This window comes from Candidatus Hydrogenedentota bacterium (assembly GCA_035416745.1).
In the GTDB taxonomy this organism is placed as follows: domain Bacteria; phylum Hydrogenedentota; class Hydrogenedentia; order Hydrogenedentales; family SLHB01; genus UBA2224.
The window spans coordinates 1-57,671 of record DAOLNV010000023.1 but is presented as its reverse complement, the minus strand read 5'-3'; the positions used below and the strand labels follow the sequence as shown (position 1 = coordinate 57,671).

The following is a 57,671-nucleotide window of genomic DNA, read 5'->3' as shown; positions in this document are numbered from 1 at the left end:
CTCCCACCGGAAGCCGCGACCGGAGAAACTGGGTGCGGTTCTACCTCGGCGGCGGCGAGATCGACACCACCCTCACCCACGAGCTGTGGCATAACGGAGATGCGCCGGACGCGTATCAAACTCTCAATAAGGCGGATGGCGACGTGAGCTTCGGTCCCGCGGCTATGGTGGCGTTGCACCCTGACACTCCTGATCCGCGGGTGGAAGGCCTGTTCACCATCGGCGTCACGCTTCCGCCCGGCCTCGAGGGCGAGGATATCGCCGTGCAGTGGAGCCTCCAGCGCGACGGCGGCGTTTTGTATCAGGGCGTAATTCCGGATCCAGATCCAGCTGGACCGTGGGTTTACTATACAGCGTCAGGCCAGACCCAGACGCTGCAGCTTCCGTGGAATGTGGTTGCGGATGCCGACCCGTTCTTGGACTATATGCCTCCTGGCCAGAACTCGGTGACGTATGTGCTGACCGCGCAGGCCTTCTGGGATGCAAACGGCAACCACGCCCGGGATGACGGCGAACGCATCGACAATACTCCGGCGAGCGTGCAGTTCAAGGTAGTGCGCGACACCTCGGATACCGTGGGCGGCTACCTGCAACGCGAGCGCCAGCGAGGCAAACAGCAGATCATCCTGAGAGAAGAATAAGCTCTATCGGCGGCCGTCACACGTGCCGCGCAACGAGGCGCGCCCGGGTGACGGCCGCCAAGAGTTCCAGCGCCGCCGTTTTGTGCGGCGCTTCGTGTTCCGCGCCTCCTCCGGGACGAGCGCTCCCGCGAACCTTGCGCGTCCCTGGGCGCGCGCCTCCCAGGAAACGTGCACGGACATCTGCCCAACCCACATGAGCCGCCAGACCCTTACCCGCGCAGCGGAGGGCCGGTTTCCCAGCCGGCCACTGAACCGCCGCAGCCCGCCAGGGCTGCGCACCGGTTCGAGCGGCAGACCGGCAGAGCGGCAGACCGGCACACGCGCGTACACACACATCCTCGCGGCACTATCTCTTCCGGATGTTGGAGACCTGCCGGTCGAAAGAGTGGCTGGGTCAGGAGACCCCGCCACAGCGGGGGACGAGAACGTGTGAACGTGAGAAGGGTGTGAAGGGGTTGGCAAACGGGCAGCAGCGGGGGACAGGCCAGCCGCCGAACAACCCTCTTGGGTCTTGTCTGCAACGTTCTGCCGGGGCGTATGCTAACCTTCCAGACGCAAAGACTTGCGGAATGTGTCCGGATGCGCTTTAATGGTATAAGGAAGTACGTGACGGCACCCTACAGACAAGTTAGCGCTGCTTTCGTCGGGGCGGCGCGATGTGGACGTGTTTGCAGCGTCGCGGACACGTATTGTTGCGCACGGGTAGCCGCGAACCGGGATCGCAAGGTTGGGGGCGCGCGGATGAACGGGCATCTGCAGAGCATACGTACCCCGCTGGCGAAGCGGGGTGTTGCGGCAGCAGCATTGCTGCTTGTGCTTCTCTGTGGATGCACCGGCGGAAAACACGGGGGAAAACTCATCATTGAATCCACCCCGGTCAGCGGCGTCTACGTGATTATCAACGGGGAACCGCGCGGGCAAACTCCCTTGACCATCGAGGGGCTGCCCCCCGGACGCGTCCTCATCCAGCTGTCCAAGGAAGGGTATCGCGATACCATGACCAATGCCGTGGTGCCTGCCCGCAGCGCCGAGGCGCGCGTGGTCATCGAGATGCAGGCCCGAACGGGCTGGTTCAGCATTGACTCGCAACCGGATAAGGCCAAAGTGGTCCTTGGCGATGGCACGGAATTGGGCACCACACCCATCCTGCGCCGGTCAATGCCCGTGGGCGAGATCGCGTACACGTTGCAACTCGAGGATTATGAACCCTTTGCGAATACGGTGATGGTGCATGAAGACCTGCTGACCGCCGTGAGTCATAAGTTGACTCCCAAACCTGCCCGCCTCGAGGTGACCTCCGAACCCGAACGTGCGCAAATCCTTCTGAATAAGAAACTTCAGGATTCCGTAACGCCGTCCGTTTTCACCTTGCGTCCGGGAACCTACGTGGTCGGGTTGAAGGTGAAAGGGTTTGTCGAGGCGGAGAGGTCCATCATTCTCGGGCCCAACGACTCACAGACGGTCCATTTCGAGCTGAACGTCGGCGAGGCGCCCCCCGGCATGGTGCTTGTCGCGGCCGGACCCTTCGTGTGCGGCGTAAACAATGCCGCGCCCGATGAGCGTCCCCGCCGCGAAGAGAATCTCGGGGCTTTTTTCATTGATAAGTATGAAGTGACCAACGAACAGTATAAGGCCGTGGTCCCGGGACACACGTTCCCGGAGGGGAAGGAGAATTTCCCGGTCTCGGGCATTACCTTCCAATTGGCCACGGCCTATGCCGCGGCCATTGGTAAGCGATTGCCGACCGAACTCGAGTGGGAAAAAGCTGCCCGGGGAACCGACGGCAGGGCCTACCCCTGGGGCGAAGATTTCGGCCGCCACTTGTGTAATTCCGGCTCGTCAGGCACACTTGAACTGCGCGAGGTCGGGCAGTATCCTGGGGGCAATTCGCCCTATGGCTGCGCTGACATGGCTGGAAATGCCCTGGAATGGACCTCGAGCTGGTATGAGGCCTATCCGGGCAACCTGGACGTGACCAAGGAATATGGGCAGATCTACAAGGTGCTGCGAGGCGGCTCGTACAAGAGTGAACCGTTTGATTTGAGGTGTGCCAGGCGCCATTTCGACCGGATGGATGTGGCGCGCGAGGAGTATGGTTTCCGATGCGTCATGGATATCGACGTGTGGAACAAACGGGGCCGGCGCTAGGGCCAGCCGCTGCTCAGAAATCAATTGCCAAGGCTTATTTAATTCTTGACACATCCGGTTCCGTTTATTACAATACTTTGTAAGGGTTTATGGCGTCTCGCCAAGTATGAGGGGGCACAAAATTCGCCCCTTCACGGGCGGCGCAAGAGGCGGGTTGTGTGCTGGAACGGGAAGGCCTTTGTGTTGCCGGCGCTTCCGCCAGTGAATCGAAAGAGGGCGGATTGTAACGAATGGCTTCCTTGAAAGGCTCGCGGCTGAAAAAACGGTTGGTGCTGGACATCGGGTCCAGTGCTGTGCGTCTGTGTGAGCTCACCAGGACGAAGACTGGCTTTCAGCTGACACGATACATGCAGCGGGACCTTGGTGTCCTCCCGTCGGCTCCCGAACCCGAACGCCAGGAACGCATCGTTGAAGTCATCAACGAGATGTTGAAGGAAGCCAAGATCCGCGCGCGAAGAACGGTTTTTGGCGTACCCGGCCAATCGGTATTCACGCGGACGCGCGCCCTTCCCCCGGTCCCCGAGCACAAGGTTTCGCAGATCGTCCGCTACGAAATCCAGCAACAGATCCCGTTTTCATTAGACCAGATCGCCCTCGATTATCAGATTCTGTCGCGCACCGAGGCTGGCGGCTACGAAGTCCTGATGGCCGCCATCAAAGTGGACGTCGTCGACAAGCGCCTGGACATCATCAAGAAGGTGAAGCGTGCCATCGGCGTGATCGACGTCAGCCCCATCGCGGAGTACAACTGGCTCAAGACCACGGGCGAGTTCGGCGTCAAGGGCGAATGCGTCGCCATGATTGATTTGGGGGCAAGCACCAGCGACATCGTCATCGAGCGCGAGGGGCAGTTCCGGTTTACGCGCAGCCTGAATCTCGGCGGCAACGACGTCACCAGCGCGATTAGCAACACCTTTGGCATCAGTTTCGAGGAGGCCGAACGCCTGAAATGTCAGCGCGGCTTTGCCCCCACCGGAGACCCCCAGCGCGACGGCAAAGGCGGCGAAGTTATCGGGCAGGTGCTGAACCGTCTGGTAACGGAAATCAACCGTTCCTTCGCGTATTTTCGTTCGCAGCCTGGAGGCGGCCCGGTGTCGCGCGTGGTAATCACGGGCGGAGGCGCCTGCCTGCGCAACATCATTCCGTATCTTCAGCGCCAATTGAATATGGAAGTCCGCATCGCGCAACCGTTGACGGGCCTCGCCATCACCCCGGCCGCGCAATCCGTAAACGAACATCCTGAACAGTCCGCCGTTGTCCTGGGACTGGCGTTGCGCAACTGCGCCCAGGTGCCGATCAGCGTCAACCTGATTCCGCCTCGAATTATCGAGGGGGCGCGCCGCAAACAGCAATACCTGTATTGGGCGGCGTCGCTGGCCGTGGTGCTGGCCATTTTCGCCACGATCATCCCCGATATGCGGAACAAGATCCAAGAAGTCGAGAAACACACGGATATGGCGCGCGACGTTATCGGAAAATACGACCCGAAACTCGTGGATGATCCCAGTGCGCGATGCCAGTTCGACGACAAGCTGAGCGTGGCTCAAAGCTATATCCGCGTGATCAAGAACGGAATCGACAGCATCGATAACTTCTATGACCGGCGCAAGCGCTGGCTGGTTTATCTCAACGCATTGAACGATACCCGGCAGAAGCAGCCGATCTGGTTCACCCAGGTTTTCACAACGACCCTCTTCATCGATGAGACCACCACCACGGCGCGAGCCGGCATGGGCGAGCGCACGGGAATGGGCGCCACTGCGACCCGGTCCCAGGGTGGATTGACGAGCGGCATGGCGGCCCGCGACCGGCGGAGGCAGGCCGCGGCCCGCGCCGCGGCCCGCGACGACGAGGAGGGCGCCAACGCTGACGAAGTGCTCGTCCGGCGCCTCATGAGTTCCGGATTTGCGGGCATCACATGGGAACAGGCAAGGGACCAGGAGACGAGCTCGAGGCGCGTGACCGGCAGCGTGCAGCCAAGGCGCTCCGGGGGCGGCCAAAGCCGAAGAAGGGATGACGATTCCGGAGGACCGGTGCCTGCGAATGTCAGCCTGGACCCCAACGCGCCCATCGTGGACCGTATGTCTTTGCCCAACGGAATCGAGATCCATGGGTATGCCGCCGACCAAGGCGTGGTACTTGATTATTTGGCGGATTTGAAGGAGCGCGACGAGTTTGTGGAGGTGTACCTGGACGAGCGCAGCGTGAACCAGGTGAGCGCCGCCATGCTTGGAAGAGGGATAGCCGGGTTGCCCGCGGCCGTGGCAGGGAGCCAGACCGTGGTCTCGTTCGTTATGCTTGCGCAGATAAGCGGCGCCCCCCTGCAGGCGACGGAAGTGGGCAGCGCGGGGCGGGTCGGCAGCGGCACCATGGGGACACCGAGCGGTTTTGTCCCAGGCGGTTTTGCCCCGGGCGCGGGGTTGCGCGGTCTGGGCCGTTCTAGCAGTGAAGAAGACGAAGACGAAGGGAGCCGCTGATGAAGAAAGAACACGTCATATTCATCGGCGCGGGCATCCTGCTGTTGGCCGTGATCGGCAGCGGTTATCAGTTCTATTTGAAGCCGACGGCCGCGTTGCTCGATGAGAAGAAGAAAACGTATATGGGGTACAGCGCCAAGCTCCAGGAATTGGAGGAACGGTACGGCGGCTATGTGCCCGAGGACGTGGTTTCCGCGTGGACGCTTCAATTGACGCCTTGGTACAATACCATAGAAACACGCGGCGAATTGTTCGGGCTGGGGCGTATCGTTTACGAAGAGGTCCCCACGAATACCTTGCCGAAATTCCATTACGCCGAACAATACCAGGCCATGCTCGAGGAATTGACCGCCGAGGCTCTCGAGAAGGGATTGACCCTCCCTCCCTTGAACTTCGATGTGCCTACCACGCAGATCGAAAACACCGCAATGACCAAGCAGGAGGTGGAGTACTATCTCCGGGAGATTGCCATCGGCTGTTCCATGATCCGGCTCCTCCTCGAGTACGATCCCATTGCGATCAATGCGATGTACATGTGGCCGCCGCGCGAACCTGCCGCGCGTATTACGGCCGTCTCGGTCGGATATTCCTTCGTGATCAAAATGGGCAAACTGGCGGAGTTCATCGATGATATCAGCTCGCGCCAGCGCTACGCGAGCATCGATTATTACAGTATTGTGAATGAAGACCTGTTGGGGGGGACCGATCCGCCTCTGTTTGTGCAGATGGTTGTCACGCAGGCGACGTATAAGCCCCTCGAACAACAGAATCCCGAGGCTATCCTGGCCGAGGCGGATGCGCGCAGCAATCAGCAAGAAGAGTTCTTGCGCATGCTCCGCGAGCGGCCGTTATCAGAGGAAGAGATGGAAGACAGGTTCCGAAGACGACCGCCCACATGGTGGGAACGGTTCCGGAAGAGGTATCTGCCCTTCTGACCGGCCCCAGGGCCGCTTCACCAGGGCAAGGTAGACGGGAAAACGACAGGGTAAAGCGTGGAAATCATTCGAAAAATCGGCGATTGGGCGTGGGCAAACAAGGAACGGCTTGTGCTGGCCATTCTGGTTGTGTTCCTTGTGTACCGCATCTATGCCGTAATGAACCCGACAACCTTGGAAGAGGAGGCCGCCGCAGCCGCTCGTGAGCGCGCTAAACATCCCACGACTGCGACACGGATGCCGGGCGCGCCGGGCGGAGCACTATCACAACCGGGAACACCGGGATTAGGCCCGGGATTAGGTGAGGAAGAGGGCGAAACCGACGAAGAGGGCGAAGCTGAAGGCGCGGTTGAAGGCGAAGACGCGGTCGAAGGCGAAGGTGAAGACCTCGAGGGGGGAGGAACGGGCCCGCAAGGAAGGCTCAGGACGCTTCGGGAGAGCGGCGCCCAGACCGCGCAGCGAACCATGGATCCTGCAGACGCGCCCTTGGAGTTTAAACAGCATATGCCGCCCAAGCGCATAGCTGATCCCAATAGCCTTCCCGAGGAATGGACCGCGGATAAGGGGCGGCCCCCGATGCCTCCGGCCAATCCTCTGCCGCCGGCGCCGGTAGCCTTTAATGCCCTTGTGAAAGACAATCCGTTCAGTGCTTCAAGCACGAGCGGGACCGGCCCGACGACCGGCCAGGAACGGCCTAACTTGACGCTGCTGGATATTAAGGAGTGGAAAAGCGGGACGTACAGAGCCTACATACTGACACGTACCCGTAAATGGTATGCGGAAGGGGAACAGTTCGAGACGTATCAACTGATGTCCATCGATCCGGAAGCAGGTACGGTAGAGATTTTTTCGGAGCAGCACGGCCGGTCTTTCACGTATAGTTTGGCGCGTTGAGTCTCCGGAAGGGTTGTTCTATAATCTAGCGAACTCTAGCGGGAGGAAGCGAGCGCAATGGAAACGCAAAAGCAGCGGCAAGATGCCGTGCGAATGAGTGCCGCCACATGGGTCTGGGTGTGTCTGGCGTTAATGTGGGTGTGCACGGGTGCATTCGCACAGGCCGGAAGCGCCAACGCTGACGCTGGCGGCGAGGCGGCGAAAGCCGAAGTGCAGGCCGGAGACGTGGAGGTTGTCGAGGCGCCCGCGGTTCCTTCGGCTGCGACGGCCGGGGAAGGCGACCAAACCACCGTTCCTCCCGAGCAACTTCACTATCGCGAAGGCGTGTCCCTGTACAACCAGGGGCTGTACCGCGAAGCGCTCGAGAGCTTCGAACGCGCCCTCGCGTTGAAGGAAGATTTCGAGCTCGCGCGACAAATGGCCCAGAAGTGCGAGGCGAAGCTCAATCTCGAAGCCGCCGGCGTCGACCCGAATGCGGTTCCCAAAGTCGAGACGCTCACGCCGGGGCCGTCAGAGGCCCAGCCTGCCGAGGGCGCGGAGACGTTGCTGAGCGTCGAGGAAATCAAGACTCGCCGCGCGCGGGACCTCATGGACGAAGCCCAATTCTACATGGAGAATCAGCTCTATGAAGAGGCCGTCAAACGGTATGAAGAGGTCTTGCTCATCCAGCCTAAACATCGCCAAGCTCAGGAAATGCTCCAAAAGGCCACCGTCGGCATGTACGAGAACCGGCGAGTAGAAGCCGAAAAACAAAATGAAATCGACGCTGAGCGGCGGCGTGAACACGTCGAAAGGCTGAAGAACCTGCCCGAGGGAGCCGATGGAGGCGGCATCAAGCCGTTCAAGGTGCCCGTCGACGTTACCGAGGAAGAGCCTGAAGTCGTCGAGACGAAGGCATCAGCGATCGAAGACGCTCTGGACAACCCCGTCTCGATCGAGTTCGAAGGCGAGCATATCGACCGTATCATCGAGTTCATTTCCGAATACGTGGCCATTAACATCGTCGTGGATACACGCGTTGTCAAGCCGCCGCAAGATACTCTTCCGGCGCCGACAACCTACGGAGCGCCCACGACCGGCATGCCCGGCACGTATGGCGCCGTCCCCTACTATGGCGCCGTACAGCCTCCCGCAGCAAGGGGCAGGGGACAAACGGCCCGTCGCGGCGATGTGGAGACGACCACCGGCTTGCGTGGGGCGATCAGCCCCACCGGCGTGACGGCAGCAACCGCTCCGTATGGTCCGGCCACAACCGTACAACAACAAGAAGAAGACGAAACCGTGACCGACGGCATCGTGCCGTATATCAATCTTCGTGACGTCAGCTTGCGCGATGCCCTCAATGCCCTTCTGCGCTCACTGAACCTCGCTTTCGAGGTGCAAGAGAACTTTATCTGGATAAGCACGCCGGAGAAGATCCGCAACGAGTCTTTCGAGAAACTCGAGACGCGCTATTACGAGCTTATCAATGCTGGTGCTGAGAACCTTGACATCGATCCGCCTCCCTACGGCGGCGGCGGTTACGGCGGCGGCGGTTACGGCGGCGGCATGGGCGGGCGCGGCGGGCGCGGCGGCGGTTACGGCGGCGGCGGCTATGGCGGCGGCGGCATGCGCGGCGGGCGCGGCGGCGGTATGCGCGGCGGGCGCGGCGGGCGCGGCGGCGGCGGCCGCTATGGCGGTGGTGGCTATTACAGCCTTAAAGAAGAGCCGGTCTCTTTTGCGGACATGGCCTACGGCGGCGGCGGTTACGGCGGCGGCAGGCGCGGCGGCGGGCGCGGCGGCGGCTATGGTGGCGGTGGCGGCCGGTATGGCGGCGGCGGCGGCAGGCGCGGCGGCGGCGGTTATGGCGGCGGTGCAGGCCGTTACGGCAGCAGCCGTTACGGCGGCGGCGGGGGCGGCGGTTATGGCGGCGGCGGTTACGGCGGCGGTTATATGAGTTATACCGAGATGCCCATCATCCTTGGGTTCACAGGGGTGGGCGCGACAACAACAACCGGTGCTAGACGCGGCGGGGCTGCAGCGGCTGGCGCGGCTGGCGCCGCTGTCGGTGCTGAAGGTGCGCAAGGTGAAGGAATAACCGCTGCTGGCGGCGTGGAGGTTTTGGAGGGCGCCCCTAACATCATTTCCATGCTCCAGTACATGGTTCCTCCCGTGATCGAGCCGCAAACCGACGTCGTGCTGTCGTACATGATTTACAACCCAACCACCAACCAGTTGGTGGCCCGGAATACGACCAGCAATCTCGATCTGCTCGAAGACCAACTCGAACAGATCGATATTATGCCCAAGCAGGTCTCGATTGAGGCCAAGTTCGCGACCGTCAGCGTTTCCGACCTTGATAAGGTCGGATTCGAGTGGGATCTCAGCACTTCGGATCAGAACGGCCGTACACGCTCCATCGACGACCTGGAAGACACGACCTACGATTACGACATAAATGGCGACGGCGTGCTGGAAAGCATTCCGTTCTATACGCGGCCCGACGGGACCAATGTTATCAACAACACCATCACCCAGGGGTTGCTGAATGCCTTGGCCAATCCGGGGCCTCCTGGCAGCTTCAATTTCACCGGCACGATTACGGACAATGCGGATGGCGACGAGTTGAGCGTCACATTCGACTTTCTTGACAGCCTGAGTGAGACGGAATTGTTGAGCGCGCCCAAGATTACGACCCTGAGCCGGCGCCGCGCGGTTATCCGCGACTATACATCGCGGACTTTTATCACCGATGCCGAACGGATCACGGAATATATAGAGGGAGGCGGACTCTACAGCACGGGGCGGACGTTCACGAGCACGGACATCTATCCCGAGACCTATGAATTCGGCATCACGCTGACGGTGACTCCGCAGGTGTGCGGTACCGATCTTGTGCGGCTGTGGCTGAATCCTTACGTGGACACGTACGTCGGCGAGGATACCTATACGACCACGTCGTATGAAGACGGCCAGGAAACCCAGCTGACAACAAACTACCCGCAGATTTCCACACAGGAAATCTACACCAACGTTCTCGTGCATGACGGGGATACGCTTGTGTTGGGCGGCATGATTTCGGATCGGACCCAGAAAGGAGACGAACGTCTTCCTTATCTCGCCGATATTCCGCTGCTGGGTTTCTTCTTCCGCGGGAAATCGCGTCAGGTGTCCCAAAACAGCCTGCTGATTTTCGTTACGGTGGACATTATGGACCCGACGGGGGCACGGTATTTCGAGCCTGCGAGCTGATAGTCGCGGCACAATCCGGTTACAGATTTCGGGCGGCCGAACTGGCACGAGGCCAGCGGCCGCCCGTGTTACGCAGGGTCTCATGTTGTCGCACGTTGCATACGATGTCTTGACGACGCTTGCCGCCGCCCCGGGCGCTGTATATCTTGCCGCTTGCCCGAAGTACAGGCCCTTGTTGCGGCGGTTCGCTCCCCGCGTTCCCGAAAGTCTGGGGAACCATCCGATCTGGCTGCAAGCGTGCAGCATGGGGGAAGTCAACGCGGCGCGGCCTATCTTGGAGGCTATGGCCGTGCGATGGCCCGATACGCCGCTCCTTCTCACGACATCAACGATGTCCGGATGGCGGCAGGCCCACGCCATCGCCGGGGGAACTCCCACTGCCTGGTTTCCCTTCGACCATCGCGTGTCGGTCAGCCGTTTCCTGGACCGGCTGGCGCCTCGTATTCTCGTTCTGCTTGAGACAGAGGTGTGGCCCAATGCGGTTCGCATCGCCCGCGCGCGCAAGATACCCGTTGCCCTTCTAAACGGACGCATCAGCGACAAACATTTCACCCGCTACAAACGCATAGCCCGATTCTGGCGGCCCATCTTCGCCGCGCTTTCCGCCGCATGCGCTCAAAACGAGGAATATGCCGCGCGGATACGCGTGTTGGGCGCCGGCGAGTCAATCGTTCATGTCACGGGAAACACCAAGTTCGACGGAGTGCGGACAGCGTTCCCTGAGGCGCAGATAGACGCCCTCCGGCAACAGACAGGCATTCTCCCCGGGCGCCCCGTTGTGGTTTTTGGGAGTCTGCGCACAGGCGACGAGACGCTTGCCGCGACGTGTTGGGCCGGCTTGCGCGCGCGTTTTCCTGACCTTTGCCTGGTAGTTGCGCCGCGCCATCTCGAACGGGTGCACGATGTCTGTGCGGCTTTCGACGAACCGTATCTGCTGCGTTCCGAAACGCAAGCAGGGCGCGCGCCCGCCGGAGAGCGCATCGTTGTTGTCGACGTGATGGGGGAGCTGGCGGCGTTTTATGCCATGGCGGCCGTTGCGGTTATCGGAGGAAGCTTCTATCCGGGAGTCGAGGGTCACAATCCACTCGAGTCCGCCGCCCTGGGCATTCCCACGGTGTTTGGCCCGTATATGCGCAACTTCATCGATCCCGCGAAGGCGCTTCTGGAAAGCGGGGGCGCGATGCAAGTTGACGCCGGCGGGTTGCAGGAAACGCTTGCAGGCCTTCTCACCGAGCCGGAGGCGCGCGCTCGTCTGGGCGGCAAGGGTCGTGCCGCTGTCCTGGCCAATCAAGGGGCCATCGAGCGTTCTCTGGACATTCTCGAGCCATTGCTGCGTTCCGGTCGCACACGATAGACCAGGCTCGAAATTCGCCGACGGGAAGCGCCTTGGCCGTAGGACCTGTCCCAGTTGTGGGACCGACGTTGTGGGAGTGGCACCCTCGCCGGTCATGTGGCCCGCTCCCACGGGTCGCATGCTCGATTGAGGTTCCAGGCCTGTGCGGCTAAAACGGCCACGTCGCAACGGGAACCGAAACCATCCTCAGCGCGCGCGCGGCATGTTGACATCATGGCGGCGTACCCCGTAGGTTAGTTCGCATTGGTTCGGCGTGCGTTGTGCGCGCCGGACTGAGGGATTTCGCACGGTGTGGACACGAATTTTGCTGACGGGCGTTGGCGTGGGGGTGCTCGCGGCCCTGCACAGGCCATTGATCCGAGGTTTTGACCAAGTCCTCGCATGGATGGACGGTTTCTTCGAGGGCGTTCGAGGCAAACGGTGGCGCGATACGCCGTTAGCCCTGTTTCTTCTTTCTCCGGTGCTCGTGATTCTCGGGACCTTCGGCATTGCGCCGCTTTTCTATGCCGTTTACCTCAGCTTATTCAATTTCAAACGTGCGCCGCGGCCCTTTATCGCCCTTGACAACTACACGCGTGCATTGACCGAGCCCGATTTCTGGAAGAGCCTCCTTGTGACCGTCTACTACGTTATCGGCACCATTCCCGTCACCATGGTCGTGAGTTTTCTCATCGCCTCGCTGCTTTTCCGCATTGGGCGCGGCCGCGGATTCTTCCGCACCGTGTATTTCTTGCCGTACATCACCGCCGTGGTAGCTGCCGCGACCGTGTGGGCCGCCTTGTTGCATCCTCAGGATGGCCCCGTGAACGCGATGCTCGAGTGGCTTGGGTGGGAGCCTCAAGCGTGGCTTCTTGAATCGCGCGGAGTGCTATGGGTGATCAGCAATGGCCGCATTGGCGCAGACGTCGGCCCCAGTCTCGCCCTGTGCTGCATTATGCTGTTCGAGATCTGGCACTCGAGCGGGTTTATGGTGGTGATATTTCTTGCCGGCCTTACGGCTATCCCTCGCGACCTCGAGGATGCGGCGCGCATCGACGGGGCAGGATGGTGGCAGGCCACGCGCGCCGTGACCTTGCCTATCCTGTCGCCAACGCTCTTTTTCCTTCTTGTGGTGAGCACCATCAAGGCGTTTCAGGCGTTCAACAGCTTCTATGCCATGACCGGCAACGGGAGAGGCCCGCAGAACACTACCCAAAACCTGACCGTGTACATCTACGCCAACTTCTATGAATTCGGGCGCATTGGATACGGTGCGGCGGTGGCCACCCTGCTTGCTATCGGCATCGTCGTGATGACGGCGGTCCAGTGGCGCGTGGCGGGAAGGCGGGTCCACTACGAATGATGCGAAAAGCGGCGACATACGCCCTGTTGACGGCCGGTGCGCTGGTGACGGCCTTTCCCTTCGTTTGGATGATCGCCACCGCCCTGAAGAGTGAAACGGAGGCGCTTGCCGCCGGTCTCGACATTTTCCCCGAGCGCCCCATGTGGGGAAATTTCGTGGTGATGTTTCGCGAAGCGCCGCAATTCGGAACCTACTTCTACAACTCGTTTCTGGTGGCATTCTCCGTTACAGCGGCTGTTATCGTCACCGCGACGGTTGCGGGGTATGCTTTCGCCCGGCTCGAGTTTCCGGGACGGAACCTGCTCTTCAGCCTTGTTCTGGCGACCATGATGGTCCCCTTTGAAGTGACGCTCATCCCGAATTTCATGCTGATCAACGCGCTGGGCTGGAAAGACACCTACTTGGCGCTGATCGTGCCTTGGTGCGCCAACGCCTTCTCGATATTCCTGCTGCGGCAGGCGTTCATGGGGCTGCCCGCGGAGTTTTTCGACGCGGCCAAAGTGGACGGCTGCGGCCATTTGCGTTTTCTGTTGTGGATAGCCACGCCGCTGGTCAAGCCCGCCGCCGTCACCGTGGGGCTGTTTGCGTTCCTCGGGAGCTACAATTCGCTCATGTGGCCCCTGGTGGTAACAGACAGCGACAAGATGCGGGTGGTACAGGTGGGTCTTACCTTGTTTTCATCGGACGAGGGTGTTCGCCTGAATATGCTGATGTGTGCGGCGGCCGTTGTGATTCTCCCGACGCTGGCGCTATACTTCGCGGCACAACGCTACTTTCTCGAGAGTGCCATCAGCGCGGGAATCAAGGGATGAGAGGCAGGAAATATCGGCTCACAAGGGTGCTCGCCGCCGGTCTGGCCGGGCTTCTGTGTGCATGCGGTTGCGGAGGTTCCCGGGAGTTTCGCCCCATCGATCCCAACGCTGCCTTGTTCTGGGATCGCCAGACGGATGAGAATCGCGACTTGCTTGATGGCATCATTGCCGAGTTCAATCAAGGACGCGAGGGGATCCCGGTCAAGGCCGATTATGTCGGTGGATATCCCGAGATTTTTCGCAAGCTCGTGACCAGCATCCAGGCCAGAACGGTGCCCGCCATGGCGGTGGGGTACCAGAGCATGACTACGGTCTACGCCCAGGCAGGCGCCGTGCTGCCACTCGACCCGTTCATAGCGGATCCGGAAATCGGGCTAAGCGAGAAAGAACTCGACGACTTCTTCCCGGTCGTGCTCGAAACGAACCGGTATCCCACTCTTGAGAACGGCATGTATTCGTTCCCATTCTGCAAATCCGTGCTCATGCTGTATTTCAACAAACGCGTCCTTGCGGCGGCAGGCCTTGAGCAGCCCCCCAGAACATGGGATGAGTTTCTGGCACAATGCCGCCAGATCAAGGAACGGGCCGGGAAACGCGCCTACGCGGTGGCCGTGGACGCCTCCACATTCGACGGAATGGTGTACAGCATGGGAGGAGACGTGTATGCGGACGGCAAAAGCCTCCTCGATTCACCCGAAGCCCTCGCTGTACTGAAACTGTACGAGACGCTTGGCAAGGAGGGGCTGGCCTACCAGATTCTGGCGCATCGCTACGACGACCGAGCTGATTTCGCCCAAGACAAGGTGGCTTTTTTCTTCCGCTCGAGTTCGCACCGGACCTATACGGCTACGCTAGTCGAACCCGGCGCCTGGGGCATGGCGGTTATTCCTCAGGCGGACCCCGAGCGCCCCCAAACGGTCTTGTACGGCCCCAATATCAACATTTTTCAAACGACGCCGGAGCAGGAACGCATCGCGTGGGAGTTTACCAAGTATTTCACGTCGCCTGAAATCACTGTGCGCTGGGCTTTGGGAACCGGGTACTTGCCCATACGCAAGTCGGCGGCGCAGGATCCCCGCATGTTGGCGTTCTGGAACGAATGGACTTACAACAAAGCCCCGTTCGATTGTCTTTCCTTTGCGCGTTGCGAACCTAACGTTCCCGGATGGCAGGAGGTGCGGGAACACATCGAAAACGCGCTGGCAGGTGTATTGAACGGCGTTCAGACGGCAGAAGAGGCGGCCGCCGAACTCAAATGGCGCGCTGACAAAGTGCTCGAGGAGTCACGGTGACGCCGCTTCCGTGGCGGCATGCGGAAGAACGCTCAGCAGATGGTCCTCGATGCGCCGGGACGTCTTCCAGCGCGCGCGCCGGATACCCTAATGGTGTTCCTGCTCGTGCTCGGCTGCGAATTCCTCAAGCGCCTCTTCGATCATTTCCTTTTGTTCCCGCTCGATAATCTCGAGATCGGTATGCCGGCGCGAACCGCGGCGCCGGTCTTTATGATCGAAAGCCAAGTCACGTTGGCGGCGGTCGGGGCTTTTTCGGCGTTCCTGGCGCCAATCGCCCGCATCATCCTTGAAAAAACCCGGTTTGTGCCCTGTGTCTGACACGTCGTTTACCCCAATTCAGCTAATCGCTGCATCCCCATGCGATGTTCCATGGCGCAGTATAGGGAGCGCCCGCGATTTCGTCAAGCCATTGTGGGGGTTTCCAATCACGCGTGAAGCGTACGCGAGTGCGGGGGAACGGCAGACGAATGCTCCGCGCCAAACGAAACAATGAAGTGGCCGGTTCTCGGAGACAGTTGACGGGCATCTGCACATCAAGAGCCGTGTCAGCCTATGCCCGGTGTTCCTGCCGATACCCCGATGTTCTCCGCGCGAGCGGTTGCTGCCGCTGCCGCACGCCTTCACTCCGTCTCATCACGAATGGCTGCACCGGTGTCAAATGTTCGGAGGATGCTTTCCAGCCAGAATGCCAATTCTTCCCGCACCCCGACCATCTCGTCAATGACATCCATGCCGTGCGCACCTCCCGGATACTCTCGAAACTCGCAGAAAGTCGAGGCGGTCTTCTTCAAGGCCTGAGCCGAAGATGATGCGTAGGTGTCTCCTTTGGTGGCGATAAGCAGCGATGGACGCAGTTTGTAGGCCTCAAAGGCGTCTCGGACAGGCACCCCGTCATATTCCAGGCCGGGGGAAATCAGCACCAGAGCCTGGATGGTCTGGTCTTGGGCCGTATAGTGCGTGGCAAGATTGGCTCCCATGCCGGCGCCTACGATCGCAAGGTTGTCGGGATCGACCCCGTTGGCGGGAAGAGCGTTTCTGGCTGCTTGAATGTCCAATATAGCTTCAAGCCAGTCGCCCACAGTGAACTTTTCGAACGAGACCTTCTGGCCTTCAGGTCCCGTACTGGCGCCGTGCCCGCGCATGTCGAAAGCGATAGACGCAATGCCGCTTTGCTGGAGCCGCCGCGCAAAACCGGCCCATTGGGCGCTGTCTCCACCCTTATCATGCACCAATACCACCCCGCAGGATGGCTTGGCATGGGTGGGATAGAATGTCGCGGCGAGCACCGCTCCGTCCGTTGTGGTGAGGGTCAATGCTGCCGGGGCGTTCGCGAGAGATGCTTCGTCGCGCCGGCCGCACGCCGCCGTGTTCACGACAGCGAGCAGACACAGCAGAAACGCCTGCCGGTTGCGGAAAGGTTCACACACACGAACTCACGAGGTGGTATTGAAGCATCGGCGGGCTCAACCCAGACCGAAGACGCTGGCGAGTTTCATGGCCAGGCTCATATCGCCTTGGATCTTCAGTTTGCCGAGCAGAAAGGCTGTTTGGCCGCTTGTCTTGCCGTTGACGATGTCAAGCCACGTGGAAACATCGCTGGTGAGCGTGATGTTAGGACATTCAGCGGCGCCCTCGCCCACCGCCACATTGCCTTCGGCAAACTTCACGTTCCATTTGCCTCCTCCATCGCCGGTGATATCGAATTGATAGGTGGCGTTCATGCCAGAGGCTTTGTCAGGGTTCACTTTTCCCGCGAGTTCCGAAAAAAATCCCGCTACCGTATCGGCCATAGCTGCTTCTCCCTTCCGGCAATGTTGGGTTGGATGCTCTCTGTTACTACGCGTCTCGACCACGCGTGCACGCACGTATTTCTCGCTTCATACAGCCCGTTTCAAACACCAAAATCACGCGCTTCGAAGAACCATTCATACTCTAACATAGCCTTTGACCAAATCAAAGCGCTCTGGAAAAAATGAAACAACCTATGAAAAACACTTGCTATTTTTCGCAAGGTCTGTTAAACATTTATATGGATAGCGTGAATGAGCGTTGCAGAAAGTAGTGTTGGAAACTTGATGCAGACGATACGCCTTGCGCATAGCGACGTGTTTGAGTCCGGCGGGACGGGGGATTATTCTCTTCGAGCGCACGCGAAACGCAGCGCAATCGGGGGAGAGAAACTGGCGTCGCCAACAAGAGTTTCGTGCGCAGGCATACAACGCTGTGATGAAGACCGAAGCCGCCAGATGTTTGGGGAGAGGGAAAGCGGCGAGGCTTGCACGGGGGAACGCAAGAGCATGTGGTTTGTGTTGCAGCCGGCAAGTTTCGGGCGTGACGCATGCGAAGCGCAAGCAAGGCCGTCTTTCTCCGGACTTATCCCATGAATGAAATGAATTGCCGCGGCGCGGTGTTCGCAGCGTTGTAAGGGGATTCAAGGGCCACATCGAGCCTCCGGCTCGTTGGCATAGGGCTTCATGACTGCGTCATGAGCCGTGTGAACGGCAGATATGCCTCATCTGTGTGGGAGAGGCAGGTAGCCGTGAGCACATGTTTAGGGGTTTAGACGCGAGAAAGGAGGAACCCCATGGCCCCAGCGAAGAAGAAGACAGCAGCGAAGAAGGTAGCGAAGAAGAAGCCAGCCGCCAAGAAGAAGGCGGTAGCGAAGAAGAAGCCGGCTGCCAAGAAGAAGGCCGCGAAGAAGAAGGCCGCGAAGAAGAAGTAGTATTCTTCTGCGCACTGAACCGGGGGCGCCTGCTCTCCGAAACGGCCAAACCGCTTTCGAGAGCAGGGGCCTCCGGTTTCCTTTCTGGCCCTTCCGCAGAGGGGCGGCGTCTTCCCCGGTTCACCCGGCCGGGGCCTTCACGCATCCCACAGCTGCTGGTCGCGGCCTCGAGCTGTTTCTTGCGTCGTTGACCGCGACCAATTAGACTCAGCGTCTGCCGGTAATTCAGAGTGCAGTATTCAGAATGGTTCCGCTTATCCAAACGGCATCGAGGGACTCATCTTGCATGAAATGATCCTACAAGGTCTCCGCGACGCTGTACGCGATTCGAACAGTCCCGGCGCTGTTGCCTGCGTCGGTAATGGGGCCGAGATACTTTTTCTGGAGGCGGCGGGCGATGCTCAGCTCGACCCTGTTCGGGTTGCCGCCCGGACAGACGGCATTTATGACCTGGCGTCACTCACGAAGGTTGTCGCTACGACGACGGCCGTGTTGTTGCTGCGCGAACAGGGCGCTATCGAGTTGGACCGCTCGGCCGCCGATTATGTTCCCATCGAAGCGTTTCGGAAGATGACCCTGCGTCACCTGCTGACGCATACCGCGGGCTTCCTGGCAGGACGGCCCTTCTACCGCACGCATACTTCGGTGGAAGGGATGCTGATGGAAAGCGCGGAGCGCGGTATCGACAACGCTCCCGGGGTCCGCTGGGTGTATTCCGATATCGGGTTCATGCTTCTGGGCCGCGTCGTCGAGCGCGTGACCGGGCAGACGCTCGACCGTTTTTGCCAAAGCCGGATATTCACGCCCCTGAACATGGGGGATACCTGTTTCAACCCGCCCGAATCCGTCCGGCCGCGCTGTGTTCCCACGGAACGGTGCGGTTGGCGCGGCCGTCTCATGCAAGGTGAAGTGCATGATCAGAATTCGTATGCAGCCGGCGGCGTTACGGGGCACGCGGGACTGTTTTCGACCGCGGACGATCTCGCGCGGTTCTGCAGGGCATTCCTGTGCGGCGAGGTGGTGTCCGAATCCACCCTCGACGAGGTCAGCGTCAAGGGCCAGGTTCCTTTCTATCCCTGGCAAGGCCTCGGATGGCTGATAGACCCGTGGGACACAAAGACGACGGGTTTCCTGCCCTCTCGAAGGGCTCTCGGGCATACGGGTTGGACGGGCACCAGCATATGGATGGACCGTGATACGGGTGTTTTCGCGATCCTCTTGTCCAATACCTGTCATCCCGGGACGGGAAACCGGGACAACGAGACGTTACGGAATACGTTCTATCGGAGCGTTGCCCGCGCCTTGTATCCGCGGCGTGCAAACACTCATGCCGGTGTGGACCGCTTGTTGAGAGAGAGCTTCTACATTCTTCGTGAGACACGCCGTGTCGCCCTGCTCACGAATCATGCCGCCGTGGACGAGATGGGCCGGCATATCCTCGACGTTTTTGGCCTTGGCCCGTCGAACAAGCTTCATGTGTTGTACAGCCCGGAACACGGCATCCGCGGCAATTACGAGGCCGGCGCCACAGTGGCTTCCGAACAGGGCGATGTCCCCGTTATCAGTCTTTACGGGACGCAGAAGCGCCCCTCTCAGGCCGAACTCGCCGAGGTCGGGTATTTCCTGGTCGATCTTCAGGATATCGGCTCGCGTTATTACACGTACATGGCGACTATGCGGGACTGCCTGGCAGCATGCGCGCAGGCGAAGAAGCCGGTGCTCGTACTCGATCGTCCGAATCCACTCGGAGGCGTCGTGCTCGAGGGCCCGATAGCCGAGCGCACGGGGTCGCCCGTCTGCTGCGCGCGCATTCCGATCCGGCATGGGATGACCATGGGGGAACTGGCGGTGTTCTTTTTGCGCGAGGAGTTCAGCAAGCAGAAGCTGAACGTTTTTGTACATCCGCTGGATAGTTGGCGAAGAGATCTCCTCTTTCATGAGTGTGCCTATCCCTGGGTGCCGCCCTCTCCCAACATTCCGACTCCGCTGACGGCGCTATTGTACGCCGGCACGTGCCTGTTCGAGGGCACCAATTTGAACGAAGGGCGTGGCACCGAAACGCCGTTCCATGTTATTGGAGCGCCCTGGCTTGACGCAGAGGGTGTGATCGGAAGGCTTCAGCCGGGCGAGACGCCGGGGTGCACGGTATCCGCATGCCGTTACACCCCGCGGGCCATCCCCGGAAAGGCGTCGAATCCGCGTTACAGGGATGAGGAATGCCAGGGGATACGCATCCACGTACACAAGCCGTCTGAAGTGCGGGCGTTCACGGTGGCCGTGGCCCTGTTGCGGGCGATCCGCAACCGCCATCCAAGACAATTCGAGTGGGGGCCTACCTTCGACATCCTGGCCGGCGGTGATGCACTGCGCACCTGGCTGGAGCGCGATGAGCCCCCCGCGGATATTGCCGCACGCGTTGCGCCTCAGCTCGATGCGTTCGCAGCTGCCCGGCCGAGACGCTACGAATAAGTTCTGCCCGCCTTGCCCAGCGTCCTCGATGGCGCTTTTTCTACTCGACCGGCGCGTCGGCGCGATATACTACGGTGTAGAGAACGTCGCCCGAACCCGCCCGCGACCCATTTTCATGACCGAGGACGGTCTTTATATCGACTACCTCGACCCCGTTCCGTACGATCCACTGGTTTACTTCGGCGTCAAGCAGCAGCGGCTTGTCTTCGTAACCCTTGAATGTCTTAATGAAGACCATGATTTGGCCCCCCTCATTTGTTGGCCGGCATTTCTATTCGTCAGTGTAGCAAAGATAACGGAGTTGATCGAATCCGCATAGTCACGATGTCAGCCAAAGCTCTCCTGGCTGCGCCTCGAGGGCTTCTGACTGACGCCACAGCCCGTGGAGTTCTCGCTCCAGCCGGACGCCGGATTGGCCGCCAAGGTTCACACAACCCGCACCGGCCATCACGTGGGCCAGACCACTGGCGTCTTGTTGCCACACCGCGACGGTCTTTCCCTGGAGACGGGCCGCAAGACCCGTTCGCACGCTCCCGCCCTGTTTTCGCGGTTCGACAACAAGGACCAGCCGCGCCTGCCCGGCGATCACGTTGTTTCGCGTGACCGCGGCATAGCGTTGCCAGGGCAAATCGGGCGGGAACTGGCTGACCAAGAGCGCCCGCCTCTCCGCAAGGGCGCGACGCAGGTATTCAGGAGGGGTGTATCTCAAGAGACCTTGCGGCAACACGGCGATAGTCATGCCGCCTTCGTCGAGGGCAATGCGATGAGCTTCCGTATCGATGCCTTCGGCGGCCCCACTTACAAGCACTGCTCGTGATTTCGCCGCAAAACGCGCCATGCCGGCTGCAACGGTTCTCCCGGTTTGTGAGGGTGTCCGGGTGCCCACAACGGCGATTGCCGGGCTCGACAGCAACCCGGGATCTCCCTCAAAAAACAGCAGCGGCGGCGCACTCCCTCGCAAGCTTGTGCGCAGCGTCTGCGGGTAACGGGGATCGGTTAGGGCAAGAAATCCCCCGCCGTGGCCAATGACCTCCGTCACCAGCCGGCGCGCGGTTTCGCGCAGGGCAGGGGTCTGCTCCGTGATGCGTTTGGCGAGCGCGTCGCGCCGCGCCGGGAGCACCATGACCATCTCGCGCAGGGGCAGTGCGAGCAGGTCGCAAAGAGCCTTCCCCGCCCGATTCGCTGATTCAAGGACGAGGCGCACCGATTCTTGCCCGATGCCCGGCGTCAATGACAACGCCAGGAGGGCGGCAGCGTCTTCAATACCGGTTTGCGCATATTCCCCCATGATATGATGAGATACTACTGATTTCAGCGGCGCTTTTCACGGCGGAAAGGGCAATGTATGCGGTTTCTCATTTTGGGCACGGGCGCCGTGGGGCAGTTGTATGGAGGATTCCTCCATCGCGCAGGTCATAACGTCACGTTCCTGACCCGTCCGGAAAGGCTCGCGGAATTCCAGGAAAGAGGCATGACCCTTGTGCCCGAGGCCGGCCAGCAAGGTTCGCCCTTCGTCATCTCTGACGCGCGCTTCATAGACCGTCTCGAGAGTATGGACGACGTTGATTGCGTGTATATCTGCGTGCGCGCCGAGCAACGGGAGGAGGCCCTGGCAACCTTCAAACCCTTCGATTGCAGCCGAAAAAGCGTGATCATCACGTTTCCGGCATGGCGCCCTGCCCTCGACCCCTGGCGGGCAGTGTTCGGCAACTGCCACTACATGTATCCCGGCATCATGGCGCTGTACCGGGGCCGCGCCGTGGCCTACAAACTCGGCAAAACCAAGATAGCCCCGCTTTTTGACACTCCCGTAAGAGAGTCTGAGGCCCTGTGCGCAACCATGCTGAAAGCCGGGTTTCCAGCGAAGATGGACAAGGCCCTGCCGCGCAGGTTCCAGACCATCATCGCCATGGGGTTTCCGATGCTCGCGGCCATTTCCAGGCACCAATACGACCCGAAACCTTTCGCGCACGATGCCCCTCTGGTACGCCTTGCCGCACAGGGCGCCAAGGAAGGATTGGCCGCTCTGAAGGCCTCGGGCGAGCCGCTGTCCGGTATGGGGCATGCCGCGCGCATGATGCCCTCGTTCCTGATTGCTGCGTGCCTTTCCTGGATCGCCGCCGGGCTCTCAGGCTTTGTGCGTGAAATGCTGGAGGTCCATTTTACGAAGATTCACCGTCAAACCATCCTGCTTCTCAACGAGCTGGCGGCGTTGCCCGGCGCCAACAGGGCGGCCCATCCTGCCATCGACGAACTGCTGCGCCGCGCGGGGTAGCGCTGCGTCCTGGCCGCGATGATGCGAAGAAACAGAACGCCCGCGCAGACGGCACTCCGCGCGGGCGGCGATGCGATGTTTTGGGGACCGCTCAGTTGCCTTCCTTCTTCTCGCCTTCCTCAGGTTTCTTTTCCTGGTGTTCCTCGGGGACGGGCCAGAGCATGATGTTGCGGAATTCGATGGGAGCGCCCTCGCTCTGGAATCCGATGCGCCCCTCTTTCACGGTAGTCTCCGTGGCGGCGTTCTGGAGCAGGCCGTTCACGTAGACCTTGATGGTGTTTTCGGAGCAGATGACCTCTTTCTTGTTCCATTCGCCCAGGGGCTTCTCATTACTGTCGTTCATCTTGGGGACGCGCCGGTCGTCCGGGTTGCTCGGTTTGTGCTCCTTGAAATCGGTGCCATCGATGACCCAGAAGTCGCCGGCGTCGCCACTGTGCAACTGCGATTCGATGCTTTTGGGCCACACCTTATCTTCGCCGCTGATGTGCAGGAGGCAGCCGCTGTTGCCGGCCTTCTCGGGCCATCGCCACTCGAAGGTCAGCTTGTAATTTGAAAACTTCTTTTTCGTACGCATATACCCGGCCGGTTCCCCGGTGCAGTGGACCACCCCGTCTCTTACCGTCCAGACGGTGGCGGGGTCGACATTCTCGTCCGGGATGAATAATTTCCAGCCCCCGAAATCCTTCCCGTTGAACAGGACATAGGGAGTGGCTTCGGACGTGCCGTCAGTCTTTTCTTTTCCTTCCTCTTTGGCCGGTTCCGCGGCGGCGTTTTCCTGCGCCATCGAAACCGCGGGAGCAAGAACGAACGCGCATGCCATCATCAGAACGAACATACGACGCATATACAGGTCCTCCATGCTTACGTTGCGAACGCAGCACCCATGTGAGTGGTGCATATCATACCATATGCTCATACGATTATCAGGGACCGCAAGACGGCTTCCACGCCGGGCCAGGGCTCACCCTGTACAGCCCTCACGTGACGGCCTCGCGGCGCCCACACCTGGGGGTCAGTTGGACCGAATATGGCCGTTGTTGGCACGCCGCACGCCGCAGCGAGATGGGTAATGCCGCTGTCGTTGCCCACATAGGCCCGCGCGCACGACAACCGGCGGGCCAGTTCCGTCAGGCACGATGTGGCCAGCCTCTCCGCGCCCGAAGGCACGCGAATATGTTCTTCCGCGGGTCCCAGACACCAATGAACGCGCCTGCCAAGAGCCTGCAATTGCTCCGTGAGCGACAGAAAGCGGTCCATGGGCCAATTCTTCCTGTTTCCTCCGCTGCCGGGATGAACAACGACGTCCAAATCCCGGTCTGCGCCAGCGAGGGCCAATCGGAAAGGCTCACGGGCATCCAGCCCGAGCTGTTTCACGTAATACTCGGAGGCGTGGCTGTCCCAATCGTCGGGCGGGAGACCGGGGAAGACTTGCGCGTCTGGGACCCCGCAGGACCGCAAGGAACGCTTCAACGCGCCATCATCATCGCGCATCCAGACTACGGCCGCCGCGAAACCTGAGAGGAACGACGTGATGGCAGCGTTCGGGGCCGCAAACAGAGACTCGAACCCGACCGCGCCGATATCGTGCGCCTTGTCGGCAATCCCGGCCTCTATCGCCAGCGCGAGGCGGTCCGGACGGCCCAACAATTCCACCCGAAACGTGCGGGAAAGGGCCTGAATCGAAGGGCAGCAGAGAAGAAAATCTCCGATGCCGCCTGTGTGAACTACCAGCAGACGCTGCGTCATGCAACCTCACCTCCGGCACTCGTCATGAGATGCGCCCTGCATTTCGCGTGCCTCCGCACATAGAGCGCAACCCATACCCGACAATCGCGAACAGTTGGAACGGGCGTAACGCGCCCGCGGCAGGCAGCCGGGCGCCTTTTTCGCGGTCACCTCTCTTGCCTTTGGTCAATCAGGTTCCATGCGGCTTCTCAACAGAATTGTTCGAGGTATGCCGCGCCCCGCATGAAGCCTTCTTCGGGCGATTGGGTGCTGTCTTCGTGCTCGATGCTCAGTACGCCGTCGTAGCCGTTCTGGCGGAGATGGCTGACGTATTCGCCCCAATTGATGTTGCCGAACCCGGGAATCACATAGCGCCACCAGCCCGTCCCGTAAATGCCGACATAGGCCCGGGCGGCCTTGTCGACCAGCGTATCCTTGGCATGGGTATGAAAGAGCCGGTTTGGAAACATCGCGATGGGCGCCAGATAGTCGCATTCCATGTGGTAGAGGTGGCTGGGATCGTAATTCAATCCGAAATTGTCATCGGGTATGGCCTCGAACATCGCTTCAAAGGTATCCAATCCCTGCAAGCAGGTGGCGAAATAGTTTTCGAGGGCGATCTTGATGCCCTTCTTGCGGGCGTGAGCCAGGATCGGCCTGAACGCTTGCGGCAAGACCTTGCGAATGGTTTCGAGCTTGGTCATCCCCGGAGCCGGTCCGCCCGCGAGCATACAGACCACCGGAACCTTCAACGAGGCCGCGGCATCAATGCACTTCTTGGCGTGGGCCTGCACTTTCCGCGTGAGCCTGGGCTGGGTCAGGTCCATCGTGTAGTACGCGAGAGAACTGATCTCGATGCCCCGTTCGGTAAGGTCTGCCGCGATCCTCCGCGCTTTCGTGGCAGTCATCGTGGCGGGGTCGATGTGCCTGCTCTTGGGTCCGGCCCAGACTTCCAGGCAGGGAATCCCCGCGTCTTCAGCCAAATCGATCACCTCTGTCAGGGGTTCATTATTGAAAGGACAGGTCAGCATTCCAACTTTCATGGCGAATCTCCTCTACTTGCTGCGCCATTGCCCTCGGAGGGCGGGTTATTCGGAAATTTGAAGCAGGATTTTTATCGCATCGCCGGATTGGGCATGTTCGAGGGCCCGGTCCGCCTCGTCAAGGGGATATGTAGCGCTTATCATGGGTTTGACGACGACGGTGCCGAGCGCCAGTGCCTCGAGTGCCGGCCGGAACGGGCCGCAACGAGACCCCACAATCTGAACCTCGTTGATCACGGGAAGACTCAGGTCGACTTCGGAACGGCCGGCCACGGTCGTTTTGAGCACGACCACGCCTTCCGGGCGCACCAGTTGCAGAGCACGGCTGAACCCGGCTGCCGAACCGGTCGCATCCACGACGATCTCCGCGCCCCCCTCGAGCGGCTCGTCCGCGAGACGCGTCTGAATGCACAGGGGGGTGAGGACTTCCAGTTTCCAGGGGTGTTTGCCCACGCACACCAGGTTCTTTGCCTGCAACCAGAGGACCTGGGCGGCCAGCAGGCCCAGTTTGCCATCGCCGAGGACAATGATCCGGTCATCGGCATCGATTTCGACCTGCTCGGGGATACGAAAGGCCGCCGCGGCGGGCTCCGTGAACACCGCGATTTCGTCAGGCACGTTTTCAGGGACTAGATGCAGGTTTTCCTCTGGGAGCGTGAGGTATTCGGCAAACGCACCGTCGCGGCCCTGAATGCCAAGGACAGTTCGCGCGCAGCAGTGGTGGGGCATTTCCCGCTGGCAGTATTCGCAGGCGCCGCACACACAGTTGATCTCGCCCACAACGCGTTTGCCCAGCAAATGTTGGTTGGATGCTTCCTCGACCACGCCCACGAACTCGTGTCCGGGGATGCCCTTGAATTTCATGTATCCCCGCAAGATCTCGATATCCGTGTTGCAGATGCCGGCGTATCGCACCCGCACGAGTGCTTCGTCCGGCGCGGGCACGGGCCTGGGCACATCAGCGATGTGGGGCTTGCCATCAAAGACCAATGCTTTCATTACGCGTATTCCTGGTATCTCGTTTGTGTTTGGCGCGTTCCTATTCAACAACAGCCCTGCCGGACAGTCAAGGCGAGCTTCGATGCGACAGCTTCAGTCGAAGATCATGTTACCCCATTCGGACACCCGGTCCGTCTTCGGGTCATAGGCCCATGCCGAACGTTCCTTGTGAACATTGTTGCGGAACCGGGCAAAATTCATCTGCCACGCCTCGCCGCGTTTGGGCTGAATGCCAAAGACTTTAAACGGAATCGCGAACTCCGCGGCCCAGCCCTCGCCGTAGGAAGCCGTGAACACTTTCCAGTCCCCGTTCCATGCAGCGTCGCCCTCGAGGCTGTCAAACTGCGCGCCCAAGGGGTTGACGGCGAATGCGAAGACCACGCCGCCGGGCGCTTGCAGGGTCACCAGGAGATGCTCGTCGTTCTCCAGGGAGGCGTCCCGGCCAGTCTTGGCCGCGGCCATGGTTGTCATGCGCGGTTCCCGGGCGTAGGCGGCAACGTAGAGAGTGTCGCGGCTGGCACAAAGCCAGAATGTCGTTTGCGCCGCGGCGAAGACCTTGGTGTCGGCCAACACAAAACCCTCGGCTTGAGGTTCCGTCGGCCAGCACTTCTCCTTGAATGAGCCGTCCAGCACGGGCGCCGTATCGGTGCGCCCGCACACGCCGACCGCTGGACCCTTCAGCGCGAACACGCGGGGGTTTCGTAACACGGCCTGTTCCGCCGGGGCCTTGACCGTGATGCGAAGATACCGGGTGCGCACCGGCTTATCGAGGATTAGCGGGGCGCGCACCCCTCCGCGTTGCCCTGACGTCCATTGCTGCATTGCGGAGAACGCCTTGCCGTCGCGGCTCTGTTCAAGCGTGACATCGGCCGCGCCGACCGTGTCGAAATCCACCCGGCAGATAGGTCCCGGCTCGGCCAGAAAATCGTACGTGGCCTCGGCGGTATGCTCGGTGTCCGTGTATTGCGGTTCCGCGACGATCTCGATGGGCCGGTGCCCGGATATGAGCGTCATTTCGCGGAAAGGCAACAGGTATCTGCCGAAAAGAATCGATGAGGGCACGAACAGGCCTTTCGTTTTGATAGTATCTATGATGCGCTGCGCCCGGTCCTTATCGGCCTGCGGGTCCAGGGCCGTCTGCCGTTGGACGAGGCTGACCAGCTTCTGCAGGGTAGAGGAGCCTTGATTCTGGTCGAAGGACCGTTCCAACGCGAGATACTCGGTCATGTTGGCCATCAGCGCGGATACCAGCTTCACCTGGGGGTCGTCTTCCGGCAGACTCGAGCCCCGCTGGCTCTTGTAGCTGCGGAAGGCGTCATACGTCTTCTCGGGGGTAACGCCTGCGAGGGTGCGGCGGTCGATGTGACTTGCCACGGCCGCGGCGGCCTCGCCGTATTGCGGCTCCCAGAGGTCCGCCTCGAAATATGCGTTCAAGGCCTCTGGCCAGACCGAGCGCCATTTCCCTGCCGCCCAGCTCTTTTGCATGGCGATGCGGAAGGCCGCCGAGGGGGCCGTCCCCGTCCCGAGCGGCATGAGCAAGCCCCGAAGCCGGTTTTCCGAACCCGTTACGTCACTGCCCCAGGCATAGGCGCTGGCGACCGAGGGGTGGGGCTTCCCGAAGATTTCCAGGCCTTCGGACTGCCACGGCTCGAGGACCGAAGCGACATCCTCGGGCGAGCCGGTTTCGGGCTCGCCCGTCTCGAGAATATAGGCCGCCGTACGGGGCAGATTCGCGGCCAATTCCCGGACGTGTGAGCGCTGCCCTCGAAACGCGTCCGAAATCACCAGCAACCGCACTTCAGGTTCGGCCCGGCGGGCGAGTTTATCGAGGGCCTGGACGGATTGTGCTTTCACGGACTCATTTGAAACATTGCGTTTGATAACTCGCGGGTCTTCGAACACGCCCCCTGGCCAATCGTGTCTTGCGGCGATGAACCGGGGTTTCAGCTCACGGCTGATCGTCTCGAGCATGTCCAGCCACGCCTGTTCCGTGCCTTCCCCAAAGGGAACGCAATCGGCGGCGCCGACAGGCACATAAGCGTACGTTACCGTCACCGCCGCGCCGTCGGGGATGCGCCCCCCTATGTTGCCGCGGATGAGCCATGGCGCGTTGGTTGCCTTGTATGGGTATGCGAAATCGCCGCGGTCGATGGCGTAATCCGGGCCTTGTTGAAAGGGCTTCGTGTTCAGTACAACGGTGATCGGCGATTCCGGCGTCTCCAGGACGTTAGGGTGGGACAGCAGCGCCCAGTTGTCCTCTTCGAGCCGGACCTTCTCCGTCACGGTGCGGGCGACCGCTGCTTCCGGATGGCGCTTCAGAAACGGGATGACGTCTTTAAGGGTTCGGACGACGGGCACGGGCTCGATGTGGCGCAGACGCGCGTCCTCAAAGACTTCGCGCCACGCCGCCAGCCGCTCGGCCGTCAGATCAAGAAAATCGTCGTTTTCGAATGCGATGAGATTGCATTTCAGCGCGGCGAACGCATCCATCTGCTCGCCGGATAGCGGCCCCCCGACCCACGCACCGCGCCATCCCAGGTCGGGCGCATCCTCAATGGTGACGCAGGGGATCTGCCCCTGTTCCCCGATGAGCTGGCACAACGTTTGTACGCCGTTAAATGTCCCCGCCGGGTCGGCTCCCGCGACGACGACCATATCCTCCGTAACGCGCAGGAAATATCCCTGTTCGGACGGCGGCTTCCCGAAGTCCAGGATTTTGGCGAGCTTGCGATGTTTCAGGCTTTCGTGCTGGCCGAGCTCGCCAATATAAAGACCGCGTGCGCCCGCCGGGTGAGTAGCGGCGGTCGCCACCGGCAGCTCGAACCCGGAGGCGCTGCGGATTAGCCCAACGGCTGTGTCGCGTTCCGCCACCCGGTCGTCGGCCAATACGATGGGATCAACCGGGGAAAGCCTGAAAACACGTTTCTCGTCAAGTTCGACCCGCTGGGGCACCGGGGTTAACGGGAGCTGAGCAGCGGTCAATGCCAGAGCGACCAAGAAGGGAGCCATGGTTTCCTCCGCGAGAGAATCAACGTCCGGGTACACCTGCGCCAGTATACCAAGGTCGCCGGGCGCGGCGTTACCGTTGCGCACGTGGCCTGTTGCGCACGCGCCCTAATCCGGATTAGCGCTGTCGAAACGGCGGAACGGTACGGCACCATGCTATTCGCGGGCCCGCTCGGCCTCCGACCGCGGAAGATACGTTAACCGGGAGTCTTCATCGCCAACGGCGCGAAACATGCTTTCGGGTTATGCCTCACTCCTCTCCATCACCAACGGCGAATGGCACGCGTCCTTCGGACCGCGGACGCGGCAGACGGCAGACGAATGCCGAGCTGGCGCTCGGCGCTCCCAGGGGCGCCATCTCCTTGCCGTGGTCGGATAACCCCGCCAAAGGCGCACGGCATGGCTCCTCCCGAGCGCCGATGGCAAGGGCATGGGGCCTCCGGAGCGCCGAAGGCGCGATACATACCAGCCTGGCCTGAAGGGCCAGGGGCTGGGATTCAAAACAGGCAAGAGGGCTGAAGGCCCGAAACATATTGGGGATTGAACGGCCGCACGACGTAATGTTCCGGGCCTTCAGCCCGGTGAGGATTTTTGGGGGGCCGGTTTCCTTGGCCTTCAGCCAAGGCTGGTATGTGACGCGCCGTTGGCGCTGTAGAGGAGACAACGTATCGTAGAGGGTATGTTTCGTCCCGTTGGCGCTGAGGCATGAAACGTGCATGCAGGCCAGGGTTTTCCCCTCTTGCGCGCGAACGGCGGGATACGTGCTCGCAGGTTAGGGTTTCCCCTCTTCAGCGCCGAAGGCGCGATACATACCAGCCTGGCCTGAAGGGCCAGGGGCTGGGATTCAAAACAGGCAAGAGGGCTGAAGGCCCGAAACATATTGGGGATTGAACGGCCGCACGACGTAATGTTCCGGGCCTTCAGCCCGGTGAGGATTTTTGGGGGGCCGGTTTCCTTGGCCTTCAGCCAAGGCTGGTATGTATCGCGCCGTTGGCGCTGTAAAGGCTGGTATGTATCGCGCCGTTGGCGCTGTAACGGGCTGTTGTGTCCGAGGCGGAGATTTCTCAAATGCGGACCGGGATATCTGCCGGGCCCAAACGTGGCGGAATGACCGGCGAGGGCGCCGGTCCCACACGGGCAGGAGCGAGGGCGCCGGTCCCACACGAGGAGGCGGGAAGCCCTTACCACAACGTCTTGTTTCTGCATTGGGCTTTCAGCTCTCTTGTCCTTGCGACGCTCACCCCGGGACATCGATCGTCCCCCTTTTCAGCCCCGCAGGGGCGGCAGGACGTAGCCCAGGGCCAGCCACGCGGTACGCGTGGCGCAGCCCTGGGTCATAACGCCGCCATCACACAGCCCCGGAGGGGCGGCGGAAGCTGCACGTCAGGACAGTTGAAGAAATCATGGGCAGGATGCTCATGCCACGTTGCAGGCGGGTTGTTCGCACTATCGTGACCGGCGAGGGCACCGGTCCCACGCGAGCAGCCTGAAAGCCTGCGCCCCATCGTCGGGCGATTGGCGCACGCGCCCCAGTGCAGGATCATTCGGGGCGGTAATTTGGAGGCCAATTGCGGTATTTGATAGTGTTGTGTCCTGAGCAAAACCACGGGCGGAATCCAAGACGGCGGTGAGGCCGGAGGCAACCATGAAATACCCCAGACTGCGTGAACAGGTTCGCATTGGCGGAGTGGACGTGAACCTCCGCATGGCAATCGTCTTGTGGCTTACAGTGGTGCTCCCGATGCTTCTCTGTTACCACGGCAGGTTTCTTCGTACGTGGCTGCGTCCGATCGGACTCGAGGCGTGGGGGTCGGGTGCTTTGGGAGAAGGGCATACCCAATTCGTGCTGTTTTTTCTTGTGCCTGTTGCCGCGGTTTTGCTGATGGGAGATTCGCCCCGAGACTACGGCCTTCGCCTGGGAAAATGGAAAGAGGGCTTGGTGTGGCTTTTGGTGGTCTGCCCGGCAATCTTTGTCATGTTGTTGTTGGTCGTTCGCGGGGGTAGCCTCGAGCACATGTACCGCAAGATGTACTACGACGACGCTCTCGCCGAAATGGGGCCGGTGATGAGACAAATCCGCATGTTGTACTCCACCGGAATTCTGCTTTGGGGTTGGGAGTACCTTCTCCGGGGTTTCTGCCTGTTTGGCCTTGCGCGCATCCTTGGGCCCGGTCCGGCCATCTTCATTCAGATGGCGCCCTTTGCCTTGCTTCACATCGGCAAACCGGAAATCGAAGCGATGTCGACATGGCTTTCGGGGGTGGGCTTCGGTTTTGTGGCGTGGCGCACGCAGTCGTTTCTCTACGCCTTCTTGATTCACTGGTTCATGCTGGTGATGACTGTCCTTGTCGCAACGGGGACGTTCGGATAGCTTCCTGGTTACCGAGACCGTGTGATGTGCTTCGGTTGCGCGGCAGCCGGAGGAGAGGGCGCATGTCCGCTCATTGCCTGGCGTACGGACGTGTCACGTGCGATGGGAGATGGGGACGATCCGGCGCCTAGTGGGAACTCATTGGAGGACGTGGGTCCAGACAACGGAGGAGATGGAAAAGATGGCGGATGTTGACCCCCTTGAAATCCACCGGAAGACGGTCGTTATTGACGGCGCCAATCCCAGCAAGTACGGTGAGGCGCTCGTGCAGCAGCTGCTTGTTGGGGGTGTCACGGCGGTGAATGCCACCGTCGCCGTTCTCGACAACTTCAAGGATACCATGCTCAGGATCTGCACGTGGCGCCGGATGTTCAGCCAATTCGAGACAACAATGATGCCCATCCGCCAAACCGAGGACCTCGATGCGGCGAAGCAATACGGCAAACTGGGCGTCATCCTCGGTCTGCAGAATACCGCGGCCATCGAAGAAGAGCTCGAGCTCATTCCCGTCTTGAAGGGCATGGGTATTCGCGTTATGCAATTGACCCATAACGAGCGCAACTACGTTGCGGATGGATGTTTCGAGCGGGTGGACGCCGGCTTGTCGCGGTTTGGCATCGAGGTCATCAGGTGTATGAACGAGCACGGGGTTCTCGTGGATGTGTCGCACGCGGGTCCCAAGAGCACCCTCGAAGCCATCGAACGCTCCGAGCGGCCCGTGGCGAGCACACATTCGAGTCCGGAATCACTTTATGACTACCCGCGCAACAAGACCGATGACCAGATCAAACTGCTCGCGCAGAAGGGCGGGGTGTTTGGGTGCACCTTCTGGCCGTCTTGTTTGAAGAAGGGCAGCAAAGCGACCGTCGTTGACTACGTGGATACCATTGAATACGTGGCGGACCTGGTCGGCATCAATTTTGTGTCGGTTGCGAGCGATTTCTTCATCAATCGCAACAAGAAGGAGTTGCAGAAGTACCGCGCCGGCCGCAGTAAATCCTGGTGGACCTTGAAGGTGGATTGGCCTGTTGTGATGCCCGAGGGACTTCGCGAGCCGGAAGACTATTCCAACATCACCATCGAACTGGTCAAACGGGGATATAGCGAACGGGATATCGCGAAGATCCTGGGCGGCAATCTGATCCGTTTGTTTGAGCAGGTGTGGTAAGGCTGCTATCATTCGCTGGACATCCGGTTTTGTGACAGGAAAAAGGGAGTATTCGTGTTATGACTGCGCGATCAAAAGAGCAATTGGCGATCAACGGCGGGCCATGCGTGCGTAAAGGGCCCTGGCCGCCCCGCCATTTGTTTGGAGAAGAAGAGAAGCGGGCTGTCGATGCGCTTTTTGATAAGAGTATCGAGACGGGACAGGCCTTCAGCTACAACGGGCCCGAGGAAGAAGCCTATTGCAAGCAGTTCTGCAATTTCCTGGGCGGCGGCTACGCCGACGCCGTGAATTCGGGCACGAGCGCCGTGTATGTGGCTTTGCGGGCGCTCGAGATCGAGCCTTTCACCGAGGTGATCGTCCCGTCCGTATCCGATATGGGCGGGGTCATGCCCGTGCCACTGATGAACTGCGTGCCGATCCCGGCTGATTGTGCCCCCGGGTCTTACAACATGGGACCCAAGGAAGTCGAAAAGGCCATTACGGAACGCACCAGCGCCATTGTCGTCGCGCATATCGCCGGAACTCCCGCCGACATGGGGCCGATCATGGAGGTCGCCCGGGCCAGGGACATCAAGGTCGTGGAGGACTGTGCCCAGGCGCATGGTGCGCGCTACAACGGGCAATACGTTGGCACGTTCGGGGATATCGCGGCGTTCTCGACGATGTCGGGCAAGCACCACGCGACAGCCGCGCAAGGCGGCATCGTGTACACCAGGAGCGAAGAGCTCTATTGGAAAGCGCGCCGGTGTTCCGATCGCGGCAAGCCGTTTGGTCTCGAGGACGCTGAAAACAATGTCACGTGCTCGTTGAATCTGAATTTGAACGATCTCAGCGCGGTTGTAGGAACGGTTCAGCTCAAGAAGCTTCCGGGCATGCTCGAGCGCATTCGGCTGGTGGCGCAGAAGGTCATTGACCTTTGCGAACCGTTGCAGGCCGTGAGCATCGACCAAGGCCCGGAAGGGGCAGAGAGCGTCTTTTGGTTCATGGTGTTTCGTCTAGCCCTCGACAAGGTGTCCTGCGACCTCGACACGTTCATCGAGGCCTTGAAAGCCGAGGGACTGCCGTTCAGCGCCCACTACACGACGCCGTTCACCCATCACGAGTGGTACAAGAACCGCGCCGTATTTGGGCACAGCGGGTATCCGTGGACCTGTCCACTGTATGCCGGGGACCCCAACCGGCGGTTCGAGCTGCCCAACTGGAAGGCCAACAACCAATCGCTTTTCCTCATCAAAGTCCACGAAGGCATGACACTTCGTGAAGCTGAAGACATTGCAGACGCCTTGGCGAAGGCCGAGGCGGCGTTCTTGAAGTAAGCGCATATAAAACGGGCGCCCGCGGGATTGCCAGCGGGCGCCTTACTTCTATGAAGGGGGTTCCCTATGGCGCGTTTGTGTTTCGTAGCCGTCATGGCGGTCTTGGGCATCAGTTTGGCCGCGCACACGCAGGACTCTGCCGTGCCGGATGCTGCTCTTGCGCCGCCCCTGGTTGTTTTCGCGCCGGGCCCCGAGTACGCCGGTAGTGAAAGACAGTTTCAGGGGATTCCGGGCATTGAGCGGGCGCCCAACGGCCGGCTCTGGGCCACTTGGTACGGCGGCGGCGACACCGAAGGCCCCTTGAATTATGTCATGCTGGTCACGAGCGGAGATGATGGCAAGACGTGGTCTGACGTGAAGGTAGTCATCGATGTGCCGGGAGATATTCGCACGTTTGACCCGTGTCTGTGGCACGACCCCGCCGGAAAGCTGTGGTGGTTCTGGGCGCAAGGCTACAGCCATTGGGACGGACGGGCCGGCGTGTGGGCGATGACCACCGTGGAATCGGGAGAGGCTGACCCGGTGTGGTCGGAACCGCGCCGCATCTGCGACGGCATCATGATGAACAAGCCTACGGTCTTGCGGTCGGGCGAATGGCTCTTGCCCGTGGCTGTCTGGGCATTCAACGCCAACGTGATGAAACCGGAGTACGCCCGCGATATTGCCGCCAACACCGGTTCGAACGTCTGGGTCTCGCGCGATCAAGGCAAGACCTTCGAGTTTCTGGGCAGGTCGGACGTCGACGGGCGGGCCTGCGATGAACACATGATCGTCGAGCGCAAGGACGGCTCCCTCTGGATGGTCGTGCGAACCAATACGGGTCTCGGGGAGGCGGTCTCGGCCGATGGCGGCAAGACCTGGACCGACCGGCACGTGGCCGAGACGGTCACCCACATCCCCCACGCGCGGTTCTGCATCCGGCGGCTTGCGTCCGGTAAACTTCTTTTCGTGAAGCATGACCCCCCTGATCAAAAGAGCCGGTCGCATTTGAAAGCGTTTCTATCGGATGATGACGGGAAAACCTGGTATGGGGGATTGATGCTCGACGAGCGCATGTCCGTCTCGTACCCCGATGTGGTGCAGTCGTCCGACGGAACCATTTACCTCATCTACGACTGGCAGCGCACCAATGCCAAGGAAATCCTGATGGCCACGTTCAAGGAGGAAGACGTGGCTGCGGGCCAGCCGGTGTCTGCCGCTGTCCGTTTCCGCGTGTTGGTGAACAAAGCCATGGCGAATAAGGAATTCCAATACGGCGCCAACGACGACGGGCAAGAGCTCCTGAGCGGCGGCCGCGCGGTGTTCGAGCCTGTCGAGGGCGCGGTAGATACCCTCAACAAAGACGCTCTTCTGTTTACAAACCGTGAGTATACGGCGCTGAAACTCCCTGAATTTCTCCGGGGGAAAAGCTTCGTCCGCGCAAGCATTGACGCCGTCGAGGCTGTCTGCGCGGAAGGCGGAATCGTGTACGTGCTCACGCCCTTGCAGAACCGCAACAAGGACAGCGTGTACGACACCGTGGTTTCTCAGGGCTTTGTTAAGGTCAAGGCGCCTGAGTTCCTGCTGTTCGGCGACATCGAGGGCAACATCGTTTCCGTGTTCCAGAAGCGCGCCGAAGAAGGCGAGACCCTGGCCCTCGGCAAATGGGGTGTCATCGTCTTCTGAGTCCGGCGCCAGAGGGGTGCAAGAACCCGCTTACGGATTCGCCTTCCGCAGCGCGGCCACCTTCGCGAACAGGTCCGACATCGGGAATTCTCCGGGGTACTGCACGAACTCGACGTGGCCGTCCGCGAAAAGAACGTTTGAACCTTGCGGAGAATGGTTGAAACGGGCAAGGTCCGGCGGGACGCGGTCCCACATGACGGCAATCTCGGACTGAGCAGGCGGAAGGTCAAAGCTGCTTGTATCCGTAACGTAGACCCGATCAAAACCTTCGCGGAACCGAGGCAGCGTCTGGGAACGTGCGTCCGGATTCGGATGCCCGTTCGGGAAGACGATATCCTGTTCCGGCGGGAACGTGGCCGTATCCGTGTAGGTGGCCGCGTAATTCAGGGCCTTTTCGATGGCGGAAAGCACTTCGGTGGAGTCTCCATGCCCGTCATGGAGGTAGGCGCTTGACCAAATCGCCCATCCCAAGTACTGATAGGAGACGTCTGCCTCGCGCTCCAAACGTTCGATGTTGACGTTTCCGTTGGCATCCACCCATGATTCGAGATACGCGGACATTTCTTCTCTGCGCGCGGCGTAGTCGGCCGGGCAAATCCACACCGATACGTCCTTGAGATAATTGGGATAGAGGCACCGGGCGCAAGGGGAGAAAGAGCCGTCTATGTTCCAGTTGCCGGGCGTGCCCGGGTTTCCATGCCTTGGCAGGTAGGCAACGGGCGGCCACCGGTAATTCGGGTCGTCTTGTGCGTACATCTTGATGGCGATAGCAATCGTTTTGAGATTGGTGCGGCACGCTTGCCGCAATGATCTTTCGCGCGACTGCACAAGCGCCGGCAAGACGATGACCAGCAGGATGGTCAGGATGACCAAGGCTATCAGGACTTCGACCAGCGTGAGCCCCCGCGGTTTCACAAACACACCTCCGAATAGCCGTCAGCCGGCCGGCCCTTAGTCGAGTATAGACTCCGACACCTTTTTCGCGAGTTCGTGGCGGTATGCCTGGAGCTTCTCAGTCAGTTCGGGCTGTTGCAGGGCCAAGACAGCGGTAGCGAGCAGCGCAGCATTCGTGGCCCCCCCCGGCCCGATGGCCAGGGTGCCCACGGGGATGCCCGCAGGCATCTGCACCGTCGACAGGAGCGAATCCAGGCCCTGAAGCTTGCTCTCGATGGGCACGCCAAATACCGGTTTGAGCGTCTTTGATGCCACGACGCCCGCCAGATGCGCGGCGCCGCCCGCACCCGCAATGAACACCTGGCAGCCGCGTTCTTCCGCGGAGCGCAGAAACTCGACCAGGGCCTCGGGCGTGCGATGAGCCGAAAGCACGCGGCATTCGTGAGCGATACCGAACTCCTTGAGCGTTTCCGAGGCCGGACGCATGGTCTCCCAGTCCGATTTACTGCCCATAATCACCGCGGCCTGGATGGATTCGCTTTTCGCCATGACCCACTCCCTCGTTTAGCCGTTGCCCCGTGCCAGGAATCCCCGGGATTTGCGCTCCACCCACGGGTCCGGTTCTGTCGAAACTGGCACAATATCAAGGGTTTGAGTGGCTGTCAAGATCACGGACGGGTCACGGCCCCAAGGTTTTGCGGGGCAGAATCGCGTGGTCTGTCCCGAACGGTTACATGTCGAAGTCTTTCGCGGATGCGGAACGGGGATGGCCGGCTGAAAATCGAATCCGGACTGCCTCGTTATCCTGTCTGATCCAGTCCGGCTTTATTACTGTCTTTCCCGGCCTCTTCCGTGCCGGCGGCGCGTTTCATGCTTCGGATGACGGGCTTCCGTTCGCCAAATACCACGTCTACCACATTCCGGACGTACGTTTCGTCAGTCATTCCGAATGTCGCGTCTTCCGGGTAGGGCGCCAGAGAGCGGAAGAACTCGGCCAACTCGGCAAACAGAGAGACGCGGGCCCCGGGGCTCAACATCTCCCTGCGTTGGAGGGCCTGGAGGGCCAGTTTAGCCGCCTCGGGCGTCACTCGCTGACGCAGCCGGGCCGCCAGGTGGGGATAACTTTTCAAGGAGTTGAATTTATCGGGCAGCGCCCGGTCGAGATTGGGGGTCGCGAAAGTGTCCTCACGCACCACGACGGTGTTTGCCGCCAAGTCCCCCAAACGCTGGCACCGTTTGGACACGACGCACAGAAGACCTCCCACGAAATAGAGGAAGGGGAGGGCATCGGCGAAACGGAGCAGGTTGCGGATCACGACCTGGCTGAATCCCAGGCGAAGGCCTTGGGCGTCGATAACCCGCAGACGCAGCAATCGCTTGCCGATCGTCTGCCCGCGCAAGAACCACTCGCAGACAATCCGGTAACCGGTAAAGAGGGCGTACAAAAGAAGGGCAGACAACGCGGCCACTATATCGCTATGAATCGGAATGAGCGCGCTCACCAGAATCGACAGTATGATCGCGGCGAAAGCCAGGCAGACCGTATCAATCAGCCATGCCAGGAAACGCGAGATCGGTCCCGCCAGCAGCAGCCCGAATTCCACCCCCTCGGGAGTCCGAATAACCATTCTTTGCGCGTCATACCTGCTCATGAGGCACCTGGGGCGCCGCGCCGGTCCGAATCGGCCGTATCGTCTTTCCCTCGCTCGTTCGCCCTTCCGGACAAGAACAGGTACATGAACAGAAGAACCAGCTCGGCCATCCCGAACGCGATCTTCAGCCAGAACGGAACGACGAAATGGTACTGCGAGAGATAGGCCTCGACGAACCCGGCCCAGACCAGCAAGAGCGTCACGCATCCGATCAGCGTCACGACGTCCGGCCCGGTGGCGCGCAGGCGTTCTCGGAGGGGGGCGCGCGTTCCCCAGCCGATAAGCGCTTGTGCGAGCAAGAACCCTGCCTGGCCCGCGATGAGGATGGCAGGGATCTCGGTCGCGCCATGGGGCAAAAGCCACCCGGTCAGGAAAACGCCCTCACCGGCGCGGACATAATCCATGCATACCGCGCCCATCAGCACGCCGTTGCCGAACAATACCGCGATGGTGCCAATGCCCCACGTCATCCCGAGGGCCATCGTGATGAATGATACCCGAGTGTTGTTGATGATGTAGAAGGCCGTTCCCTGGGCCTTTGCGCCCGCCAGGGGGTCCCACCCCTCCTCGCCCGCCCGTTCGTACATCTCGCGCTCGGCTTCGATCCGTTCCGCGGGATCTATCTGGAGGTGTGCATAGGGAAGTAAGGTCCGTTTCCCCTCGGGATTCAGCACAAACACGCTGCCGATGAAGCTCCCCAGCAGGGTGATGCCCAGCGAGAGGTAGAACGCCCCTGCATGGCGCCGGAACGTCTGGGGCAGCACGTTGCGGAACCAATGCCAGATAGCCAGGCGGTGCGGACGCGCGCGCGTCTCGTGGATCTCCCCGTACGCGCGGGCCACCAGAGACTCGAGATAATGCACCAGTTCCGGTTCGGCGCCATAGGTGCCCAGCTTGACCAGATCGCTCGAAGTGCGCTGGTACAGGTAGTGGAACCGGCGCGCGGCCGCCACGTTGACGCGGTAGGCCGCGTCATTTGCCAATTGGTCGAGGAGCCGCTCCAACTCGTTCCATCGCGGCCGTTCTTCGGTAATGAACCGTTCCAAATCGATAATCACAGCACTTGCCTCTGCTTGATGCTCATGTACTGCGTCACCAGTTCCGTGCACAGCTTCTCGTTGCGGACGAGGTGGAGCGATGCGCCGCGCCGGTAAAGGCTCCGCTCGAATTCCCGCAAATCATGCCAATACATGTGCCCCGCCAATTCTTTGTACAGGTCTTCAGGCTCGCGCACGGCCGAGTCCGAGAAAATGGGCTGTACGCCGGGCGGATTGATCATCATCACCATGAGAAGATGGTGGCGGCCGACCAGATCCACCATGCGCAGGAAACTCTCCGCCAGCACAGGGTCGTCCAGGTTAGTGAGAAACACGAGCAGTGCCCGGCGGCGCATGCGCAGGCGTATGAACGCGCCAAGTTCCTCGAAATCGGGGTTCACCACCCGGGGCTCCATGGCGTAAATCGCGTCGCGGCAGGCGCTGTAATGGGGTTTGCCGTTCTTGGCGCGCACAAATGCGTCAACGCGGTCGCTGTAGACCAGCGTGCCGAAGAGGTCGCCCTGGCGTTCGGCCGCGAGCCCCAGGACAAGGCTGGCCGTCAGGAACCGTTCGAGCTGCGAGCGGTCGGCCATTTCCCGCGGAACCTCGGGCCGGGGAGGCGTCACCCGCGCGCTCAGGCGCGACGCATCCACCACGACATACACTTCCTGCGTGCGCTCGAGTTGATACGTCTTGGTGATGGGATGACCGCGTTTGGCCGTGGCTTTCCAATGGATGTCCTCATAGCTGTCGCCGGGCTGGTATTCGCGGAGTTTCTCGAATTCACGGCCTTTGCCCACCTGGCGTTGCGCGTGGACTCCCAACGTCCCCCGGTTGAGGAACAACGCGGCCAGATTCCGGCGTTCCTGTTGGAGGTTGGGGTATACCCGGAGCTCGGTTCGCGTCGGCGTGGTCCGCCGGACGGCCCAGAATCCAAGCATCGAAGCGGTTTCGAGATACACGGCGTCAAGACGGTAGTTGCCGCGTTCGAGAGGCGTGCACGGCCACGTGATTTGGCTCGTACCGCCGCCTTCGGGCAGGCGCGCCCGGACATCTTCCTTCTCGCAACGAAACGAACGGGGGAGCGGGATACCCAGGCGGACGCGGCGAATGCGGCCGGGAGCGTTGGCAATCAGGATGGGGATTTCGCCCTCGCGCCCTTTCGAGAACCGCACCACTTCCGGGCACGCCGCCGAGACGTTGTCCAGCCGGTTCAGGGCCAGGACTGCATCCAGGGCGGCTAACACGGCGAAGATCCCGATAATGGTCCATGACACCGGTCCCGCCACTTCCTCGAGCCTCCCAACGCCGGGCAGCGCCATCGAGGCGCCGGGTCCGAAGGCAATGGCCAGGAACAGGAACGGCACAAGAACCACTCCCGCCCAGAAAAGCAGTCTGTTTTGCGGCACGATCATCGGGGTACCGCGACCTCCTGCAGGATGCGCTGGACCACTTCGCGTACAGTAAGCCCCTCGATCTCGTATTCGGGGCGCAAGATCAGGCGATGCTCGAGAACCGGATACGCCATGTCCTTGATATCATCCGGCGTGGCATAGTCGCGTCCATCCAGGGCGGCCTGCACGCGAGCCGTGAGAATCAGGGCCTGGGTGGCGCGCGGACTGGCCCCCACCAGCACCGTTTCATGGCTTCGCGTGGTCCGCACGATGTCCACGATGTAGGCGAGCAGCTCGTCGCGCACGGTGATCGTCTGCAGCGCCTTGCGCAACCGCGGAAGCTCGGCGATTTCGATGACCTTCTGGGCGGCGCCGCGCGCCAGGGCCGTTTCGGGGGCATCGTCTCCGAGCATGCGGCGTCCCAGCTCGATTTCTTCGCCGCGCTCCGGCGGCGTCATGGTTATTTTCAGTTCAAACCGGTCCTTCTGGGCTTCCGGAAGGGGATAGGTTCCCTCGTACTCGATGGGGTTCTGCGTGGCGAACACCGTGAATTCGGGCGAAAGGGCGTGGGTTTGGCGATCAATCGTAACCGTGCGTTCCTGCATGGCCTGCAACAGCGCGGACTGGGTCTTGGCCGGGGCCCGGTTAATCTCGTCGGCCAGCAGAAACGTGGTGAAGACCGGTCCCTTCACCAACGTGAACTCGTTGCGCTGGAAATTGAAGACATTGGTGCCGGTAATGTCGGTCGGCATCAGGTCCGGCGTGAATTGTATGCGGGCGAAATCGCATCCCAGGACGCACGCGAGCGTGCGCACCAGCAAGGTTTTTGCGACGCCCGGCACGCCTTCGACAAGGGCATGGCTGTTGGTGAAGATGGTGATGAGCGCGCGCTCGACCACCTCCTGCTGCCCGATGATGATCTTGCTCACTTCGGTCTTCGCCTGTTGCAGCACCGATGTCACTTCCGTTAGTTCCGCACTCACTTCCGCTATCTCCTTGCGTTTATTGACCGCGTTTGGAAAGAACCGCGACGATGTTCTGGTAAGCCTCGACGGTGTCGGCGCCGGCAAGGGGCGTCTTGGGCGTCCGTGCGGCAATCCTCTCGGCGGCTTCCAGTCTCTTTGCATTCTTTGGCGACCGCCCGAAGGCCTGACGCCATTCCGTCAGGCAGACATCCAGGAGTTCGCGTGTGGGAATGCTTCGTTTCAAGAGGTTTGCGAGCCCGGAGAGGGCGTCGCGGCCCTGCGCTTGCACGACCACGTTTCCCTCGCCGCGGGCTTCGTACCGGGGCGTCAGCGGGCACGTGCTCTTCCATACATACAACAGGGCCAGGACCGCCAGCCCGATGAACAGGCCGTGCATGCGGTATTGCCGGGCCAATACCATAACCCCTGACCCTTCCTGGATGCCCAGATGCGTCTCATCAAATATCACCCGCCGGCTGCTTCCCACCACCCACGCCAGGAGCCCGGGATGCGGCGCTTGCCGCAGGGCCTCGTTACTGAACGGAAACGAGTCCGAGAGGAATACGATCGTTCCCATGCCGTAATCGCGCTCGATGGCGACGGGGCGGGTGTCGACCGCGTAGATTGTCCGCCATGTGTCGCTGACATTCTTGAAATACATGGCGCTGTGCCATGCGAGGCTTTCAGGGAGAATCGCGTCGTCACATTGACGTTCCGCCGTGAGCGGCGTGTATCCGCCATGCCCATCCGGTTCGAGGCTCGTGTAGGTGATGCCGGCTCCCCAGCGTTCCTCGACCGAAACGTATTTCGCATACTCGCGCTTCGGCGGTTCCTTTTCCTCTTCGGAGCCGTTCTTGCCGGACTCTTCCGTTGAGCCTTCTGCCTTCGCGGGTTGCTCAGACGTCTCCGCCGGCGCGGGCTTTTCGGTGTGCGGCGCCGTCTCGGGGCTTTCCTCAACTGTTTCGGGCTCGTCTTCCGGGGCAGCCGCTTGTTGTTCGGGGCCCTCCTTTGCCGCAGCCTCGCCGTTATCGTTCTCTTCCTTGGCCTTATCTTTTTCCTTGGCAGCTTTTTTGTCCTTCTCGATAGCTTCCTCGGTCTCGCGGTCGATTTGTTCCCACATCCCCTCCTGGGCTTCCGGCGCGAAGGCTATGACGAGGCGTCCGCCGCGGCTCGGGATTTCCTCGACCATCTCGAACACGGATTCCGGAAGCTCGCCGCCAGGGCTGTCGCCTAAGAAGAGGCAGGTCGCGCTGCGCTGTGCGCCCAGTGTCCGAATCGGGGCGAGATTGCGATCAACATGGAGGCCGGGCAGCGCCTGCATGCTCTCGAAGAAGGCCCTCGCGCCCAGCGGATCCGCCCTAAACGTCGAGTAGCGCGGATAAAAAGTACCCGTCTCAGCGCGCAGGGCCAACAGATGCAGGAGTCCCCCGACAAAACTCGCCGCGAGGACGAGTCCGATGGCCGCAAAGGTCCTATTCCGGTTCCACATAACGTCGCAAACGGTCCTGTTTCTCGGCGAACTGAAGCACATCCGGCGGCGTCACGCGCCGGGTGCCATACCACACACTTTCGAACACGGACATGCCGTCGGAAAACGTTTCCAGGAGGCCGGGCGCCGCATGCGCCCTCCGCGCCAACTCGCGCTGGTATTCGCGGTTGGACTTGCCCTTCGCGATACGGATGAAATTCGTGCGGCCCAGAAGGGCCAATCCGCCGAGAAACAGGGCCCGCAACGCCAGCCGCGGTTCGTTCTTATCGAGAAAATCGCGCGCCATGGCCAGCCACCCGCTCTCGGGAAGGTCGGCGGCCGATACGTTCTCGTCCTCGATGTCCACCTCGACCGCGATAGCCTCCGTTTCCTCCCGGGCCTTCAAGCGCCACGACCGGAACACCAGCATGACCAAGAAGAAGACCAACGCCACAAGGAGCACTATCAGCAAGGCTGTCAACAGAAACCGGGCCCCGCCCAGCCATCCGAAAGACCCGCGCAGATTGGGAGGCGCATCGGGAATCAGCCAGCGGATGAATCGCGCGATTGCCTCGACCGCCTTCTGGAGCATATCTCGCAATCGCTTGAAGAAATTCAGAATCGCTTCCCGCACCGGTGCGAGCGCGTCGTTTTCCTCACTGTGCTCGGGGGTCACCCGGGGCTGGCGCCAGCGGTAGATGTCGTGTTCAAGGGTCTCGGCGATGGCGCGCTCCAACGTGTCCGCATCAACCGAGAGTTCGGCTTCCGCCTCCTCTTGCGGGGCGGGGTTTTCCTGCGCGCGGGCCGGTCCGGCGGCGCACAGCACGGCCAGACCCGCGACCAGCACCAGGCATCCTGTGCGAACGATTCGCCGCAGCGCAACCCGTAGATCGGCGCCGGTCTCGCGGGATTCCCAGTAGAAACACCGCAGCACAAACGCCGCTTTTACCAAGGGGTCCATAAGAAGATAGGCCATGCCGCCCACCGCGGCGCTCATCAAGGTGCTGTCATACATCAACCCGCTCTGCAATGAAGTGCTCTGAATCCCCAGGAACATGCGGCCCAATTCAGGAATAAGCACGAGCACGATCTCGAGATTCAGCGTGACCGCGAACCCGAGCGGGCACAGAATCAACAGCGAGAGCCGAAAAAGCACGCTGTACAAGAAGGTCCACGATTCCGGGACCGTGGCCGTGAAGACCGGCAGCAACACAAGGTAGGCCAGGAGCCCCACCAAGACCAGGACCGGGCTCAACAGCCAAATCACGAAAAAGCTCTGCTGAGGCCATTGTTTTGCGTGTTCCCACGACTGCTGGGACAGCGCGGAGACGCTCCGGTGTTCGCCGTCGCCCAGAATGGAGATGTTTTGGAGGAATCCGTAGACATACAGGAACGGAATGACCGTGAGAAGCGAGGGGATCAGCATGAGGAATCCCGCCGCGTGAAGAAAAGCCTGGGTCGCGGTGAGATGCATGAGGCGTCTGAACGACCATTGCGGCGCGGGTTCTTCCCGCACAAGGGCCAGCAATCGGCGCGCATACACCGTTTGCCACGCCTTCATCCATGCGAAAGCAACGGCGACAAACAGCGCGCCCGAAGCCCGGTGGTAGTGCGCATACGCGCTGTAGCTCATGTCCGCCCAGAAATACAGCAGCGTCATCACGAACGGTATCGAACCGAGATAGTAGGCAACCAGGCAAGCGGGCGGCGCCGAGCGCACCAGATGCAGCGCCTCTTCCGTGAGGGCGATGCCGCCTCGCTCGATGCCTGTCTGTCTGTCGAGCCTCACAAGTTCTCCCACCATGACGACCGGAGCAGAGTGCCATCGTGAAACGACGATGGAATCGAGATCAGCGCCCGGCCCAGTCCATACGCGAGCAGCCATGTCAGGGCAATGCCCGCCGCAAGCTGAAGGCCTTGTAATGGTACCGTGACGAAAAACCGGCTTTGCGGTTCCGAGACATGCAGGCCCTCAATGCATTTCGCGCACAAAATGCGGCCTTCATGCTCGGTAATGCATTCCCGGCAGTAAAAGCGGCCGCACTCGAGGCATTGCGCAGCGGCCTCGCGCATCGCGTGGTTGAAACAACGCTGATGAACCAGGTCCACCATGAGTTACGGTTGCTCCTCCTCGCCGGTTTCCTCCAGCGGCTCGTGGGCGGGATACGTCTCGCGCATGGCCGGCCCGCCTGTCTCCGGTCTTTTCCGGCTTCGGCCGCGGAACTGCGCTAGAAAATAGAACCCGAATAGCGAGAGCGCCAGCTCGATGGTCATCGTAATGATAATGTTGGTCAGGAACCCTTCGTGCTCCCATACGTTCATCTCTCCCGTGAAGAAGAGGAACTGAAAGAATTCGTTTGGTGTGACGGAACCGGAGACGACCTTGCTGACGACCAGGTAGGCGGTGCATACCCAGCCCATGACCCGGAGTTCGTTTGTCACGTGCCGCGTGTGTTGCATCACCAGAGCCCCTACAAGAGACCCCACGATCATCGCCAAATTGATCACCGCCAGCGTGTATACCAGGCGATCCAGTTGAATAAGCACCACCGCGCTGATTACGGTGCTGAGCAACAGCGAAATGAAAAGCAGCGCATGGGCCCACCCGTTGTAGTCGCGGCGTTGCGGCGCGCGCCGTTCCAGCACGGGTCTGGCGGGTTCGGCGGCTTCGGGGCCCGCATACCAGGCCGGCATGTCCGTTTCCGCAAGAGGCGCGGTTCCATCGGTCTGTTGCACGCGCGCGATCTCCCGCCGTAACAGATGAAACGCCTCCCGGGCGGTCCGAAGCCGCCGCAGCGACCGTATTTCCTCGATCTGAACTGCCGTGCGGACATGGAAGGCGCACGTCGGACCCCGCCGCCAATGCACCAGCGAACCGGCGAGGAGCGCCAGGGACGGAAGCGCCAGAATCCCCACGGCCCAGGGGGAAGCGCTCTTTACCTGAGCCGCAATCATGGGCAGCGAGCAGGCAAAAGCCAGCGTGAGCAGAAGCGCGTGCCACCGAACGTAGCGCCGCGTCTGCCGGAGCGTTATGGCCTGGATGTCGCCATACGCAAAACGTTTGGCATGCTGAGAAAACAGCTGCCGTCTGAAATACAGCAAATGTTCGGGCCCCAGCCAGGCATCGGTGCCCCGGCCCAGCCGCCGATACGCTCTTTCAACCGGCAGACTCATTACACGCCTATATCCTCTAACCCAAACAACGGCAAGAACGCCAGCATCGTCACCAGAATCGCGCCAAGGGCAAGCAATAGCTCCAGTCCGGCGAGGATCGCCGCCGCGCTCATGGCGGCGCTGGGACTGCCATCGGGCAGCCGCGAAACGTTCCAATGCCTGACAACCAGGTACAACACAAGAGGCGCTGTAAACAGCATGACATAGGGCACACACAGAAACGTGAAAAACAGCGGCCAGACAGCCAGGTGAAACGCGATGCTCTCGTACCGGGTCGTCTCGGGCAGGAGCAATCCCGGCCCTGTTTCATATTCTCGGCGCGTAAGACATCTGGGGCAAATGTGGTTCCCCTCGAAATCAATATCGCACAATGTGCACAAGAAGGCGCCGCACTCATTGCATACTACGCTGGCTTTTTTCGCCGGGTGGTACAAGCAGCTGCTCTCGCCCTCCGCCATCACGTTCTCAGCGGGAATGCCCGCGCCATGTTGCCGGAACAGTGCGGGAAATGTGGCGAGCTCGTAATAAGCGCTGCAATGGGGACACTGGCGGGGTCCCGTGACCGTTTCGGAAGGCTCCGGCAGAGGAACGCCGCAGTCAAGGCATGTCAATAAGGTATCGGCCATGATCGTCTTCTGATTAGGTCCCTATCACCCGCGTGTTGCAGATGTAATCGTGCAGCGCGCGCTTCTCGCTGTCGAACGCCGCGATGATGTAGCCTATCCCAAACGTCATGCCCGTGACGAATTCGCCCCAGAAACGGGCAAATGCCCGGAGATAGGTCATCTCCTGCATGTCCGCCGTTACCACCCGCAGACGGCATACCATCTTGCCCGGCGTAGCGCCGAAACGGCCAACAAACAATGTCACGTAGACCATGTTTATCCCCCACATCACCCCGTTCATCAGGACTTGGTACCCAACAAAAAGAAATGGATTGGGCTCGGATTCGCCCGTGGTCCCCACCATCAGGAATCCCAACACGAGCATCAAGACGAACGATGCGGGCGCCAAGATGATCCCGTCGATGATCTTGGCCGCAAGCCGGGGCCAGAATCCGCCAAACCGCACTTCCTGTGCGCCCGTCAGGGGCACACCCTCGCGCAGGCGCTGCAGATACAGCGGTTTACAGGCCGCGCAGACCAAGTGCTGGCCTATGTATATGACCTCTTCAGCCGGGTATATGGTGCCGCATACCATGCATTGCGCCGTGGGCGCATCGAACCCGGCGCTCCCGTAGGCCGAGGCGCCGTCGGGCGCGCTGACGGCCGCCGTCAGTTCCGGAGCTGCAATGCGGGCCGGAGCCCAGTCCTGCATCCCCGCGCGCCAGAGCAGAGTTTCCGGCGTGATCTCGCCGCGAAGCGCGAGGTCGGCCAGCGTCGAATCCGGCACGGGGCCGGTTTGTTCGGTCCCTCGAATGTAATACCAGTCCACGACAGGTCCTTTTGCCTGTTAAGGAGACAAGAAGCGCGTGGGGATGCGCGCTGAACAGACCCGGCCACTTCCGGCGGAAGACCCGCGGCTGCCTCACTCTGTTAACCTACACGCCTACCCGTGTTCTATTCGATGCGGCCCGCGGAACGCCAGTTTCTCATCCCGCTATGGGATAGCCGATGACCTCCCTGAAAGTCAACACTTCCGGGCAATGATTGCGAGTTTGCGGCGGCGAGATGTACGGTAGTGCATCGCGCCGCCCGAGCCCGATCTTTTCCACCACGAATAATGTTCGATTGCGCGTCTGCGCGGGCCGGCAACAGGGGCGCGTATTTTTGCCTTCTCCGCTTGTGGGACCGCCGCCTCCCGCGAGCACGGCATCGCAAGCGTCTTGCGTGCATTTCTTCGATGTGGAGCAAGCGTCTTGCTCACGATCCTGTCTTTCGCGGCAGTGTTTTCGCAAGGAGCCGGGCCCGTGAGAGTGTCATGAAATTTCTTCAACTCAATAATAACAATAAAAACCAGCCTGTTAATCTTTTGTAATCGTACTGATTACAGTATGTTACGAGAATTGGCGGGCTTTTGGGCCTTGAATCAGGTTTCTTTCCGGGCTTATATTTTGTATTGACAAGACGGGTGTACCCCTATATACTGTGGTTCATGGCGAGTATGTGGCATGGGGAGTTGCTGCGTGGTGCCATCGCCAAGGCAGTTTTATCAGTGGTGTAAAGAGACACTTGATGCTGAAACAGGTTGTGCGGCGCAGTGTTAATTATGCTAAAAACCCGAATGGTTGCGCTGTGAGCGTACCTGCCTGAACCTGTGAATCAGCCGGTCGTTATTGGGGAAAACCCTCGTCAAGAGGGTGAAGGAAGCAGGCCGGGGACGACGCTCGATGCCTTGGCCAGACACGTAGGCGGCAAAGCCGGGAGGGGAGCGCATGGGCCTGAGGAGCGTTCGGGCCTTTTTGCCTCAGCGGGTCAGTATAGAAATCGCATACAGGCAGTCATTCCGCATTTGGGGAAAGGAAAGCGCGCATGTTCGAGCGGATCCGTAAACGCGACGGCAGGATCGAGAAGTTTCATCCGGAGAAGATCACGTGGGCTATTTTCAAGGCCGCCTCGGCGTGTGGGGGCGACGATTTCGGCCGGGCGGAACAGCTTTCTGCCGAGGTTTTGCGCATGGCGCAGGCGCGGTTCAACGGGAACGTACCCGATGTTGAGAGCGTGCAAGACCTTGTCGAGAAAGTTCTTATCGAGAAGGGTCATGCCCGCACCGCCAAAGCCTACATACTCTACCGCGAAAAACGGGCTGGAGCCCGCAATCTCAATGCCCTTATCGGCGCGACCATTGAGATGTTTTCGGATTACCTGGGAGACCGAGATTGGCGCATCAAAGAAAACGCCAATATGCAGAAGAGCATCAACGGCCTGAACAACTACGTCCGCGAGTTCTTTACAAAGAACTACTGGCTTCACGAGGTTTACCCGGTCGAGGTGCGCGAAGCGCACGAGAGCGGCGACGCCCATATCCATGACCTCGGGTGGCTGGGCGCCTACTGCGCGGGCTGGGATTTGCGGCAACTCCTCATGATGGGGTTCGGCGGCGTCCCGGGCAAGGTGGAGAGCCGTCCCGCGAAGCATCTGCGGTCGTTTCTCGGGCAGATTGTAAACTCGACGTTTACGACTCAGGGCGAGTCGGCGGGCGCTCAGGCATGGTCCAGTTTCGACACCTATTGCGCGCCCTTCATCCGCTACGACGGACTGACCTTCGAGCAGGTCAAACAATGTCTACAGGAGTTCATCTTTAACATTAACGTTCCGACCCGCGTCGGTTTCCAGTGTCCGTTCTCGAACCTTACCTTTGACCTCACGGTGCCCAAGACCCTCAAAGAGCAGGCGGTGATCATCGGGGGCAAAGTGATGGACGCCACGTACGGCGATTTTCAGGCCGAGATGGACGTCTTGAACGAGGCGTTCTGCGAGGTGATGGAGGAAGGCGACGCCAAAGGGCGCGTTTTTACGTTTCCCATTCCCACGATCAATATCACGAAAGATTTTGACTGGGATTCGCCCGCGGTGAACGCGTTCATGCGCATCACGGGCAAATACGGCATTCCCTATTTCGCCAACTACATCAACTCCGAGTTGTCGCCCGAGGATGCGGTTTCGATGTGCTGCCGCCTTCGTCTCAATACGTCTGAACTGCGGTTGCGGGGCGGCGGACTATTCGGGAGCAATCCCCTGACGGGCTCAATTGGCGTGTTCACCATCAACCTGCCGCGGATTGGTTATCTGTCCACGACGATGGATGAGTTCAAGATGCGCCTCTGGCGGCTGGTGCAGGTCGGCAAGACCTCCCTGGAGATCAAACGCAAGATCGTCGAGCAACAGACTGAACAGGGTCTATACCCTTACTCGGCCCACTACCTCGAGACGGTGAAGGAACGCACGGGCGAGTACTGGCACAATCATTTCAGCACCATCGGCGTTCTGGGGATGAACGAGGCGCTGCTGAACTTCCTGGGCACGGACGTGGCGTCTCCGGAGGGCCGGCAGTTTGCCTCCGAGATACTGGGATACGTCCGCGATCTGCTGGTCGAGATTCAGAATGATACCGGGCACGTGTACAACCTCGAAGCCACCCCCGCGGAAGGCACCGCGTACCGCCTGGCCAGGCTCGACAAGGCCCGTTACCCGGACATCATCACCGCCAGCGAAGGAACCCCGTACTACACCAACTCGAGCCAGTTACCCGTGGGGTATACGGACGACCTCTTCGAGGCGCTTGAGCTTCAAGACGAACTCCAGTCGATGTATACCGGCGGCACCGTATTGCATGCATACCTTGGCGAGAGCATCGAGGACATCGAAGTCTGCAAATGCCTGGTCCGGCGCGCCTTCCAACGGTTCAAGCTGCCCTACCTCTCGCTGACCCCGACCTTCAGCATCTGTCAGGACCACGGGTATATCCGGGGCGAACATTTCCGGTGTCCGGACTGCGGTTCCGAGACCGAGGTCTGGTCGCGCGTTACCGGATACCTGCGGCCCGTCGACAACTACAACGAAGGCAAGAAGCAGGAATACTTCGATCGGCGCAAGTTCAAAGTGCCGCGCGAGGTTATCGAGGAAACGGCTGCGGCGCCCGCCGAAGCGGCGCCGGCCGGAGTGGAAAACGTGGCGTGAACATTGCCGGATTCCAGAGACTGTCGACGGTAGACTGGCCGGGATGCGTCTCGGCCGTCGTGTTCACGCCTGACTGTACCATGAATTGCGCCTATTGCCACAACCGCATCTTGCTGGATGGCGTCCGGAGCCCTCGTATCGCCGAGGTTGGTGTCCTGGCCATGCTTGAACGCCGCAGGGGATTTCTCGACGGTCTGGTCCTTACAGGCGGCGAACCCACCATCCAAGCCGGCCTCGAGAGCTTCATTCGAACGGTACGCCGTCTCGGGTTTGCCATAAAACTCGATACCAACGGCACCCGCCCCGAGGTGTTGAAACGCCTCATCGAGCAGGACCTTCTCGATTATGTCGCCATGGACGTCAAAGCGCCGTATCCTCTCTACGAGGAGGTCTGCGGCGGTCCTGTCGAGCTGGATGCCGTGAAAGCGAGCATCGGCTGTCTGCTCGAGGGGTCCCTTCCCTATGAATTCCGCACCACGGTGCTGCCGTATTTCCAGCCGGAGCACATCGCAGCCATTGCGCGCGCTATCCGCGGGGCGGAACGGTACGTTCTTCAGCAATTCCGCCCCGACAAAGAGATCGTCCTCCGCGATCACCGGCTTGCCGAACCGCCTCATTCCGCGGAGTGGTTTGCTGCCCGTGTCGCTGAACTTCGCTGCGAGCTTAGCGATGTTTCGACGCGCGGGATCGACCTCCGCGCCGCAAATACCGCCTGACGCCCTTCCCGCTGGTGTATTGAATCAGAGCCAACGCGGTCTGCAGACACGCGGGTCAAAGCCAACCGCAGGGCAACGTGCGCAGGAAACGTCCTTTCAACGATCCTCAACCTCCCGAGTAATTGCGTTACCACTCCTCGGCGCCAACGGCGAGTGCGGCGCGATTGTTGCCCGGCCGGGCATTTCTGTCTCCGTTCGTACCGAAGAGGGCTCGAAAACGAGCCGGCCGATGTGGATAATCTCCCCGTACCGGAAGCCATGAATGGAGAGAAGCCCGGCTTTTACGGGACAGGGCGGTGTCAGGACCATGCACCCGCTCGTTTTCGCATTCGGTGCTTTTCTCCGCAACAAACGGCCGCGGAATTTCAAACTGGTGGAGTAGGCATGACAATGAAAAGACGGAGATTTTTTCAATTGGCGGCGGGGACGGTCGCGGGGCTTGCGTTCGGCCGTGCGCGGACTCAGGTAACGGAGGCCGGGCGGCCGGCAATTGTCGATGAAGCCATGGGGCAGCGGGTACGCGTCTATTTCGATGATCTTTGTGCCTGGATCATGAGTCTCGATGTAGGCAGCCATCAACTGAAGGGAACCGATGACACCGCCGAATCGATCTTCATCAACGGCAACTTTGCCCGGGTGTTAATGGCGTCGTACCGCATTACGGGCAACCGCGCGCATCTCGATGAGGCCCTGCGCTGGTGCGACACTTTCTGCTCCATTCAACAAATGACGAAGACCTCGAAGGGCGAAGACGCCGGATACTGGCCCGACCTCGGGCCCCAGGGCAACATCTATTTCGGCGACGCGGGCACGGCCGCCCACGCGTTGGCGGTCATCTGCAAGGAGGCCGATGCGGACCGCCAGGCCGTCTACCGCGGGGCCATGGAGCGCATGGCCCGGTTCGTGATAGACGGTTGCGCGGAGGATCCCCAGGGGTTGGGGCGCGAAGCCGCGAACAGCTGGGTCATCCGGGAAGGCCGCGACGCGGGCGCGCTCGGCTGCGGGTATTACCAGGGCAAGCTGAGCGTCGAACCGTACACGATCGCGACTGCCACCACCGGCGGCGCGTTCTTTTCCGAGCTATACGCGGTCACGAGCAATCCAGAATACGGGCAACTGGCCCTCGGCGCGGTGAAGTGGTTGCTTAAGACGCGCAAAGACGATGGCGAGATTCCTTACACTCTGGCAGGGAAGACCCTCGATTCATGGCCTCTCGATACTTTGTCGTATTGCGCCGAGGCCTTCATTGCGTCGGACCTCTTGCTCAAGGAAGACTCGCTGAGCCAGGCCATGCGCCGGGAGCTCGAACCCAGCGTGCAGTGGATGCTCGAGCGCCAGAATCCGGACGGGTCGTGGGGAAAACTGCGAAGCGCGGACCAGCAGCGCAGCCCGCGCGCCGTGACGCTCCTGACGTGGGCCTATCCCTGGACGGAAAAGCACGAAGAAGTCGCGAAGGCCGTGAACGCCTACTGCGCCTTTCTTCTCGAACCGGAAAACAGCAAAGCATACGGCATTAAGGAACTCGTGCGGACCAGCGGGTTCGCCGGTCTCGCACTCGCCGATATCCTTCAGCCTGACTGCACGTTTTGAGGACCGGGGACATGGGCCACGGCGGCGTGGCTGCGGGCAGATGCGTCCCCTGCCGGAGGAAATGAGATGTTGTGGACATTGCTTTCCGCACTGTGCGCGCTGGGCCAGGCAAATGAGATAGACGCGCATCTTCTTCAGAATGAGTATGTCGAACTGCGTGTCAGGGCTGCCGAGGGGCGATTCTCGATTCGTGACAAGCGGTCCGGGCGCATGGCGGTCGACGACGCGGCTGTCGAGGGGGGCGGGGGAGCTTGCGCGTCATTTCGTGCCGAAGTGCCGGCATTTGGCGAGGGGAACGGTCTGGAGATTACCCAGTCATCAGGAGAACACTGCCGGATCACGCTGTTTTCGGGGAGTCCGTTCGTGTTTCTGCAGCGAACGATGGCCGAGTCGCCTGACACACCCGTTCGCCGCCTGGATGTCCTCGAGGCGCGGCTGGGTCTTGGGCCGGCGGAGTCGCTGAAGGCATTGGGCACCGCGGGTCTCACCGCCCCCGGCGGGCATCCCGGCAGCTACTCGTTCCTCGCGGTTGCCGAGCCCGAGACGCGCGCGGGCGTGGTGGCGGGATGGGTTACGCACGATCGCGGCAGCGGAGTCCTATTCTCGGGCGTTGAAGACGGACATGTCCTGGTGCGTGCCCGTGTGGATTACGGCGGTCTGAAGAAGGGCGGGGAGTCCGAGCTGCTGGTATTGGGATACTTCGGCGATGCCCGCCTGGGACTCGAGGCGTATGCGGACCTTGTAGCCAGGTATTACCGGATTTCGCTTCCTCCCATTCCCTCGGGCTATTGCACGTGGTACTCGAGCCCGCATGGCGGCGCGTCCGATGAGAAGCACCTTGTCGAACTGGCGGAGTTTGCGAAAGAAAAGCTCAAACCCTTTGGCTTCGATTTCATACAGATTGACGACCAGTGGCAGGGGCAGCCCCGGGATTCGCGGGAACTGGACCTTGGCGGCAAGCCGGAGGAATACCTTGGCAAGCGCGCCGATCTGCCCCTGCAGCGAGAGCGCATCTGGTGGTGGGGCCCTCATGCGGATTTCACTGCTCCTGCTGCAACCGGCCCGTACGGCGGCGGCATGAAACCCGTCGCCGAACGGTTGTCTGAGCTGGGCTTCATGCCCGGCCTCTGGATCATGCCGTTTGCATGGGATCCCATGGCGCCTGCGCTGAAGAGCCGCCATGACTGGTTCGTGAAACGGCCCGGCGGGAGCCTCCATTACGCCTATTGGGCCGGGTGGAGCCTCGACATGACCCACCCCGAGGCACGGGGCTTCTTAAACGAAACCGTTGGCCGGATTGCGAACGATTGGGGGTACAAATACTTCAAACTCGATGCGCTCTTTTCCGGTATGGCGGGCGAGCAGCTCTATATCAACGATCCCTACAGGGAAGACGACTTGGGCGAGGCCGTCTTCCATGATGAAACCATGACGCCCGTGGAAGCCTACCGCCTCGGTGTGCGCACGGTGCGCGAGGCCGCGGGCGAAGACGCGTTTATCCTCGGGTGCAACGTTTCCCAGAACATGCGGACATTGGGGGCGAGCTTTGGCTTGGTCGATGCCATGCGGATCGGTCCAGACAATGGCGCGGACTGGAACAGTCTGCAGGCGGGACCCTGGCACGGCAGCAACCGCTACTTTCTCCACGGACGGGTGTGGTACAACGACCCGGACCCTGTCTACGTGCGCGACTCGATGCCCATTCAACACGCCCGGTTGCTCTGTTCGTGGGTGGCGTTGAGCGGCCAGTTGACGGTTGCCAGCGATTGGTTGCCGGGCCTGTCGAAGGAGCGGCTTGACATTCTCAAGCGGATACTGCCCAACCACGGTCTGCGTCCGCGGCCCGTAGACCTGTTCGAGCGCGAACTGCCCGCGATCTGGCTGCTTACTGGCGACCGCGGCGGCGAGCGCCGCGACGTGGCCGGTCTGTTCAACTGGGACCAGCAGAATGCCGTCGCGATGGAGTGCTCTGCCGACAAACTCGGTCTCCCGAAAGCTGTGCGATACGTGGGTTTCGACTTCTGGGCAAACGATTTTATCGAGCCGTTCTCCGGCGCGCTGCGGATGGAAGTGCCGGCCGGCTCGTGCCGGATTCTGGCGCTCGCGCCCGAGGCGTCCCATCCCCGGGTCATCAGCACCAGCCGCCACATCTCCCAGGGTATCGTCGACCTGCAGGGCGAAACCTGGGATGCCGCGGCGTGCGTTCTCGCGGGGGAAAGCCGGTTGGTCGCGGGGGACCCCTATGAGCTGCGGATTGTCCTGCCCGCTGAAGGCATATGGACCGTACGCGGCGTCAGTGCGAATGCCGAGGATGTTGCGACGCGCTTTGGCCAGAACGGCCGCTGCGTGCGCGTGATGCTCGAGTCCCCGAGGAGCGGACCGGTCGGCTGGCGCATCGCGTTTGCAGTCGAACACAGCGTTCAGGGCTCCTGAGCGCGGACAGCGGGAAACAGGACCGCAGGGACGAAAGAGACCCGAAGGGCGGGGGAGAACGGCGCGGCCCGGCAACGGGGGGTGAGTTTTTCCGCCCGTCAATATGTCTTATCCGTTGTGGAACCCGCGTACTTGCCGGTCATTGCAGGTCAAGCATGCTTGTCTGCGATTCGCTGCGTTGACTCGGGATGTCCATGCGCTTACCATACCTGTGGGCAGGACGACCTTTCCGGCGTGGCAAGTCCGCGGGCTGCCGCGCCGTTCATGCAACCAGGAGGCGATATTCATGGTACATGCGTTTGTATTGGCCAGCGTCAAGAGAGACCGGATTAACGAGACGGCCCAGGAGCTTCTGAAGATCGACGGCGTTGCGGAAGTGTATTCGATCGCCGGCGACTGGGACCTGATCATCATCATCCGCGCACGGGAGAACGACCAGCTTGCTGCCATCGTGACGGAGCACATGCTGAAACTCGATGGTCTCCTGAACACGACCACGCTCATCGGCTTTCGCGCGTACAGCAACTACGACCTCGAACGCATGTTCAGCATCGGTTTCCAGGGGTGACGAGGGTGCTTATGATAGGCCATCAGCACCGCACAGGGGGAGGAGCCGCCGTATGAATCAGGAGACCGGGAACGAGGGACGCATCCCGACATTACACGTCGTGGCGGATACCATTCCGCAGGCCCATTACCGCGCCATGAAGGCGGTGTGGCAGCACGGCCTGGCTATCCGTACGGAATACGACCGCAAGGACGCCAAGGGCGCGTACATCGATCCGCCCAGCCGTGACGCCCGCGTGCTCATCGAAGTACAGAATCCGTTTGGCGAGCCGCGTTTTCCGCCGCTGTCGTTCTGCGAGATTGGGACCTATATTGCCGAGATCATGGGGATCAAAGACCACATGGTCGTGCCGATGGAGCAACTGAAGGAGGCGCTCTCAGGCGAGTTGTCGGCGAAGGAATGGCCGTATACGTACCATCAGCGCCTGTTTGCGCATCCGGACGTGAACGGGGATACGGTGGACCAGATGGCCATGGCCATCGAACGTATTGCGAAAACACCTTATTCGCGGCGGGCCGTAGCGACCACGTCGGTGCCGAACATTGATCCCTATCTGAAAGAAGACGTGCCGTGCTTGCGCGAGGTGCAGTTGCGGTGCCCGGAAGACGCCGGCGGAAACCTGGTCCTCAATATGAACACCATGTGGCGGTCGCGCGACTTGTACAAGGCATGGCCGGACAACGTCATCGGCATCACCTTCCTGCAACAGGCCGTGGCGAAGCAGATCGCGGCGAAGTCCGGCCGCAACGTGCGCGTGGGAAGCTACGCGGACTACAGCTCGGCCATGCACATTTACGGCCAGGATTTTGGCGCAGTGGGAGGGGACGCGGAACGCGGATTGCAGAGTTTCTTCGATACCTTCGACGAAGAGTCCTACCTGGCGCGCTCGTTGTCGAGTGAACACGCCGCCGAAATGCTGGTGCTGCCGCAACTGCGGGAACTGGTGTCTGACCGGCTCGCGGCGCAGTGGAGGTTTCCCAAAGAAGCGCTCGCTCTGGGCGAAAGGCTCATCGCGGATATCGAATCCCACGCGCTTTCGGCATAGAGAAGAAGGCAGCTCCAAACGGTTCGCGCGCGGGCAGGTCCGTGGTTTCAAGCCGGTTAAGAGGGCGAGCCCTTCTTGACCTCGGATACCGCCTTCATGACGTTGAGCGCCTCGTCGCGCGTGATGGGGAAACCTTTGCGCCCAGCATGCCCAACAGCCTGGGAAAGGCATTTCTCGCGCCAAACCGCCGGCCGGCAAGCCGCAGGAATATTCCTGGGTATCCCCGGAGCA

General features: G+C 60.9%; 45 protein-coding genes (1 of these 45 running past the window's edge). 24 read left to right on the top strand and 21 right to left on the bottom strand.

Annotation, left to right across the window (positions count from 1 at the left end; translation table 11 throughout):
• The 11 genes from PLJ71_09660 to PLJ71_09610 all read left to right on the top strand — a co-directional run.
• The coding region annotated (locus PLJ71_09660) for a hypothetical protein (protein HQM48945.1) crosses the window boundary (this coding region is incomplete at its 5' end): on the top strand, positions 1-641 show 641 of its 1,258 nt. The annotated region extends 617 nt beyond the left edge of the window.
• Between the two features lie 741 nt (positions 642-1,382).
• Positions 1,383-2,789 (top strand): SUMF1/EgtB/PvdO family nonheme iron enzyme, encoded by a 1,407-nt coding sequence (locus PLJ71_09655; protein HQM48944.1) that lies wholly within the window; start codon positions 1,383-1,385, stop codon positions 2,787-2,789.
• 230 nt (positions 2,790-3,019) lie between these two features.
• Complete coding sequence (gene pilM, locus PLJ71_09650) at positions 3,020-5,266, top strand: type IV pilus assembly protein PilM (GenBank protein HQM48943.1); 2,247 nt, start codon at positions 3,020-3,022, stop codon at positions 5,264-5,266.
• Positions 5,266-6,201 carry a hypothetical protein gene (locus tag PLJ71_09645; protein HQM48942.1) on the top strand — a complete coding sequence of 312 codons (936 nt, stop codon included), beginning with the start codon at positions 5,266-5,268 and terminating at the stop codon, positions 6,199-6,201. The genes pilM and PLJ71_09645 overlap by 1 nt, the downstream gene beginning before the upstream one ends.
• Positions 6,202-6,258: 57 nt before the next feature.
• Positions 6,259-7,095: a hypothetical protein gene (locus PLJ71_09640; protein ID HQM48941.1), complete on the top strand. Its 837-nt coding sequence runs from the start codon at positions 6,259-6,261 to the stop codon at positions 7,093-7,095.
• A 57-nt stretch (positions 7,096-7,152) separates the two neighbouring features.
• Positions 7,153-10,326 (top strand): tetratricopeptide repeat protein, encoded by a 3,174-nt coding sequence (locus tag PLJ71_09635; protein ID HQM48940.1) that lies wholly within the window; start codon positions 7,153-7,155, stop codon positions 10,324-10,326.
• 82 nt (positions 10,327-10,408) lie between these two features.
• On the top strand, positions 10,409-11,680 hold the full coding sequence (locus PLJ71_09630; protein ID HQM48939.1) for a glycosyltransferase N-terminal domain-containing protein: 1,272 nt from the start codon (positions 10,409-10,411) through the stop codon (positions 11,678-11,680).
• 289 nt (positions 11,681-11,969) lie between these two features.
• Complete coding sequence (locus PLJ71_09625) at positions 11,970-13,022, top strand: sugar ABC transporter permease (GenBank protein ID HQM48938.1); 1,053 nt, start codon at positions 11,970-11,972, stop codon at positions 13,020-13,022.
• Positions 13,019-13,834 carry a carbohydrate ABC transporter permease gene (locus PLJ71_09620; GenBank protein HQM48937.1) on the top strand — a complete coding sequence of 272 codons (816 nt, stop codon included), beginning with the start codon at positions 13,019-13,021 and terminating at the stop codon, positions 13,832-13,834. The genes PLJ71_09625 and PLJ71_09620 overlap by 4 nt, the downstream gene beginning before the upstream one ends.
• Positions 13,831-15,126, top strand: coding sequence for an ABC transporter substrate-binding protein (locus PLJ71_09615; protein ID HQM48936.1), 1,296 nt, complete (start codon positions 13,831-13,833; stop codon positions 15,124-15,126). The genes PLJ71_09620 and PLJ71_09615 overlap by 4 nt, the downstream gene beginning before the upstream one ends.
• Positions 15,127-15,144: 18 nt before the next feature.
• A complete protein-coding gene (locus tag PLJ71_09610; GenBank protein ID HQM48935.1) occupies positions 15,145-15,444 on the top strand; it encodes a hypothetical protein in 300 nt (99 codons plus the stop codon).
• A gap of 302 nt (positions 15,445-15,746) precedes the next feature.
• Here the strand turns inward: PLJ71_09610 and PLJ71_09605 are convergent, their stop codons facing one another.
• The gene (locus PLJ71_09605; GenBank protein HQM48934.1) at positions 15,747-16,553 is read right to left on the bottom strand and encodes an alpha/beta fold hydrolase; all 807 of its coding nucleotides are present in this window, start codon (positions 16,551-16,553) and stop codon (positions 15,747-15,749) included.
• A 36-nt stretch (positions 16,554-16,589) separates the two neighbouring features.
• On the bottom strand, positions 16,590-16,916 hold the full coding sequence (locus tag PLJ71_09600; protein ID HQM48933.1) for an SCP2 sterol-binding domain-containing protein: 327 nt from the start codon (positions 16,914-16,916) through the stop codon (positions 16,590-16,592).
• Between the two features lie 794 nt (positions 16,917-17,710).
• Here PLJ71_09600 and PLJ71_09595 point away from each other — a divergent pair.
• A complete protein-coding gene (locus tag PLJ71_09595; GenBank protein HQM48932.1) occupies positions 17,711-17,848 on the top strand; it encodes a hypothetical protein in 138 nt (45 codons plus the stop codon).
• Between the two features lie 291 nt (positions 17,849-18,139).
• Complete coding sequence (locus PLJ71_09590) at positions 18,140-20,317, top strand: DUF1343 domain-containing protein (GenBank protein ID HQM48931.1); 2,178 nt, start codon at positions 18,140-18,142, stop codon at positions 20,315-20,317.
• A gap of 40 nt (positions 20,318-20,357) precedes the next feature.
• On the opposite strand, the gene PLJ71_09585 is transcribed toward PLJ71_09590, so the two are convergent.
• Both PLJ71_09585 and PLJ71_09580 read right to left on the bottom strand, forming a co-directional pair.
• Complete coding sequence (locus PLJ71_09585) at positions 20,358-20,555, bottom strand: hypothetical protein (protein ID HQM48930.1); 198 nt, start codon at positions 20,553-20,555, stop codon at positions 20,358-20,360.
• An 81-nt stretch (positions 20,556-20,636) separates the two neighbouring features.
• Entirely contained in the window at positions 20,637-21,605 is a 969-nt protein-coding gene (locus tag PLJ71_09580; GenBank protein ID HQM48929.1) for a DNA-processing protein DprA, read from the bottom strand.
• A gap of 57 nt (positions 21,606-21,662) precedes the next feature.
• Here PLJ71_09580 and PLJ71_09575 point away from each other — a divergent pair, with 57 nt between their 5' ends.
• Positions 21,663-22,592 carry a 2-dehydropantoate 2-reductase N-terminal domain-containing protein gene (locus PLJ71_09575; GenBank protein HQM48928.1) on the top strand — a complete coding sequence of 310 codons (930 nt, stop codon included), beginning with the start codon at positions 21,663-21,665 and terminating at the stop codon, positions 22,590-22,592.
• A 91-nt stretch (positions 22,593-22,683) separates the two neighbouring features.
• On the opposite strand, the gene PLJ71_09570 is transcribed toward PLJ71_09575, so the two are convergent.
• The 5 genes from PLJ71_09570 to PLJ71_09550 form a co-directional block, all read right to left on the bottom strand.
• Positions 22,684-23,436, bottom strand: a complete 753-nt coding sequence (locus PLJ71_09570) for a DUF1080 domain-containing protein (GenBank protein ID HQM48927.1) — start codon at positions 23,434-23,436, stop codon at positions 22,684-22,686.
• 68 nt (positions 23,437-23,504) lie between these two features.
• Positions 23,505-24,338: a glycosyltransferase family 9 protein gene (locus tag PLJ71_09565; GenBank protein HQM48926.1), complete on the bottom strand. Its 834-nt coding sequence runs from the start codon at positions 24,336-24,338 to the stop codon at positions 23,505-23,507.
• A 188-nt stretch (positions 24,339-24,526) separates the two neighbouring features.
• Complete coding sequence (locus PLJ71_09560; GenBank protein HQM48925.1) at positions 24,527-25,360, bottom strand: sugar phosphate isomerase/epimerase family protein; 834 nt, start codon at positions 25,358-25,360, stop codon at positions 24,527-24,529.
• Between the two features lie 45 nt (positions 25,361-25,405).
• Positions 25,406-26,359 carry an alcohol dehydrogenase catalytic domain-containing protein gene (locus PLJ71_09555; protein HQM48924.1) on the bottom strand — a complete coding sequence of 318 codons (954 nt, stop codon included), beginning with the start codon at positions 26,357-26,359 and terminating at the stop codon, positions 25,406-25,408.
• Between the two features lie 93 nt (positions 26,360-26,452).
• The gene (locus PLJ71_09550) at positions 26,453-29,368 is read right to left on the bottom strand and encodes a glycoside hydrolase family 20 zincin-like fold domain-containing protein (GenBank protein HQM48923.1); all 2,916 of its coding nucleotides are present in this window, start codon (positions 29,366-29,368) and stop codon (positions 26,453-26,455) included.
• Positions 29,369-31,010: 1,642 nt separating this feature from the next.
• Between PLJ71_09550 and PLJ71_09545 the strand changes: the two genes are divergently transcribed.
• The 4 genes from PLJ71_09545 to PLJ71_09530 all read left to right on the top strand — a co-directional run bounded on the left by PLJ71_09545 (position 31,011) and on the right by PLJ71_09530 (position 35,885).
• Positions 31,011-31,736, top strand: coding sequence for a CPBP family intramembrane metalloprotease (locus PLJ71_09545; GenBank protein HQM48922.1), 726 nt, complete (start codon positions 31,011-31,013; stop codon positions 31,734-31,736).
• Between the two features lie 181 nt (positions 31,737-31,917).
• Positions 31,918-32,904: a dipeptidase gene (locus PLJ71_09540; protein ID HQM48921.1), complete on the top strand. Its 987-nt coding sequence runs from the start codon at positions 31,918-31,920 to the stop codon at positions 32,902-32,904.
• Positions 32,905-32,963: 59 nt separating this feature from the next.
• Complete coding sequence (locus PLJ71_09535) at positions 32,964-34,220, top strand: DegT/DnrJ/EryC1/StrS family aminotransferase (GenBank protein HQM48920.1); 1,257 nt, start codon at positions 32,964-32,966, stop codon at positions 34,218-34,220.
• A gap of 66 nt (positions 34,221-34,286) precedes the next feature.
• A complete protein-coding gene (locus tag PLJ71_09530) occupies positions 34,287-35,885 on the top strand; it encodes a sialidase family protein (protein ID HQM48919.1) in 1,599 nt (532 codons plus the stop codon).
• Positions 35,886-35,915: 30 nt separating this feature from the next.
• On the opposite strand, the gene PLJ71_09525 is transcribed toward PLJ71_09530, so the two are convergent.
• The 12 genes from PLJ71_09525 to PLJ71_09470 form a co-directional block, all read right to left on the bottom strand.
• Positions 35,916-36,800 (bottom strand): type II secretion system protein, encoded by an 885-nt coding sequence (locus PLJ71_09525; GenBank protein ID HQM48918.1) that lies wholly within the window; start codon positions 36,798-36,800, stop codon positions 35,916-35,918.
• Between the two features lie 36 nt (positions 36,801-36,836).
• Positions 36,837-37,328 (bottom strand): 5-(carboxyamino)imidazole ribonucleotide mutase, encoded by a 492-nt coding sequence (purE, locus tag PLJ71_09520; GenBank protein HQM48917.1) that lies wholly within the window; start codon positions 37,326-37,328, stop codon positions 36,837-36,839.
• 251 nt (positions 37,329-37,579) lie between these two features.
• Complete coding sequence (locus PLJ71_09515) at positions 37,580-38,407, bottom strand: RDD family protein (GenBank protein HQM48916.1); 828 nt, start codon at positions 38,405-38,407, stop codon at positions 37,580-37,582.
• Between the two features lie 20 nt (positions 38,408-38,427).
• Positions 38,428-39,489, bottom strand: a complete 1,062-nt coding sequence (locus PLJ71_09510) for a stage II sporulation protein M (GenBank protein ID HQM48915.1) — start codon at positions 39,487-39,489, stop codon at positions 38,428-38,430.
• Positions 39,486-40,883: a DUF58 domain-containing protein gene (locus PLJ71_09505; protein ID HQM48914.1), complete on the bottom strand. Its 1,398-nt coding sequence runs from the start codon at positions 40,881-40,883 to the stop codon at positions 39,486-39,488. The genes PLJ71_09510 and PLJ71_09505 overlap by 4 nt, the downstream gene beginning before the upstream one ends.
• The gene (locus PLJ71_09500; protein HQM48913.1) at positions 40,880-41,845 is read right to left on the bottom strand and encodes a MoxR family ATPase; all 966 of its coding nucleotides are present in this window, start codon (positions 41,843-41,845) and stop codon (positions 40,880-40,882) included. The genes PLJ71_09505 and PLJ71_09500 overlap by 4 nt, the downstream gene beginning before the upstream one ends.
• A gap of 19 nt (positions 41,846-41,864) precedes the next feature.
• Entirely contained in the window at positions 41,865-43,316 is a 1,452-nt protein-coding gene (locus PLJ71_09495; GenBank protein ID HQM48912.1) for a DUF4350 domain-containing protein, read from the bottom strand.
• On the bottom strand, positions 43,300-45,084 hold the full coding sequence (locus tag PLJ71_09490) for a hypothetical protein (protein HQM48911.1): 1,785 nt from the start codon (positions 45,082-45,084) through the stop codon (positions 43,300-43,302). Before PLJ71_09490 ends, PLJ71_09495 begins: the two co-directional genes overlap by 17 nt.
• Complete coding sequence (locus PLJ71_09485) at positions 45,081-45,407, bottom strand: rhomboid family protein (GenBank protein HQM48910.1); 327 nt, start codon at positions 45,405-45,407, stop codon at positions 45,081-45,083. Before PLJ71_09485 ends, PLJ71_09490 begins: the two co-directional genes overlap by 4 nt.
• 3 nt (positions 45,408-45,410) lie before the next feature.
• A complete protein-coding gene (locus PLJ71_09480) occupies positions 45,411-46,469 on the bottom strand; it encodes a hypothetical protein (protein ID HQM48909.1) in 1,059 nt (352 codons plus the stop codon).
• Positions 46,469-47,095, bottom strand: a complete 627-nt coding sequence (locus tag PLJ71_09475) for a hypothetical protein (protein ID HQM48908.1) — start codon at positions 47,093-47,095, stop codon at positions 46,469-46,471. Before PLJ71_09475 ends, PLJ71_09480 begins: the two co-directional genes overlap by 1 nt.
• A 13-nt stretch (positions 47,096-47,108) precedes the next feature.
• A complete protein-coding gene (locus tag PLJ71_09470; GenBank protein ID HQM48907.1) occupies positions 47,109-47,903 on the bottom strand; it encodes an RDD family protein in 795 nt (264 codons plus the stop codon).
• Positions 47,904-48,940: 1,037 nt separating this feature from the next.
• On the opposite strand from PLJ71_09470, the gene PLJ71_09465 reads away from it, so the two are divergent.
• The 6 genes from PLJ71_09465 to PLJ71_09440 all read left to right on the top strand — a co-directional run bounded on the left by PLJ71_09465 (position 48,941) and on the right by PLJ71_09440 (position 57,440).
• Entirely contained in the window at positions 48,941-51,088 is a 2,148-nt protein-coding gene (locus tag PLJ71_09465; GenBank protein ID HQM48906.1) for a ribonucleoside triphosphate reductase, read from the top strand.
• On the top strand, positions 51,085-51,804 hold the full coding sequence (locus PLJ71_09460) for an anaerobic ribonucleoside-triphosphate reductase activating protein (GenBank protein HQM48905.1): 720 nt from the start codon (positions 51,085-51,087) through the stop codon (positions 51,802-51,804). Before PLJ71_09465 ends, PLJ71_09460 begins: the two co-directional genes overlap by 4 nt.
• Positions 51,805-52,194: 390 nt before the next feature.
• Positions 52,195-53,394, top strand: coding sequence for a hypothetical protein (locus tag PLJ71_09455; GenBank protein ID HQM48904.1), 1,200 nt, complete (start codon positions 52,195-52,197; stop codon positions 53,392-53,394).
• A gap of 66 nt (positions 53,395-53,460) precedes the next feature.
• Complete coding sequence (locus tag PLJ71_09450) at positions 53,461-55,827, top strand: alpha-galactosidase (protein HQM48903.1); 2,367 nt, start codon at positions 53,461-53,463, stop codon at positions 55,825-55,827.
• A 286-nt stretch (positions 55,828-56,113) separates the two neighbouring features.
• Positions 56,114-56,395, top strand: a complete 282-nt coding sequence (locus PLJ71_09445) for an Lrp/AsnC ligand binding domain-containing protein (protein ID HQM48902.1) — start codon at positions 56,114-56,116, stop codon at positions 56,393-56,395.
• A gap of 52 nt (positions 56,396-56,447) precedes the next feature.
• Positions 56,448-57,440: a thymidylate synthase gene (locus PLJ71_09440; GenBank protein HQM48901.1), complete on the top strand. Its 993-nt coding sequence runs from the start codon at positions 56,448-56,450 to the stop codon at positions 57,438-57,440.
• Positions 57,441-57,671: the final 231 nt, after the last annotated feature.

Bases quoted from the DNA above. Each gene is read 5' to 3' on its own strand.
- PLJ71_09580 (HQM48929.1), bottom strand. From the start codon at position 21,605: ATGGGGGAATATGCGCAAACCGGTATTGAAGACGCTGCCGCCCTCCTG.
- PLJ71_09465 (HQM48906.1), top strand. From the start codon at position 48,941: ATGTTCGAGCGGATCCGTAAACGCGACGGCAGGATCGAGAAGTTTCAT.
- PLJ71_09475 (HQM48908.1), bottom strand. From the start codon at position 47,095: ATGGCCGATACCTTATTGACATGCCTTGACTGCGGCGTTCCTCTGCCG.
- PLJ71_09615 (HQM48936.1), top strand. From the start codon at position 13,831: ATGAGAGGCAGGAAATATCGGCTCACAAGGGTGCTCGCCGCCGGTCTG.
- PLJ71_09610 (HQM48935.1), top strand. From the start codon at position 15,145: ATGCGGAAGAACGCTCAGCAGATGGTCCTCGATGCGCCGGGACGTCTT.
- PLJ71_09575 (HQM48928.1), top strand. From the start codon at position 21,663: ATGCGGTTTCTCATTTTGGGCACGGGCGCCGTGGGGCAGTTGTATGGA.
- pilM (HQM48943.1), top strand. From the start codon at position 3,020: ATGGCTTCCTTGAAAGGCTCGCGGCTGAAAAAACGGTTGGTGCTGGAC.
- PLJ71_09555 (HQM48924.1), bottom strand. From the start codon at position 26,359: ATGAAAGCATTGGTCTTTGATGGCAAGCCCCACATCGCTGATGTGCCC.
- PLJ71_09600 (HQM48933.1), bottom strand. From the start codon at position 16,916: ATGGCCGATACGGTAGCGGGATTTTTTTCGGAACTCGCGGGAAAAGTG.
- PLJ71_09480 (HQM48909.1), bottom strand. From the start codon at position 46,469: ATGAGTCTGCCGGTTGAAAGAGCGTATCGGCGGCTGGGCCGGGGCACC.
- PLJ71_09630 (HQM48939.1), top strand. From the start codon at position 10,409: ATGTTGTCGCACGTTGCATACGATGTCTTGACGACGCTTGCCGCCGCC.
- PLJ71_09565 (HQM48926.1), bottom strand. From the start codon at position 24,338: ATGACGCAGCGTCTGCTGGTAGTTCACACAGGCGGCATCGGAGATTTT.
- PLJ71_09550 (HQM48923.1), bottom strand. From the start codon at position 29,368: ATGGCTCCCTTCTTGGTCGCTCTGGCATTGACCGCTGCTCAGCTCCCG.
- PLJ71_09545 (HQM48922.1), top strand. From the start codon at position 31,011: ATGAAATACCCCAGACTGCGTGAACAGGTTCGCATTGGCGGAGTGGAC.
- PLJ71_09450 (HQM48903.1), top strand. From the start codon at position 53,461: ATGTTGTGGACATTGCTTTCCGCACTGTGCGCGCTGGGCCAGGCAAAT.
- PLJ71_09540 (HQM48921.1), top strand. From the start codon at position 31,918: ATGGCGGATGTTGACCCCCTTGAAATCCACCGGAAGACGGTCGTTATT.
- PLJ71_09570 (HQM48927.1), bottom strand. From the start codon at position 23,436: ATGCGTCGTATGTTCGTTCTGATGATGGCATGCGCGTTCGTTCTTGCT.
- PLJ71_09485 (HQM48910.1), bottom strand. From the start codon at position 45,407: ATGGTGGACCTGGTTCATCAGCGTTGTTTCAACCACGCGATGCGCGAG.
- PLJ71_09635 (HQM48940.1), top strand. From the start codon at position 7,153: ATGGAAACGCAAAAGCAGCGGCAAGATGCCGTGCGAATGAGTGCCGCC.
- PLJ71_09620 (HQM48937.1), top strand. From the start codon at position 13,019: ATGATGCGAAAAGCGGCGACATACGCCCTGTTGACGGCCGGTGCGCTG.
- PLJ71_09495 (HQM48912.1), bottom strand. From the start codon at position 43,316: ATGTGGAACCGGAATAGGACCTTTGCGGCCATCGGACTCGTCCTCGCG.
- PLJ71_09595 (HQM48932.1), top strand. From the start codon at position 17,711: ATGGCCCCAGCGAAGAAGAAGACAGCAGCGAAGAAGGTAGCGAAGAAG.
- PLJ71_09655 (HQM48944.1), top strand. From the start codon at position 1,383: ATGAACGGGCATCTGCAGAGCATACGTACCCCGCTGGCGAAGCGGGGT.
- PLJ71_09455 (HQM48904.1), top strand. From the start codon at position 52,195: ATGAAAAGACGGAGATTTTTTCAATTGGCGGCGGGGACGGTCGCGGGG.
- PLJ71_09445 (HQM48902.1), top strand. From the start codon at position 56,114: ATGGTACATGCGTTTGTATTGGCCAGCGTCAAGAGAGACCGGATTAAC.
- PLJ71_09505 (HQM48914.1), bottom strand. From the start codon at position 40,883: ATGATCGTGCCGCAAAACAGACTGCTTTTCTGGGCGGGAGTGGTTCTT.
- PLJ71_09440 (HQM48901.1), top strand. From the start codon at position 56,448: ATGAATCAGGAGACCGGGAACGAGGGACGCATCCCGACATTACACGTC.
- PLJ71_09585 (HQM48930.1), bottom strand. From the start codon at position 20,555: ATGGTCTTCATTAAGACATTCAAGGGTTACGAAGACAAGCCGCTGCTG.
- purE (HQM48917.1), bottom strand. From the start codon at position 37,328: ATGGCGAAAAGCGAATCCATCCAGGCCGCGGTGATTATGGGCAGTAAA.
- PLJ71_09530 (HQM48919.1), top strand. From the start codon at position 34,287: ATGGCGCGTTTGTGTTTCGTAGCCGTCATGGCGGTCTTGGGCATCAGT.
- PLJ71_09515 (HQM48916.1), bottom strand. From the start codon at position 38,407: ATGGTTATTCGGACTCCCGAGGGGGTGGAATTCGGGCTGCTGCTGGCG.
- PLJ71_09535 (HQM48920.1), top strand. From the start codon at position 32,964: ATGACTGCGCGATCAAAAGAGCAATTGGCGATCAACGGCGGGCCATGC.
- PLJ71_09560 (HQM48925.1), bottom strand. From the start codon at position 25,360: ATGAAAGTTGGAATGCTGACCTGTCCTTTCAATAATGAACCCCTGACA.
- PLJ71_09645 (HQM48942.1), top strand. From the start codon at position 5,266: ATGAAGAAAGAACACGTCATATTCATCGGCGCGGGCATCCTGCTGTTG.
- PLJ71_09590 (HQM48931.1), top strand. From the start codon at position 18,140: ATGATCCTACAAGGTCTCCGCGACGCTGTACGCGATTCGAACAGTCCC.